Source organism: Leclercia sp. UBA7405 (assembly GCF_037152215.1).
Lineage (GTDB): Bacteria > Pseudomonadota > Gammaproteobacteria > Enterobacterales > Enterobacteriaceae > Enterobacter > Enterobacter pneumoniae.
Window position 1 is genome coordinate 1,822,623 of record NZ_JBBCMR010000001.1, and the last position, 56,593, is coordinate 1,879,215.

The 56,593-nt window shown below is 54.3% G+C and carries 58 protein-coding genes, 1 pseudogene and 1 riboswitch (2 of these 60 only partly in view); of the genes and pseudogenes, 25 read left to right on the plus strand and 34 right to left on the minus strand.

Going from position 1 to position 56,593, the window contains the following annotated elements; genetic code table 11:
* Positions 1 to 31 carry the 5' end (the start) of a CNNM family cation transport protein YoaE gene (yoaE, locus tag WFN75_RS08900; RefSeq protein WP_040075182.1) on the minus strand. The gene continues 1,529 nt to the left of window position 1, outside the view, so 31 of the gene's 1,560 nt are visible here — the first part of the coding sequence; its start codon is at positions 29 to 31; its stop codon lies off the left edge, out of view.
* Positions 32 to 494: 463 nt separating this feature from the next.
* On the opposite strand from yoaE, the gene manX reads away from it, so the two are divergent.
* From manX to mntP, 5 genes are all read left to right on the plus strand, one after another.
* The gene (manX, locus tag WFN75_RS08905) at positions 495 to 1,457 is read left to right on the plus strand and encodes a PTS mannose transporter subunit IIAB (protein WP_040075180.1); all 963 of its coding nucleotides are present in this window, start codon (positions 495 to 497) and stop codon (positions 1,455 to 1,457) included.
* Between the two features lie 47 nt (positions 1,458 to 1,504).
* Entirely contained in the window at positions 1,505 to 2,305 is an 801-nt protein-coding gene (gene manY / locus WFN75_RS08910; RefSeq protein ID WP_040075179.1) for a PTS mannose transporter subunit IIC, read from the plus strand.
* Positions 2,306 to 2,317: 12 nt separating this feature from the next.
* Entirely contained in the window at positions 2,318 to 3,169 is an 852-nt protein-coding gene (locus tag WFN75_RS08915) for a PTS mannose transporter subunit IID (protein WP_040075177.1), read from the plus strand.
* A gap of 55 nt (positions 3,170 to 3,224) precedes the next feature.
* The gene (locus tag WFN75_RS08920; protein ID WP_046885132.1) at positions 3,225 to 3,683 is read left to right on the plus strand and encodes a DUF986 family protein; all 459 of its coding nucleotides are present in this window, start codon (positions 3,225 to 3,227) and stop codon (positions 3,681 to 3,683) included.
* Positions 3,684 to 3,880: 197 nt separating this feature from the next.
* A riboswitch (yybP-ykoY riboswitch) is annotated at positions 3,881 to 4,016 on the plus strand.
* A gap of 48 nt (positions 4,017 to 4,064) precedes the next feature.
* The gene (gene mntP / locus WFN75_RS08925) at positions 4,065 to 4,631 is read left to right on the plus strand and encodes a manganese efflux pump MntP (protein WP_040075175.1); all 567 of its coding nucleotides are present in this window, start codon (positions 4,065 to 4,067) and stop codon (positions 4,629 to 4,631) included.
* Here the strand turns inward: mntP and rlmA are convergent.
* The 7 genes and pseudogenes from rlmA to mgrB form a co-directional block, all read right to left on the minus strand.
* Positions 4,628 to 5,443, minus strand: a complete 816-nt coding sequence (gene rlmA / locus WFN75_RS08930; RefSeq protein ID WP_336996042.1) for a 23S rRNA (guanine(745)-N(1))-methyltransferase — start codon at positions 5,441 to 5,443, stop codon at positions 4,628 to 4,630. The two genes, mntP and rlmA, sit on opposite strands and share 4 nt — an antisense overlap.
* Before the next feature lie 66 nt (positions 5,444 to 5,509).
* Positions 5,510 to 7,228, minus strand: coding sequence for a peptidoglycan glycosyltransferase FtsI (ftsI, locus tag WFN75_RS08935; protein ID WP_336996043.1), 1,719 nt, complete (start codon positions 7,226 to 7,228; stop codon positions 5,510 to 5,512).
* Between the two features lie 219 nt (positions 7,229 to 7,447).
* Positions 7,448 to 7,657: a transcription antiterminator/RNA stability regulator CspE gene (gene cspE, locus WFN75_RS08940; protein WP_001062678.1), complete on the minus strand. Its 210-nt coding sequence runs from the start codon at positions 7,655 to 7,657 to the stop codon at positions 7,448 to 7,450.
* A gap of 12 nt (positions 7,658 to 7,669) precedes the next feature.
* A pseudogene (locus tag WFN75_RS08945) lies at positions 7,670 to 7,814 on the minus strand (DUF2627 domain-containing protein).
* Positions 7,815 to 8,337: 523 nt separating this feature from the next.
* Positions 8,338 to 9,327 (minus strand): MBL fold metallo-hydrolase, encoded by a 990-nt coding sequence (locus tag WFN75_RS08950; protein WP_286782442.1) that lies wholly within the window; start codon positions 9,325 to 9,327, stop codon positions 8,338 to 8,340.
* A 20-nt stretch (positions 9,328 to 9,347) separates the two neighbouring features.
* A complete protein-coding gene (locus tag WFN75_RS08955; protein WP_046885127.1) occupies positions 9,348 to 9,638 on the minus strand; it encodes a YebO family protein in 291 nt (96 codons plus the stop codon).
* 74 nt (positions 9,639 to 9,712) lie between these two features.
* Positions 9,713 to 9,856, minus strand: coding sequence for a PhoP/PhoQ regulator MgrB (gene mgrB / locus WFN75_RS08960; protein ID WP_207291949.1), 144 nt, complete (start codon positions 9,854 to 9,856; stop codon positions 9,713 to 9,715).
* 161 nt (positions 9,857 to 10,017) lie between these two features.
* Here mgrB and WFN75_RS08965 point away from each other — a divergent pair, with 161 nt between their 5' ends.
* On the plus strand, positions 10,018 to 10,257 hold the full coding sequence (locus tag WFN75_RS08965; protein ID WP_040078461.1) for a YobH family protein: 240 nt from the start codon (positions 10,018 to 10,020) through the stop codon (positions 10,255 to 10,257).
* Positions 10,258 to 10,307: 50 nt separating this feature from the next.
* On the opposite strand, the gene kdgR is transcribed toward WFN75_RS08965, so the two are convergent.
* A complete protein-coding gene (gene kdgR, locus WFN75_RS08970; RefSeq protein WP_040075168.1) occupies positions 10,308 to 11,099 on the minus strand; it encodes a DNA-binding transcriptional regulator KdgR in 792 nt (263 codons plus the stop codon).
* 177 nt (positions 11,100 to 11,276) lie between these two features.
* Here kdgR and WFN75_RS08975 point away from each other — a divergent pair, with 177 nt between their 5' ends.
* The gene (locus tag WFN75_RS08975) at positions 11,277 to 12,647 is read left to right on the plus strand and encodes an MFS transporter (RefSeq protein WP_336996044.1); all 1,371 of its coding nucleotides are present in this window, start codon (positions 11,277 to 11,279) and stop codon (positions 12,645 to 12,647) included.
* 48 nt (positions 12,648 to 12,695) lie between these two features.
* Here the strand turns inward: WFN75_RS08975 and htpX are convergent, their stop codons facing one another.
* From htpX to WFN75_RS08995, 4 genes are all read right to left on the minus strand, one after another.
* Positions 12,696 to 13,577, minus strand: coding sequence for a protease HtpX (gene htpX / locus WFN75_RS08980; RefSeq protein ID WP_046885124.1), 882 nt, complete (start codon positions 13,575 to 13,577; stop codon positions 12,696 to 12,698).
* 193 nt (positions 13,578 to 13,770) lie between these two features.
* Positions 13,771 to 15,819: a carboxy terminal-processing peptidase gene (prc, locus tag WFN75_RS08985; protein ID WP_207291951.1), complete on the minus strand. Its 2,049-nt coding sequence runs from the start codon at positions 15,817 to 15,819 to the stop codon at positions 13,771 to 13,773.
* Between the two features lie 19 nt (positions 15,820 to 15,838).
* A complete protein-coding gene (proQ, locus tag WFN75_RS08990; RefSeq protein WP_040075164.1) occupies positions 15,839 to 16,525 on the minus strand; it encodes an RNA chaperone ProQ in 687 nt (228 codons plus the stop codon).
* Between the two features lie 97 nt (positions 16,526 to 16,622).
* A complete protein-coding gene (locus WFN75_RS08995; RefSeq protein ID WP_040075162.1) occupies positions 16,623 to 17,120 on the minus strand; it encodes a GAF domain-containing protein in 498 nt (165 codons plus the stop codon).
* A gap of 131 nt (positions 17,121 to 17,251) precedes the next feature.
* Between WFN75_RS08995 and yebS the strand changes: the two genes are divergently transcribed.
* The 5 genes from yebS to WFN75_RS09020 all read left to right on the plus strand — a co-directional run bounded on the left by yebS (position 17,252) and on the right by WFN75_RS09020 (position 23,293).
* A complete protein-coding gene (gene yebS, locus WFN75_RS09000) occupies positions 17,252 to 18,535 on the plus strand; it encodes a membrane integrity lipid transport subunit YebS (RefSeq protein ID WP_046885122.1) in 1,284 nt (427 codons plus the stop codon).
* Positions 18,504 to 21,137: a PqiB family protein gene (locus tag WFN75_RS09005; protein WP_046885121.1), complete on the plus strand. Its 2,634-nt coding sequence runs from the start codon at positions 18,504 to 18,506 to the stop codon at positions 21,135 to 21,137. Before yebS ends, WFN75_RS09005 begins: the two co-directional genes overlap by 32 nt.
* A 76-nt stretch (positions 21,138 to 21,213) precedes the next feature.
* Positions 21,214 to 22,656 carry a 16S rRNA (cytosine(1407)-C(5))-methyltransferase RsmF gene (rsmF, locus tag WFN75_RS09010; protein ID WP_336996045.1) on the plus strand — a complete coding sequence of 481 codons (1,443 nt, stop codon included), beginning with the start codon at positions 21,214 to 21,216 and terminating at the stop codon, positions 22,654 to 22,656.
* A gap of 103 nt (positions 22,657 to 22,759) precedes the next feature.
* Entirely contained in the window at positions 22,760 to 22,999 is a 240-nt protein-coding gene (locus WFN75_RS09015; RefSeq protein ID WP_040075156.1) for a YebV family protein, read from the plus strand.
* Between the two features lie 102 nt (positions 23,000 to 23,101).
* Positions 23,102 to 23,293 carry a YebW family protein gene (locus WFN75_RS09020; protein ID WP_040075154.1) on the plus strand — a complete coding sequence of 64 codons (192 nt, stop codon included), beginning with the start codon at positions 23,102 to 23,104 and terminating at the stop codon, positions 23,291 to 23,293.
* Here the strand turns inward: WFN75_RS09020 and pphA are convergent, their stop codons facing one another.
* From pphA to yobA, 4 genes are all read right to left on the minus strand, one after another.
* Positions 23,294 to 23,938, minus strand: coding sequence for a protein-serine/threonine phosphatase (gene pphA, locus WFN75_RS09025; protein WP_263616539.1), 645 nt, complete (start codon positions 23,936 to 23,938; stop codon positions 23,294 to 23,296).
* Between the two features lie 532 nt (positions 23,939 to 24,470).
* Positions 24,471 to 24,809: a YebY family protein gene (locus WFN75_RS09030; RefSeq protein ID WP_040075152.1), complete on the minus strand. Its 339-nt coding sequence runs from the start codon at positions 24,807 to 24,809 to the stop codon at positions 24,471 to 24,473.
* A 16-nt stretch (positions 24,810 to 24,825) separates the two neighbouring features.
* Positions 24,826 to 25,698, minus strand: a complete 873-nt coding sequence (gene copD / locus WFN75_RS09035; RefSeq protein WP_336996046.1) for a copper homeostasis membrane protein CopD — start codon at positions 25,696 to 25,698, stop codon at positions 24,826 to 24,828.
* Position 25,699: 1 nt separating this feature from the next.
* Positions 25,700 to 26,065, minus strand: a complete 366-nt coding sequence (yobA, locus tag WFN75_RS09040) for a CopC domain-containing protein YobA (protein WP_207291957.1) — start codon at positions 26,063 to 26,065, stop codon at positions 25,700 to 25,702.
* Positions 26,066 to 26,202: 137 nt separating this feature from the next.
* Here yobA and WFN75_RS09045 point away from each other — a divergent pair, with 137 nt between their 5' ends.
* Entirely contained in the window at positions 26,203 to 26,433 is a 231-nt protein-coding gene (locus WFN75_RS09045) for a DNA polymerase III subunit theta (protein WP_040075148.1), read from the plus strand.
* A gap of 324 nt (positions 26,434 to 26,757) precedes the next feature.
* Entirely contained in the window at positions 26,758 to 27,420 is a 663-nt protein-coding gene (gene exoX / locus WFN75_RS09050; protein ID WP_207291958.1) for an exodeoxyribonuclease X, read from the plus strand.
* Here the strand turns inward: exoX and ptrB are convergent.
* The 3 genes from ptrB to yebF form a co-directional block, all read right to left on the minus strand.
* Entirely contained in the window at positions 27,417 to 29,477 is a 2,061-nt protein-coding gene (gene ptrB / locus WFN75_RS09055) for an oligopeptidase B (RefSeq protein WP_233802921.1), read from the minus strand. The two genes, exoX and ptrB, sit on opposite strands and share 4 nt — an antisense overlap.
* A gap of 89 nt (positions 29,478 to 29,566) precedes the next feature.
* Positions 29,567 to 30,217 (minus strand): tellurite resistance TerB family protein, encoded by a 651-nt coding sequence (locus WFN75_RS09060; RefSeq protein WP_263616541.1) that lies wholly within the window; start codon positions 30,215 to 30,217, stop codon positions 29,567 to 29,569.
* A gap of 92 nt (positions 30,218 to 30,309) precedes the next feature.
* Entirely contained in the window at positions 30,310 to 30,657 is a 348-nt protein-coding gene (gene yebF, locus WFN75_RS09065; RefSeq protein ID WP_336996047.1) for a protein YebF, read from the minus strand.
* Positions 30,658 to 30,806: 149 nt separating this feature from the next.
* On the opposite strand from yebF, the gene purT reads away from it, so the two are divergent.
* Complete coding sequence (gene purT / locus WFN75_RS09070; RefSeq protein ID WP_327061412.1) at positions 30,807 to 31,985, plus strand: formate-dependent phosphoribosylglycinamide formyltransferase; 1,179 nt, start codon at positions 30,807 to 30,809, stop codon at positions 31,983 to 31,985.
* A 44-nt stretch (positions 31,986 to 32,029) separates the two neighbouring features.
* On the opposite strand, the gene kdgA is transcribed toward purT, so the two are convergent.
* The 3 genes from kdgA to zwf form a co-directional block, all read right to left on the minus strand.
* Entirely contained in the window at positions 32,030 to 32,671 is a 642-nt protein-coding gene (kdgA, locus tag WFN75_RS09075; protein WP_263616789.1) for a bifunctional 4-hydroxy-2-oxoglutarate aldolase/2-dehydro-3-deoxy-phosphogluconate aldolase, read from the minus strand.
* A 39-nt stretch (positions 32,672 to 32,710) separates the two neighbouring features.
* Positions 32,711 to 34,522: a phosphogluconate dehydratase gene (gene edd, locus WFN75_RS09080; protein ID WP_040075140.1), complete on the minus strand. Its 1,812-nt coding sequence runs from the start codon at positions 34,520 to 34,522 to the stop codon at positions 32,711 to 32,713.
* 232 nt (positions 34,523 to 34,754) lie between these two features.
* Positions 34,755 to 36,230, minus strand: coding sequence for a glucose-6-phosphate dehydrogenase (zwf, locus tag WFN75_RS09085; protein WP_040075139.1), 1,476 nt, complete (start codon positions 36,228 to 36,230; stop codon positions 34,755 to 34,757).
* Positions 36,231 to 36,590: 360 nt separating this feature from the next.
* Between zwf and WFN75_RS09090 the strand changes: the two genes are divergently transcribed.
* Entirely contained in the window at positions 36,591 to 37,460 is an 870-nt protein-coding gene (locus WFN75_RS09090; RefSeq protein WP_046885109.1) for a MurR/RpiR family transcriptional regulator, read from the plus strand.
* Positions 37,461 to 37,568: 108 nt separating this feature from the next.
* The gene (pyk, locus tag WFN75_RS09095; protein ID WP_046885108.1) at positions 37,569 to 39,011 is read left to right on the plus strand and encodes a pyruvate kinase; all 1,443 of its coding nucleotides are present in this window, start codon (positions 37,569 to 37,571) and stop codon (positions 39,009 to 39,011) included.
* A 46-nt stretch (positions 39,012 to 39,057) separates the two neighbouring features.
* On the opposite strand, the gene lpxM is transcribed toward pyk, so the two are convergent.
* From lpxM to znuA, 3 genes are all read right to left on the minus strand, one after another.
* Positions 39,058 to 40,029, minus strand: coding sequence for a lauroyl-Kdo(2)-lipid IV(A) myristoyltransferase (lpxM, locus tag WFN75_RS09100; RefSeq protein ID WP_040075134.1), 972 nt, complete (start codon positions 40,027 to 40,029; stop codon positions 39,058 to 39,060).
* 118 nt (positions 40,030 to 40,147) lie between these two features.
* Complete coding sequence (mepM, locus tag WFN75_RS09105; protein ID WP_046885107.1) at positions 40,148 to 41,467, minus strand: murein DD-endopeptidase MepM; 1,320 nt, start codon at positions 41,465 to 41,467, stop codon at positions 40,148 to 40,150.
* Between the two features lie 15 nt (positions 41,468 to 41,482).
* On the minus strand, positions 41,483 to 42,427 hold the full coding sequence (znuA, locus tag WFN75_RS09110; RefSeq protein WP_046885106.1) for a zinc ABC transporter substrate-binding protein ZnuA: 945 nt from the start codon (positions 42,425 to 42,427) through the stop codon (positions 41,483 to 41,485).
* Between the two features lie 77 nt (positions 42,428 to 42,504).
* Here znuA and znuC point away from each other — a divergent pair, with 77 nt between their 5' ends.
* Both znuC and znuB read left to right on the plus strand, forming a co-directional pair.
* Positions 42,505 to 43,260 carry a zinc ABC transporter ATP-binding protein ZnuC gene (gene znuC / locus WFN75_RS09115; RefSeq protein ID WP_040075130.1) on the plus strand — a complete coding sequence of 252 codons (756 nt, stop codon included), beginning with the start codon at positions 42,505 to 42,507 and terminating at the stop codon, positions 43,258 to 43,260.
* On the plus strand, positions 43,257 to 44,042 hold the full coding sequence (gene znuB / locus WFN75_RS09120; protein WP_040075128.1) for a zinc ABC transporter permease subunit ZnuB: 786 nt from the start codon (positions 43,257 to 43,259) through the stop codon (positions 44,040 to 44,042). Before znuC ends, znuB begins: the two co-directional genes overlap by 4 nt.
* 39 nt (positions 44,043 to 44,081) lie before the next feature.
* On the opposite strand, the gene ruvB is transcribed toward znuB, so the two are convergent.
* The 6 genes from ruvB to aspS form a co-directional block, all read right to left on the minus strand.
* Positions 44,082 to 45,092, minus strand: coding sequence for a Holliday junction branch migration DNA helicase RuvB (gene ruvB / locus WFN75_RS09125; RefSeq protein WP_040075127.1), 1,011 nt, complete (start codon positions 45,090 to 45,092; stop codon positions 44,082 to 44,084).
* Positions 45,093 to 45,100: 8 nt separating this feature from the next.
* Positions 45,101 to 45,712: a Holliday junction branch migration protein RuvA gene (gene ruvA / locus WFN75_RS09130; RefSeq protein WP_040075126.1), complete on the minus strand. Its 612-nt coding sequence runs from the start codon at positions 45,710 to 45,712 to the stop codon at positions 45,101 to 45,103.
* Between the two features lie 81 nt (positions 45,713 to 45,793).
* The gene (ruvC, locus tag WFN75_RS09135) at positions 45,794 to 46,315 is read right to left on the minus strand and encodes a crossover junction endodeoxyribonuclease RuvC (RefSeq protein ID WP_040075124.1); all 522 of its coding nucleotides are present in this window, start codon (positions 46,313 to 46,315) and stop codon (positions 45,794 to 45,796) included.
* Positions 46,316 to 46,349: 34 nt separating this feature from the next.
* On the minus strand, positions 46,350 to 47,090 hold the full coding sequence (locus WFN75_RS09140; RefSeq protein ID WP_040075122.1) for a YebC/PmpR family DNA-binding transcriptional regulator: 741 nt from the start codon (positions 47,088 to 47,090) through the stop codon (positions 46,350 to 46,352).
* Between the two features lie 27 nt (positions 47,091 to 47,117).
* Complete coding sequence (gene nudB, locus WFN75_RS09145) at positions 47,118 to 47,561, minus strand: dihydroneopterin triphosphate diphosphatase (protein WP_040075121.1); 444 nt, start codon at positions 47,559 to 47,561, stop codon at positions 47,118 to 47,120.
* 1 nt (position 47,562) lies between these two features.
* Positions 47,563 to 49,335: an aspartate--tRNA ligase gene (gene aspS / locus WFN75_RS09150; RefSeq protein ID WP_207291967.1), complete on the minus strand. Its 1,773-nt coding sequence runs from the start codon at positions 49,333 to 49,335 to the stop codon at positions 47,563 to 47,565.
* A 264-nt stretch (positions 49,336 to 49,599) separates the two neighbouring features.
* Between aspS and WFN75_RS09155 the strand changes: the two genes are divergently transcribed.
* From WFN75_RS09155 to cmoB, 5 genes are read left to right on the plus strand one after another with little or no spacing between them, the layout of a single operon-like run.
* Entirely contained in the window at positions 49,600 to 50,166 is a 567-nt protein-coding gene (locus WFN75_RS09155) for a hydrolase (RefSeq protein ID WP_040075118.1), read from the plus strand.
* Positions 50,163 to 50,981, plus strand: a complete 819-nt coding sequence (locus tag WFN75_RS09160) for a DUF72 domain-containing protein (protein ID WP_040075117.1) — start codon at positions 50,163 to 50,165, stop codon at positions 50,979 to 50,981. The genes WFN75_RS09155 and WFN75_RS09160 overlap by 4 nt, the downstream gene beginning before the upstream one ends.
* A 50-nt stretch (positions 50,982 to 51,031) precedes the next feature.
* Positions 51,032 to 51,427 (plus strand): MAPEG family protein, encoded by a 396-nt coding sequence (locus tag WFN75_RS09165; RefSeq protein ID WP_040075115.1) that lies wholly within the window; start codon positions 51,032 to 51,034, stop codon positions 51,425 to 51,427.
* 40 nt (positions 51,428 to 51,467) lie between these two features.
* Positions 51,468 to 52,211 carry a carboxy-S-adenosyl-L-methionine synthase CmoA gene (gene cmoA / locus WFN75_RS09170; RefSeq protein ID WP_040075113.1) on the plus strand — a complete coding sequence of 248 codons (744 nt, stop codon included), beginning with the start codon at positions 51,468 to 51,470 and terminating at the stop codon, positions 52,209 to 52,211.
* Positions 52,208 to 53,179: a tRNA 5-methoxyuridine(34)/uridine 5-oxyacetic acid(34) synthase CmoB gene (cmoB, locus tag WFN75_RS09175; protein ID WP_263616788.1), complete on the plus strand. Its 972-nt coding sequence runs from the start codon at positions 52,208 to 52,210 to the stop codon at positions 53,177 to 53,179. Before cmoA ends, cmoB begins: the two co-directional genes overlap by 4 nt.
* A 145-nt stretch (positions 53,180 to 53,324) precedes the next feature.
* Here the strand turns inward: cmoB and cutC are convergent, their stop codons facing one another.
* Positions 53,325 to 54,068 (minus strand): copper homeostasis protein CutC, encoded by a 744-nt coding sequence (cutC, locus tag WFN75_RS09180; RefSeq protein WP_336996048.1) that lies wholly within the window; start codon positions 54,066 to 54,068, stop codon positions 53,325 to 53,327.
* Positions 54,069 to 54,153: 85 nt separating this feature from the next.
* Positions 54,154 to 54,714, minus strand: coding sequence for a VOC family protein (locus tag WFN75_RS09185; protein WP_046885098.1), 561 nt, complete (start codon positions 54,712 to 54,714; stop codon positions 54,154 to 54,156).
* 173 nt (positions 54,715 to 54,887) lie between these two features.
* Between WFN75_RS09185 and argS the strand changes: the two genes are divergently transcribed.
* Positions 54,888 to 56,593, plus strand: the 5' portion of a protein-coding gene (gene argS / locus WFN75_RS09190; RefSeq protein WP_336996049.1) for an arginine--tRNA ligase. Its footprint extends 28 nt past the window's final position; the window shows 1,706 of its 1,734 coding nt (coding positions 1-1,706); it begins with the start codon at positions 54,888 to 54,890; the stop codon falls past the right edge of the window.

Below are 56,593 nucleotides of genomic sequence, written 5' to 3' on the forward strand. Positions count from 1 at the left end.
CCCAGATTTGCGGGTCCATTAAGAATTCCATGACAAGCTCCTGCTGAAGGAATGACAAAACGGCGCCGCGTTAGAAACGGGCGAAGCGGTAAAAGACGATTTAAGTGTGTGGCGAGAATCGCCGGTGAGGCTGATCCAAAGGGATCGGGTAGGTGACTGACGTCGGTGACGGTCCATACAGTGGGCTATAGCCCATTACTCCTGACAATTAAACGGAAGGTAAACATATCAGAGACATGAGCTTTAAGGCAAAGATTTACTTTCCTTTGCAAACAGATGTTACCGTCTCCATTTCGCGCCGCAAATTATCCAACACGCTAAAGCTAAATTACGGATCTTCATCACATAAATTATTTTTTCACTGTCTAAAATAATTCGCTGAAGTCTGAGTTAGTTCTACTCTAACCCTTATCTGAATCGATTCGCTGTAATGAACACGATTTATGATGCCCTCGTCACACAGGTGCATAAACGATAATAAATGGAGGTAGCAAGTGACCATTGCTATTGTAATAGGCACACATGGTTGGGCTGCAGAGCAGTTACTCAAAACAGCAGAGATGTTGCTTGGCGAGCAGGAAAATGTTGGCTGGATCGATTTCGTGCCCGGCGAAAACGCCGAAACATTAATCGAGAAATACACGGCTCAACTTGAAAAACTCGATACCCGCAGCGGCGTGCTGTTTCTCGTCGATACATGGGGTGGCAGTCCGTTCAACGCCGCCAGTCGCATTGTCGTCGATAAAGAGCACCATGAAGTCGTGGCTGGCGTTAACATTCCGATGCTGGTCGAAACGCTGATGGCGCGTGACGATAACCCGAGCTTTGACGAACTGGTGGCACTGGCGGTAGAAACCGGCCGCGAAGGCGTGAAAGCGTTGAAAGCTCAGCCAGTAGATAAACCCGCGCCGGTGGCGGCAGCGCCGAAAGCGGCAACGCCTGCCAAACCGATGGGGCCAAATGATTATATGGTTATCGGCCTTGCCCGTATCGATGACCGTTTAATTCACGGCCAGGTGGCAACGCGCTGGACTAAAGAGACCAACGTACAACGCATTATCGTCGTCAGCGATGAAGTTGCCGCAGACACCGTCCGCAAAACCCTTCTTACCCAGGTCGCTCCACCGGGCGTAACCGCTCACGTGGTGGACGTTGCCAAAATGATCCGCGTTTACAACAACCCGAAATATGCGGGTGAACGCGTCATGCTTCTATTTACTAACCCGACAGACGTTGAGCGTCTTGTTGAAGGCGGCGTGAAAATCACCTCCGTCAACATCGGTGGTATGGCTTTCCGTCAGGGGAAAACGCAGGTCAACAACGCGATTTCAGTCGATGAAAAAGATATCGAAGCCTTCAATAAACTGAATGCACGCGGTATCGAGCTGGAAGCCCGTAAGGTTTCTACCGATCAGAGACTGAAAATGATGGACTTGATCGGCAAAGTTGGGAAATAACCCGGCGCTGATTTTTCACACAAAGCTTATGTTATAGGAGAAGTACAATGGAGATTACCACTCTTCAGATTGTGCTGGTGTTCATCGTCGCGTGTATTGCGGGTATGGAATCCGTACTTGATGAATTTCAGTTTCACCGTCCGTTGGTCGCCTGTACCTTAATTGGCGCCGTTCTTGGCGATATGAAAACCGGTATTATCATCGGTGGTACCCTGGAAATGATCGCCCTGGGCTGGATGAACATCGGTGCGGCCGTTGCCCCGGATGCGGCCCTCGCCTCCATCATCTCTACCGTTCTGGTTATTGCCGGGCACCAAAGTATCGGCGCCGGTATCGCGCTGGCTATTCCACTGGCCGCGGCAGGCCAGGTTCTGACCATCATTGTTCGTACTATCACCGTTGCCTTCCAGCACGCTGCCGATAAGGCGGCCGATAACGGCAACCTGACGGCACTCTCCTGGATCCACGTTTCATCCCTGTTCCTGCAGGCGATGCGTATCGCAATCCCGGCGGTTATCGTGGCTATCTCCGTCGGTACCAGCGAAGTGCAGAGCATGCTGAACGCCATACCAGAAGTGGTAACCGGGGGTCTGAACATCGCCGGTGGCATGATCGTTGTAGTCGGTTATGCGATGGTTATCAACATGATGCGTGCTGGCTACCTGATGCCGTTCTTCTACCTCGGCTTCGTGACCGCGGCGTTTACTAACTTCAACCTGGTTGCTCTGGGTGTGATTGGCGCCGTTATGGCGATTCTCTACATTCAGCTGAGCCCGAAATACAACCGCGTAGCGGGTGCACCGGCGCAGGCGGCTGGTACTAACGATCTCGATAACGAACTGGACTAACAGGTGAGCGACATGGTTGATATGACTAAAACTACCCCAGAGAAGAAACTGACTCCGGGCGATATTCGTGGCGTGTTCATCCGTTCAAACCTGTTCCAGGGTTCGTGGAACTTCGAACGTATGCAGGCGCTGGGCTTCTGCTTCTCAATGGTGCCGGCGATTAAACGCCTGTATCCTGAAAATAACGAAGCACGACGTCAGGCAATTAAACGTCACCTGGAATTCTTCAACACCCATCCGTATGTTGCCGCCCCGGTTCTGGGCGTGACTCTGGCGATGGAAGAGCAGCGTGCGAACGGCGCAGAGATTGACGATGGCGCCATCAACGGTATCAAAGTGGGTCTGATGGGGCCGCTGGCGGGCGTGGGTGACCCGATCTTCTGGGGTACGGTGCGTCCAGTCTTCGCCGCGCTTGGCGCCGGTATTGCGATGAGCGGTAGCCTGCTTGGTCCACTGCTGTTCTTCATTCTTTTCAACCTCGTCCGCCTGGCAACCCGTTATTACGGCGTGGCTTATGGCTATCGTAAAGGCGTGGACATTGTTAAGGATATGGGCGGCGGCTTCCTGCAAAAACTGACCGAGGGGGCCTCCATTCTCGGCCTGTTTGTGATGGGCGCGCTGGTTAACAAATGGACGCACGTTAACATCCCGCTGGTGGTCTCTACCATCACCGGTCAGGATGGTCAGACGCGCGTGACCACGGTGCAAACCATCCTTGACCAGCTGATGCCTGGCCTGGTTCCGCTGCTGTTGACCTTCGCCTGTATGTGGCTTCTGCGTAAGAAAGTTAACCCACTGTGGATTATCGTTGGCTTCTTTGTCATCGGTATCGCGGGCTATGCTGTTGGCCTGCTGGGTCTGTAAGACGTTGCGTTAAACGCCGGGGGCTTGCCCCCGGCTTTTTTTATCTGGAGGATGAATGACGATCACGGACATCGTACTGGTTTTGTTTATTGTTGCCCTTCTGGCTTATGCCATCTACGACGAATGGATCATGCCGCGACGTCATGGCGCGACGCTGCTGTCTATCCCCCTGCTACGTCGCGGCCGCGTTGATGCCTTTATCTTTGCCGGCCTGCTGGTGATTCTGATTTATAACAACGTAATGAACGGCGGTGCATTATTAACCACATGGTTATTATGTGCGCTGGCATTAATGGCGATCTATCTGTTCTGGATCCGGGCGCCCAAAATCCTCTTCAAAAAGGATGGGTTCTTTTTCGCCAATGTATGGATAGAATATAACCGTATTAAAGAGATGAATTTATCGGAAGATGGCGTGCTGGTGATGCAATTAGAACAGCGGCGTCTGCTCATTCGGGTACGGAATATAGACGACCTGGAAAAGATATACAAATTACTTGTTAAAACTCAATAGCTTAAAATTATAGCACTGGCTATATTTGGACTGGTTTTCTCCGCACAATTATAGCCAAAGCTATATTAGACAATAAAATCCACTTATATTTATTAACGTTATTCTCACCAATAAACCCAAATGAAAATCGTTATCAATAAGTTAGTGAAATTATAATTCCTGAATATTGTTTTAACGGCTAAAAATATGTTAAGGTTGCGCCCGTCGTTGGGGAGTAGCCGATTTCCTTTCAAGGAAATGTACGTGTCAACATACTCGTTGCAAAACGTGGCACGTACGGACAGTTCATATCAGAACTGTCAGGCGAGACCATAGATACATCTACTGCTGTTTACTGGGGGCAGTGATGTGTCATATGGAGATCCCGGTCTGGACGCACTTATGAATCTCTCAGCAACACTTCTACTGGCCTTTGGCATGTCGATGGACGCATTTGCGGCCTCGATGGGGAAAGGCGCCACCCTGCATAAACCTAAATTCTCTGAAGCACTGCGCACTGGCCTTATCTTTGGCGCAATCGAAACCCTGACGCCGCTTATCGGCTGGGGTTTGGGTATGCTGGCAAGCCAGGTTGTGCTGGAGTGGAATCACTGGATCGCCTTTGTGCTGCTGGTCTTCCTCGGTGGGCGTATGGTCATTGAAGGTTTTCGCAACGAGCGTTGTGAAGATGACGCGCCGGTTCGCCGTCACGGCTTCTGGCTGCTGGTGACTACCGCGATTGCCACCAGCCTGGATGCGATGGCGGTGGGCGTCGGTCTGGCATTTCTGCAGGTTAATATTATCGCCACCGCCCTGGCCATTGGCTGCGCGACATTCATCATGTCAACGCTGGGGATGATGATTGGTCGGTATATTGGCCCGCTGTTGGGTAAACGGGCCGAAATTCTGGGAGGCGTTGTACTGATAGGTATTGGTGTACAAATCCTCTGGAGCCACTTCGCTGGTTAATCGACACGCTGCCAGCAGTGGATGCTGAAATCCGTCTGGCAACGGAATACCTTCTCGTTCTTTAATGCGTCCCACACCGCCGGTTTTGCCCGCCAGGCAAACGGCGTCATCTGTAACAAGGCTACCGCCTCTTCTCCGCTCAGGTTCATCTCATACCCGAGTTCTTGCTCATCAGCCAGTCGGAAACCGCTCAGTTGCTCAGAATGTGGAGCGTGAAGCTGTACCTCATCGTAAATCAGACCTTTTAGCTCCATCAGATGGCGTGGCCCTGGCGTCACGGTGATCACCCAACCCCCTGCTTTCACCACTCGCGCCAACTCTTCGCCTTTGCACGGGGCATAGATGCGGATAACCGCGTCCATGCTGTTATCGTTAAACGGCAAGCGATGGCTGGAGGCCACACAAAAAGTCACGGAAGGGTAGCGTTTGGCGGCAGCGCGAATAGCGACCTTAGAGACATCGAGGCCAAACGTGCTTGCCCCCTTTTGCCGGGCGATATCTGCAAACGCGGCGGTGTAATAGCCTTCACCACAGCCGATATCCAGAATCGTGGCGGCGTTATCTGCCAGTTTCGTTGCCAGCAAGTGCCCAACCCGGTCGCGCAGTGGCTGATAATGGCTGGCGTCCAGGAAAGCCCGGCGTGCCTGCATCATCTCTGCGCTGTCACCCGGATCTTTAGAGCGTTTATGCTGTACCGGCAGCAAGTTAACATACCCCTCTTTCGCCAAATCGTAGCGGTGCCCCTGTGGGCAGGCATAGCTTTTATCGGTTAGCATCAGCGGCGCATGGCAAAGTGGACAACAGAAGGACATGGTAACTCCGGGCAATCGTAAAGGGCGAGAGTTTACCGCTAATTGCCCGGTTATAAAACGCCTGACTTAACGCATCACAATGAGATGGCTCGATTCCGGAGCGAGACCATCGGGTGGAATATTTTCGAGTCGAAGCACATCTCCCATTATCTGGCTAAAGACCGGAGCCGACACCGCCCCGCCATAGTAGGCGCCGTTCTGGGGATCGTTAATTACCACCGCCAGCGCAAAGCGCGGACGACTGGCGGGCGCAACGCCGGCAGTATAGGCCACGTACTTATCGACATACTTACCGCTCTCATCAATCTTTTTCGCGGTACCGGTCTTAACGGCAACCCGGTAGTCACGTACCGCCGCTTTCACGCCGCCGCCGCCCGGCAGCGCCACGCTCTCCATCATATGCTCAACCTCTTTCACGATCTCTGTCGGCATGACCTGGGTGCCCATTACCGGAGGATCGATACGCGTTATCGACAGAGGGCGCTCTACGCCGTAGCTACCAATAGTGGCATAGACGTGTGCCAACTGCAGTGGCGTGACCATCAGTCCATAGCCAAAGGAGAACGTAGCCCGATCCAACTGACTCCAGAATTTGCGCTCAGGTAGCAGGCCGCTGCTTTCGCCGGTTAGCCCCAGACCGGTGCTGCGTCCAAAACCAAAGCCTTTATAAGTATCCAGCAGGCGCTGAATGGGCATCGCCAGCGAAAGGCGTGATACCCCGGTATCGCTCGATTTTTGCAAAATGCCGGTCATCGTCAGTTCAGGATAGTAACCTACGTCGCGGATACGGTGTCCGGCCAGCGTATAGGGATGCGTATCGATTACGCTGTCAGGCTGTACCAGCCCTTGCTTCAGAGCGGTCATCAGCACCAGCGGCTTAACGGTTGAGCCGGGTTCGAAGGTGTCGCTAATGGCGCGGTTGCGGAAATCGTTCAAGGTTGCCCCTTCACGATTATTGGGGTTGAAGTCCGGGAAGCTCGCCATGCTGAGAATTTCACCCGTCCGCACGTCAATCAGTACTGCTGCACCGGATTCCGCTTTGTTCCAGGCAACGGCATTATCCAGGGCATCCTCTGTAATCGTCTGCAATCGTGCATCAATGCTTAGGTGAATAGTATGAGCGGGGACCGGTGGCTGCTCGGTGATATTTTCAATGACATGCCCATATCGGTCTTTACGTACCTTGCGCAGGCCCGGTTTGCCAGTAAGCTGTCGATTAAAGCTCTTTTCAATCCCTTCTATACCCTGCCCATCAATATTGGTAAAACCAATTAAGTTGGCCGCTACGTGTCCTGAAGGGTAAAAACGGCGCGACTCATCTCGTAGGTTAATGCCAGGCAGATGCAGTTTCTCGATCCATTGCGCCTGCGCCGGATCGATCTGTCGAGCCAGGTAAATAAAACGACCACGCGGATTACTATTGATACGCTGCGACAAGGTGTCGAGTGAGAGATGCAGTGTGTTCGCCAGGGCTTGCCAGCGGTCATCAAACCCTACGCCTCCCTTCTCCCGCACCGTTTTGGGGTCGGCCCAGACCGCCTGAACCGGCACGCTCACTGCCAGCGGCCTGCCCTCCCGGTCAACTATCATTCCGCGAGGTGCAGCGATGGGTACCTCACGCAAGGAGCGCCTATCCTCCTGCGCCACCAGCGTGTCCGGCTTGATAATTTGTAACCAGGCCACGCGAGCTAGTAGAAAAACGAGGCTGCAAAGTATGACAAAGCAGAGTAAAGCAAAACGCGTCGGGGTGAAATTTGCTGCGGGGTTGAAAGGTCTTTTTTTCACCGTGGCTCCAGGGCTATTAAACAACGCCCTGATTTAACGGGAAATTTGTGCGGTGCGGGTAAAAACAATGCTAATAACCTCGCAGCTTTGCAACAAACTGCGAACAGATGGCCTTGTGTTAACACTTTGAAAAACAGACATTAAAAAGCCCCGCATTAACGCGAGGCTTTATGTGCTCAGCTGAAACGACCTGGCGTTTCAACGTTGGCAGGGGTTCGATCAGATAGCGGTTACGTTAACAGCAGCCGGACCTTTCTGGCCGTCCTGAATTTCGAACTCAACGTTCTGGCCTTCAGCCAGAGTTTTGAAGCCATTGCCCTGGATTGCAGAGAAGTGTACGAATACATCTTTGCTGCCGTCAGCTGGGGTAATGAAGCCAAAACCTTTAGACTCGTTGAACCACTTAACTTGACCTTTAATCTTTGCCATTTGCAAAATTCCTTAGAGTGTTTTCATAGCCCGCAGGCATTAACTGAGATAAAACTGAGACATTACTGCATGAGGCACTAATATAAGGTTCGGCAGAGAAGCGGTATTCAACGACAACGTGTTTACTCAGGACTTCTTTACTGAAAATGCCACACATAAACAGAACTGTACCTCGTTTGACCCAAACCGTGTTATCACATACAACGTAAATAATGGCAAGCCATTTTTAAACGTGTCTCGATCAGTCGCACAAATTCTGAAGCTAACTTGCCACAATCTGCACGGTAAGCAACGTGTGCGGTATACCGGGCCTGAGTGGTGCTTGTCCAGTCACTGTCTTCATAAGCGCTGTAATCTAAGACTTTTTTACCATAGCTCAATAACTTCCGAACGTCCAGCCAGGCTATTAATTTTTCTGGATGAGGCTATTTTGTTAGAACTTTTTCCGAAACGTTATGCACAAATGATCGTAACGGTAAAGTGGGTTGTCTTGATAAAACATTGTATATCGCTTCGCCTCTTTCTCTATTTACATTGGCAATTCTAATTTCTCTCTGCACCAAAATAATGAAACTTTTATGATCTTGCCTCAAAAAAAGGCAAGCAAAACGTTTCGATAAAAATAAAACATTAATGGTACAGGTTAATATCAGAATAATAGTAAACGAAGCGATGAATAGTCATAAGGATAAATATTGACCGATGTTTAGTATTTTGAAGTTATTGTTAATTGTGGCTGTATGATTGAGTGCCTGCCGTAGTTCAGCCACGGGTTCATCAAGCGACTCATCGGCCAGTTCGAAGACGCCCCAGTGAATGGGGATGGCAAGCGGCATTCCTAGCTGCTGCCAGAGGGAGACTGCCGAACGCGGGTCCATATGGTTTGTCGCCATGAACCATTCTGGTGCATATGCGCCTATCGGGAGGGCGATCGCATCGAGTTTACCGAAACGCTGCGCAATGGTGAGTAACTCTGGCGTATATCCGGTATCGCCGCTGAACCAAAATCGCCGTTCACTGCCCTCGAATACCCATCCGCACCAAAGCGCACAGTTCCGATCCCAAAAGCTACGCATGCTCCAGTGCTGGGCCGGAACGGCACTGTAGGTGATGCCTTGATGCACATAGCTTTGCCACCAGTCCAGTTCAACAATGTGCTTCGCGCCCCGACGTCGAAACCAGTCCCCCAGCCCCAGAGGGACAAACAGGGTAAGCTTTGGAAATCGTTGCAATAACTGACGAACGGTAGCGGAATCGAGGTGATCATAATGATTATGAGAGATGACTAGCGCATCGATGGGAGGTAGCCCAGCCACGCTAATCACCGCAGGGGTTTTGCGCAGCGGTCCGGCAAAACTTACGGGCGAGGCACGCCGGGAAAACACCGGGTCCGTGAGAATATACTGACCACTGATTCGCAGCAATAGACTGGCATGGCCCAGCCACCAGACAGCGTCTCCTTCGGGGGTAGTAAGATCGACAGGTTGGCACCAGTCATGGATAAATTTTTCATAGCCGCCGCGAGGAGGTTTCGGTAAACCGGCAGCTTTGCGCTCTTTGCGCCAGCGCTCAACGTCTCCAGGCTGGTGCCCAGTAGCAGAAGTATTGCGAAAACCCTGCGGGGTATGGTGAGGCAGGGAGGGGTTATACCAGGGATTTTTCCGGGTCATGTTCACCTCCCCAGATGCGATTAACGCTCAGCGACCAGACGAATAAAATCGTCGCTTTCATCTTTCACGGGCGCAGCAGCGGGTTTAACCTCTTCTTCGACGTCCGGTTCATTGGCTTCACACAGACGACGAAGCAGCGCATTTTGTCTTTTCTGGAGATCAACTAACGTCTCCAGTAACTCAATTTGTTCATTTGTCCGGGAGCTGGCGCGGTTGACGAAAAACCACAGTACCAAACCCACCACCAGCAACACGACGGATATGACCAGAGATGCCATGCTAAGCACTCCAGTATTCAACAACTCACCCATTTCACCACCTCACTAAAAACGGCTATTTTACCACTCGCGTTGAGGAAGGAAATCACTTGCCATAAAAATGCCTGCTACCAGGGGATAAACTTATTGATAGAACATATACCGCTAAAAAACTGTACATCCTGATCGCACATCACATTAATCATCTGCGTCCACATAACGACGCAGGCAATCAACACTACCACCAGAATGACCCAGCGTATTTTCTTCACTACACTCTCCGTCTACTCACTTAGGCTACCAGGTTACCATGCTTAACTTAAACCGGGGCTAACTGTAACGCCATCGTCCCGTTTTCGGAATCATGTACTTGTTTCATATAGCTAACAGGATAGGCTTAGAGGCAGGAAGAACCATTATAAAAGAGGCAATGATGCGCTTAATTATTCGCACAGTTGTGATTTTAGCCCTTATCTGGATTGGTTTATTGTTGTCAGGCTACGGTATCTTGATTGGCAGTCATGAAAACGCTGCGGGGCTGGGTATCCAGTGTAAATACCTCACTGCACGTGGCACCAGCACGGCCCAGTACATCCATTCGGATAGTGGGATTATCGGCCTGACCAACTGCCCAATTTTGCGTAAAAGCGAAACGGTCGTTGATAACGGCTAACCATCGGTATTAGTGAAAAGCCGCTAACGTAGCGGCTTTTTTTTATGTGTTCAGAACGGATAGTCGTTATAGCCCATCTGTTCAGAAATTTTTCGCGCCGCGGTATGCAGCATTTCAACGTACTCATGCAGACGCTCTTCAGAGAAGCGTAGCGTCGGGAAAGAGATACTCAGGCCAGCGATCACCACACCAAAGCGGTCGAACACCGGGACGCCAATACAGCGCAGCCCTTCTTCCTGTTCCTCGTTATCTTCACCGTAACCCTGTTCACGTACCTTATCCAGTACCGTGAGTAACCCTTCCGTGGTGGTGATCGTACGCTCAGTACTGCGTTTGTACTCGACACCTTCCAGAATTTGCTTAACCTCTTCGCGGTCACGCCATGCCAGTAAAACCTTACCGATGGCCGTGCTGTAGAGCGGATTACGGCGACCGATACGGGAGTACATACGCAGGTTGTACATCGAGTCGATCTTATGGATATAAACAATGCTGTCTTCGTCCAGCGCCCCCAGGTGCACAGTCTCTTTCGTCAGACGCGAGAGTTCACGCATCTGAATATCTGCGCTACGAATCAGGTCGACGTTTTGCAACGCGCGCGCGCCCAGCTCAAACAGCTTCAGGGTCAGAGAGTATTTTTCCGACTCCCCTTCCTGCGCAACATAGCCCAGTGACTTCATGGTCTGCAAAAAGCGATAAACGGTGCTTTTCGACATCATCACACGCTGTGACAGCTCGGTAATACCAATTTCGCGCTCTTCTCCAAGCGCCTGCAGGATGCCAAACACCTTCAACACAGAAGAGACAGAATCTGGTTGTTTATCCAAATCTGCGATTGCCATTTATCACCTCAAAGCAAGTGTTTTATAAAAATCAGAACTGGTTTTTATTATAAATTCGTACTGGCTTCGCTGCAATCAATCCTGGCTTACCTGGTTACAAATCTGCGACATATAACCAAAATAAGCATGTTAAAATAATTACCCTGAATATAATTGCCTCTGACGCAGATCGATGACATGACCACGACTCCCCCTGATGGCCTGCCCTTACCGCAGCGCTATGGCGCGATAGCCACTATTATTATTGGCATCTCCATGGCCGTACTGGACGGGGCCATTGCCAACGTCGCGCTGCCAACCATTGCCAGCGATCTGCACGCCTCTCCTGCCAGTTCTATCTGGATTGTTAACGCCTATCAAATTGCCATCGTTATCTCGCTGCTCTCGTTCTCGTTTCTCGGAGATATGTTTGGCTATCGCCGCATTTATCAATGCGGCCTGGTGGTCTTTACCATTACGTCGCTATTTTGCGCTCTCGCAGATAACCTCCAGTTGTTGACGCTGGCGCGTATTGCGCAGGGCTTTGGTGGTGCGGCGCTAATGAGCGTTAATACCGCGTTAATCCGGCTCATCTTTCCGAAGCGCCAGCTTGGGCGCGGCATGGGCATTAACTCGTTTATTGTGGCGGTCTCTTCTGCTGCGGGACCGACCCTCGCAGCGGCGATCCTCTCCGTGGCCTCCTGGCAGTGGTTATTCCTCATTAACGTACCGCTGGGCGTTGTGGCACTGCTCTTTGCGCTGCGTTTTCTTCCCGCGAATGCGGCGAAGAGCAGCATGCCGCGCTTCGATCTACCGAGCGCCGTCATGAACGCCCTGACCTTCGGTTTGCTTATTACTGCGCTCAGCGGCTTTGCTCAGGGGCAATCGCGGCTATTAATCGCCGGTGAAGTAATGGCATTATTGATTATCGGCTTCTTTTTTGTCCGCCGTCAGCTCGCCCTGCCGGTGCCGCTGCTGCCGGTAGACTTACTGCGTATTCCGCTGTTCTCCCTCTCTATTTGCACCTCGATTTGCTCGTTCTGCGCGCAAATGCTGGCCCTGGTTTCGTTGCCCTTCTTCCTGCAAAGCGTGGTGGGACGTTCGGAAGTGGAGACGGGACTGCTCCTGACCCCCTGGCCGCTGGCAACCATGGTGATGGCCCCGCTGGCAGGCTACCTGATTGAGCGTCTGCATGCCGGATTACTGGGGGCACTGGGACTGGCCGTGATGGCATCCGGCTTATTTGCCCTGGCTTTGCTGCCCGCCGCCCCGGGCGATCTGGATATCATCTGGCGTATGATTTTATGCGGCGCGGGGTTTGGACTGTTTCAGTCGCCCAATAATCACACGATCATCACCGCCGCCCCCCCCCACCGCAGCGGAGGAGCCAGCGGTATGCTCGGCACGGCGCGCCTGCTGGGGCAGAGTAGTGGCGCAGCGCTGGTGGCATTAATGTTCATTATGGCCGGCGATAAGGGTACGCATGTGGCTTTGATCACCGCAGGTGCCCTCGCGACGCTTGCGGCGGTAATAAGCGGTATGCGGATCACCCAGTCTAAACGCAGCTAATAAAAAAGCGCGTCGAATGACGCGCTTTATTTGTCTGCCCGGGCGGGCTTACTTGAGATATTCCCCACTACGTAACGCTTCGATACGTTTATCCAGCGGCGGGTGAGACATGAACAGCTCGCTCAGCGATTTAGATTTACCGTTGATGCAGAATGCCATCATGGTGTTTGCTTCCTGCGGTTCGTAGCTGGTTTTCAGACGCTGCAGGGCAGCAATCATTTTCTCGCGACCCACCAGTTTTGCCGAGCCCGCATCCGCGTGGAATTCACGGTGGCGGGAGAACCACATGGTGATAATGCTTGCCAGGATACCGAACACCAGCTCCAGCACCATTGAAACTGCAAAGTAGATCAGCGGGTTGCCGTTGTTACCTTCACCCTCATCACGGTTGCCGCCCATAAATCCGGCCGCGATCTGCGCCAGAATACGTGAGATAAAGATCACGAAGGTGTTCACTACGCCCTGAATCAGGGTCATAGTCACCATATCACCATTGGCAATGTGGCTAATTTCGTGAGCGATAACCGCTTCGGCTTCGTCACGGCTCATGTTCTGCAGCAGGCCAGTGCTGACGGCAACCAGTGAGGCGTCACGACGCGCACCCGTTGCGAAGGCGTTGATATCCGGCGCGTGGTAAATAGCCACCTGTGGCATTGCGATACCTGCCTGGCGGGACTGGTTTGCCACGGTGGTCATCAGCCACTGTTCCATATCATTGCGGGGTTGCTCAATCACTTCGCCGCCCACGGATTTGAGCGCCATCCACTTCGACATCAGCAAAGATACAAAGGAGCCACCAAAACCAAACAGCAGCGCCATAATTAACAAGCCCTGAACGCTGCTCGACTGAATTCCCGTCAGGCTTAGCACGAGCCCGAAGACTACCATCACCGCAAGGTTGGTGAGCAGGAAGAGCGCGATTCGCATCATAATTTTCTTTTAACCTCAGTTTAACAAAACGCACTATGCGATTACCCACATCGTATGGGTATTGCGGCTATTTTCAAGGATTCAGGGGGCGTAAGTCACCAGAAAGACACAACTTTACATTAGAAATGGACTCGCTTACCGCAGCATGCAGAAAGCAAAAAAACGGGCACAATTTCTTGTGCCCGTGGGGGGATTATTTTGTCGGAGCGGGCTCAGCCGCGGGCCGATCTTTTTCCTGTTTCGCCAGGTCAATGGCGATTTTTACCGTCTCGTCCAGATAAGGATCGGGCTCCTGGTAATCTTTCGGTAGATCGTCCAGTTTTTTGAGCAGCGGTTTGCCTTCGCGTTTGAAACGATCGTTAATGCGCGCCAGGCGGGTTGCATCATCTTCTTCGTTCTCTTTCTCACGCTGAGCGTAGTTCAGGGAGACAATATTTCGCTTCGCCTTTAGCGCATTGAAGCGGGCAATGTCCTTCATGATGTACTGGAATTCCGGATCTTTCGCGATACGTTCGTCATGCTGTTTTAACAGCGCCGGACCAAACTGCGTCATATCACCGGACTTCACGTAGGTGGCAGCGTTAATGCTATCCCACGGCAGTGCATTATCCTCGAACTTCTCGCCGGTTTCCGTCTCTTCATTGCCGGTCGGCATGATGATGTCTGGCGTCACGCCTTTACGCTGCGTACTGCCACCGTTCACGCGATAGAATTTCTGAATGGTGTACTGTACAGACCCCAGAGCCGGCCATTCCGGACGGAGCATCTGATCGTAAATACGGTTCAGGGAGCGATACTGCTGTACCGTACCTTTCCCGAAGGTTGGCTCGCCGACCACCAGGGCACGTCCATAATCCTGCATTGCCGCCGCAAAGATTTCAGAAGCAGAGGCGCTGAAGCGGTCAACCAGTACGACCAGCGGGCCTTTGTAATAGACTACGCCATCGGTATCGGCATCTTCACGCACTTTACCGTTGTTATCACGAACCTGAACGACCGGGCCGGACGGAATGAACAGACCAGAGAGCGAAACCGCTTCAGTCAAGGCACCGCCGCCGTTAGTACGCAGATCAATGATCACACTGCTGACGTTCTGTTTTTCGAGCTTCTGCAGCTGCACTTTTACATCGTCCGTCAGGCCGACGTAGAAACCTGGGATATCCAGTACCCCAACCTTCTCTTTACCGACGGTTTTCACCGACATTTTGACTGCGCGGTCTTCCAGACGGATACGCTCGCGGGTCAACGTAATGATACGGGTTTTCGTGCCTTTCCCGGCAGGCAAGATCTCAAGGCGCACTTTGCTGCCTTTAGGCCCTTTGATCAGGGCAACAACGTCATCCAGACGCCAGCCAATCACATCGACCATATTCTGGCCCGTCTGGCCGACACCAACGATGCGATCGCCAACGCTAATGGCCTTACTCTTGGCAGCAGGGCCACCCGCAACCATAGAGTTGATAACGGTATAGTCGTCATCCATCTGCAGCACCGCGCCAATCCCCTCGAGTGAGAGGCTCATCTCGGTATTGAACTGTTCGGTGTTGCGTGGGGAAAGATAGTTGGTGTGAGGATCAATTTCGTGCGCGAAGGCAGTCATCGCCAGCGAGAACACATCTTCGCTGTTGGTCTGCGCCAGGCGGCGAATAGCAAATTTGTAGCGGCGGGTCAGCGTTTCGCGGATCTCTTTCTCATCTTTACCGGTGAGTTTGAGGCTCAGCTGATCGTACTTCACTTTACCGTCCCACAGCGCATTCAGCTCGGCTTCATCTTTAGGCCACGGCGATTTGCTGCGATCGAGATTAAAGGTGTCGTTGCCGGTAAAGTCCATCGGACGCGCCAGCACCTTGAGCGCATATTCATAACGCTCAAAACGACGCTTCTGCGCCAGATTGTACAGGTCGTAGAAGAGGTCGAGTTTACCGCTGCGCAGTTCGTCACCCACCACCGATTTACGCTTCGCAAACTGCTCGACATCGCTGGCCAGCAGAACGTTGTGGCTATAATCCAGCAAGTTCAGATAGCGGTCAAAGATTTTGCCTGAGAAAGCCTGATCGAGGTCGAACTGACGGTAATGCGAGCGAGTGAAGCGCGATGTAACGCGCTCACTGACCGTTGCGTGCTGGGTCTCTTCCTTCAGAACCGGAATTTGATCCACCCGCGTAATCTCGTCCACCGCAAAAGCGTGGCCTGTTATAGCAAACAGGCCAGCCAGCGCGGTGAGCTTAAAAAATGTGTTCATGCCGGGCCTGGCCTCCGTTTCAGAACAACAAGTGCTCTGCGCGTACAATCATTGACATACCAGAAGTCAGCTGTACTCGTACGCCATCTTTGGTGATTTCCGTTACGGTGGCGTCCATAGCGTTATTACCCGCTTTCACCTTCAGTGCCTGACCCACGCTCAGTGCGTTGATATCAGAAACCGGGGTGTGGCGCTGCTCTTCACGAGGCGCACGAGGGGCTTTCGCTGCTGGTTTATCAGCACGAGGCTTACGCTCGGTGTTGTCGGTACGACGCTGGGCCGGACGAGGTTTACGCTCACGACGTGGCGCCTCTTCCTGACCGTTCGCCGCTGCAGCTTCGCGTTTTTTCGCCTGCTGCTCAGCACGCTGAGCCTGTACGCGTGCTTTGGCTTCTTCGAGCTGCTTACGCGCATGTTCTACGTGTTGCTCATCCAGCACACCGCATGGGTTGCCATCCAGATCAACACGCGTTGCGCCCGCTTTGATACCGTACAGGTAGCGCCAGCTCGATGTATAAAGACGTAATGCGGAACGAAGTTGGGTCTTGCTGAGATTCAGCTCGCCCTCAACACGCGATACGAGATCCTGGAAGATACCAATCTTCAGGGGGCGTGCTTCGCCTTCGGCACTGAAACAGTGAGGAAAACGTTCGGCCAGAAATGCGATAACTTCTTTACTGCTATTCAACTTAGGTTGATTTTCCATGAAATTTCCTGATTACAACGGACGTTGCCAACTCGCCGCAGGCATGAACAGGCGTCATTATAATGACGCCATCGGTAAATGCTACGTTATCCGTTGATTATCCTGCGACACTCGCAAAGAATTTTTGATAATCGGTCGCCGCCAGCACGTTTTCGAGATTCGCCACCAGCTCGCGCAGCCCCTGCTCATCCTCGTGTGAGAAGCGGCCGAAAGCCGTGCTGTCGATATCCAGTACGCCAATAATCTGATTTTTGACCTGCAGAGGCAGGACGATTTCAGAATTACTGGCTGCGTCGCAGGCAATGTGCCCGTCAAATGCGTGAACATCTTCCACACGCTGCACCTGATTTTGCGCCACGGCGGTACCACACACGCCGCGCCCTACCGGGATACGCACACAGGCCAGACGGCCCTGGAACGGCCCTAACACCAGGGTTTCGCCTTCCAGTAAATAAAATCCCGCCCAGTTGACTTCACTCAGACGCTCAAACAACAATGCACTGGTATTTGCCAGGGTGGCTAAAAAACTGGTTTCACCTGCCATTAATGCCTGAAAATCACGGTTGAGATCCGTGTAGAATTCTGTTTTGTTCATTATTCAATCACTTGGTTGACTTACAAAATTACAGCATAGCCTATTAAAATAAGCATTAAATGCGTTCATGCTCAAGATGAATCCATTCATGAGTTAAGATAACTATTAACTATCCTTTTCATGCGCGACCCATGGCACTTAAAACACCGAAAATAACGCCAGTAAAAAAGATAACCGTGCATTCCGTCGGCGACGCACTGCCTCGTGCACATTATCAGCGTTGCCCGCAATGCGATACGCTTTTTACGTTGCCAAAGATGAAATCGCACCAAAGTGCTTATTGTCCTCGCTGCGACGCTAAAATTCGTGATGGACGTGACTGGTCCTTGACCCGACTGGCGGCGATGGCGGTCACCATGCTGCTGCTCATGCCGTTCGCCTGGAGCGAACCGCTGCTGCATCTGTATCTTCTCGGAGTGCGCATCGATGCCAACCTCCTGCAGGGGATTTGGCAGATGAGTCAGCAGGGCGATCCCCTCACCGCCTCCATGGTGCTGTTCTGTACCGTCGGCGCGCCAGCAGTGTTAGTAGCGGCTATCGCTTATCTGTGGCTGGGCAACATCCTGGGAATGAATTTGCGTCCGGTACTGTTAATGCTGGACAGGCTTAAAGAGTGGGTCATGCTGGATATTTATCTGGTGGGCATTGGCGTGGCCTCCATCAAGGTCCAGGATTATGCCTTCCTCCAGCCAGGCATCGGTCTTCTGGCATTTATTGCTCTGGTATTGCTGAGTATCTTGACGATGATTCATCTCAACGTTGAGCAATTGTGGGAGCGATTTTACCCACAACGCCCAGCAACCCGTTATGATCCCGCATTGCGGGCCTGTCTCGGTTGCCACTTTACCGGGCTGCCGGATGCGCGCGGACGCTGTCCGCGCTGCCATATCCCGCTACGCCTGCGTCGCCATAATAGCCTGCAAAAGTGCTGGGCTGCGCTAATTGCCTCGATGGTATTGCTGTTGCCTGCTAATCTTTTGCCCATCTCGATCATTTATGTGAACGGCGAACGGCAGGCAGATACCATCATGTCGGGGATTATTTCGCTGGCAGACAGCAACATCGCTGTCGCCGCGATTGTCTTCATCGCCAGTATTCTGGTGCCCTTTACCAAAGTTCTGGTGATGTTTACCCTACTAATCAGCATTCATTTCAAATGTGAGCAAGGGCTGAAAACCCGTATCTTATTATTACGTTTCGTCACCTGGATTGGCCGTTGGTCAATGCTCGATTTGTTTGTTATTGCCTTAATGATGTCGCTGATCAATCGCGATCAGCTCCTCGCTTTTACTATGGGACCCGCAGCGTTCTATTTCGGCTCTGCGGTGATATTGACTATTCTTGCAGTGGAATGGCTGGACAGCCGCTTACTTTGGGACGCACATGAGTCAGGAAACGCCCGCTTCGCCGACTGAAGCGAGAATTAAAACGAAACGTCGTATTTCACCGTTCTGGTTACTGCCTGTCATCGCGCTAATGATCGCGGGATGGCTGATCTGGACCAGCTACCAGGATCGCGGCAACAGCATCACCATCGACTTCCAGAATGCGGATGGCATCGTGGCTGGCCGCACCCCTGTGCGTTTTCAGGGGGTGGAAGTTGGCACCGTACAGGATATTTCGCTGGATAAAAAACTGAACAAAATTCAGGTTCGCGCCAGTATTAAATCCGACATGAAAGATGCCTTGCGCGAAGAGACCCAGTTCTGGCTGGTCACGCCAAAAGCCTCCCTGGCCGGGGTCTCCGGGCTGGATGCGCTGGTCGGCGGTAACTATATCGGCATGATGCCGGGCAAAGGCGAGCCGCAGGATCACTTTACCGCGCTGGATACTCAGCCGCGCTACCGTCTGAACAACGGCGATCTGATGATTCACCTGCATGCGCCCGATCTGGGATCGCTCAACAGCGGTTCGCTGGTCTACTTCCGTAAAATTCCCGTTGGGCGCGTTTATGACTATGCCATCACGCCTAACAAGCAGGGGGTGACGATTGACGTCCTGATCGAACGCCGCTTCACGAACCTGGTGAAAAAGGGGAGCCGCTTCTGGAACGTCTCCGGGGTAGATGCGGATATCAGCCTGAGCGGCGCAAAAGTGCAGCTCGAAAGTCTGGCCGCACTGGTTAACGGCGCTATCGCCTTTGACTCACCGGAAGACTCCAGCCCGGCCAAACCGGAAGATAACTTTGGTTTGTACGAAGATCTGGCTCACAGTCAGCGTGGGGTTATTGTGAAGCTGGCCCTTCCCTCAGCTGAAGGTTTAAAAGCCAACTCCACGCCGCTGATGTACCAGGGTCTCCAGGTCGGTCAGTTGACTAAACTGACGCTGAACCCGGGAGGTTCCGTTACCGGTGAGATGACGGTCGACCCGAGCGTGGTGGATCTGCTGCGTGAAGATACTCGCCTCGAACTGCGCAGCCCAAAACTGTCGCTGAACAATCCAAGTATTAGCACCCTGCTGACGGGCAGCACCTTTGAGCTGATCCCCGGCGGCGGTGAGCCCACCAATACTTTCGTGATTGCCCCTGCGGATAAAGCCTTGCTACAAAAACCCGGCGTTGCCACCGTAACCCTGAGTGCGCCGGAAAGCTATGGCATCGAGGCCGGACAGCCGCTGGTTTTGCATGGGGTTCAGGTCGGCCAGGTACTGGAGCGCAAGTTGACCAGTAAAGGCGTCAGCTTCTCTGTCGCCATCGATCCCGAGTTCCGGGAATTGATTCACGGTGACAGCAAATTTATCGTGAACAGCCGTGTCGATGTCAAAGTCGGGCTGGATGGCATTGAGTTCCTTGCCGCCAGCGCCAGCGAATGGGTCAGCGGCGGTATTCGCATTCTGCCTGGCGCCAAAGGGGAGCTGCGTAATAGTTACCCTCTTTACGCTAATCTCGATAAAGCACTGGAGAACAGCCTCAGCGATCTGCCGACCACGACCCTCACGCTGACTGCCGACACCCTACCGGACGTGCAGGCAGGCTCCGTGGTGCTATACCGTAAATTCGAAGTGGGTGAAGTGATTACCGTGCGGCCAAGGGCCAATGCCTTTGATATCGATCTGCATGTCAAACCGGAGTACCGCAATCTGCTAACCGCCAATAGCGTGTTCTGGGCAGAAGGCGGAGCCAAAGTTCAGCTCAACGGCAGTGGGTTAACGGTGCAAGCTTCTCCACTTTCGCGCGCCCTGAAAGGAGCCATCAGCTTTGATAACTTAAGTGGTGCAGGCGCCACCCAGCGTAAGGGGGATAAACGGATACTTTATCCATCCGAAACCGCCGCGCGCGCGGTGGGCGGGCAGATTACGCTCCACACCTTCGATGCGGGCAAGCTGGCAGAAGGGATGCCGATTCGCTATCTGGGCATTGATATTGGCCAGGTCCAGTCCCTGAAGCTGATCACCGCACGTAATGAAGTGCAGGCGAAGGCGGTACTTTACCCGGAGTATGTCGACACCTTCGCCCGGGCCGGTACGCGTTTCTCGGTCATCACCCCCCAGATCTCCGCTGCCGGTGTGGAACATCTCGATACTATTCTTCAGCCTTATATCAACGTCGAGCCAGGCCGGGGTAATGCGCGTCGTGATTTTGAACTGCAGGAAGCCACCATCACCGACTCGCGCTATCTGGATGGGCTAAGTATCGTGGTGGAGGTACCAGAGGCAGGTTCACTGGGCATCGGTACACCGGTCCTGTTCCGCGGCATCGAAGTGGGTACGGTTACTGGCCTGACGCTGGGGACGCTCTCCGATCGCGTTATGGTTGGCCTGCGTATCAGCGAACGTTACCAGCATCTGGTGCGCAATAACTCCGTTTTCTGGCTGGCCTCAGGCTATTCGCTTGATTTCGGCCTGGTAGGCGGCGTGGTGAAAACCGGTACCTTTAACCAGTTTATCCGGGGCGGTATTGCCTTTGCGACTCCGCCTGGCACACCGCTGGCACCGAAAGCCCAGCCGGGTAAACATTTCCTGCTGCTGGAAAAAGAGCCGAAAGAGTGGCGTGAGTGGGGAACCGCCCTGCCGCGCTAAGCTGCACGCTCCGGTGTCAACCCACCGGAGCGTTTATGGTACACTGCGCGCCTCTTTGACTCCCTGTGGTGCGCCCGTGACTCAACGTCCCGTATATCTTCCTGAAGACTTCCTGGTGCAGATGCGCCAGGCCATGCCTGAACATCTCTCTTTCGATGCGTTTATCGCTGCCTGCCAGCGCCCTCTGCGGCGCAGTATTCGCGTAAATACGCTGAAGATAAGCGTGAGCGATTTTCTCACGCTGGTCGCCCCTTACGGCTGGCAACTTACGCCGGTTCCCTGGTGTGAAGAGGGATTCTGGATCGAGCGTGATGACGAAGAGGCCTTGCCGCTGGGCAGTACCGCAGAACATCTATCCGGTCTGTTTTACATTCAGGAAGCCAGCTCCATGCTGCCGGTTGCCGCCCTGTTTGCCGATGGCGAATCACCCACCCGGGTGATGGACGTGGCCGCTGCGCCGGGCTCTAAAACGACCCAGATTGCCGCCAGAATGGGCAACCAGGGAGCTATTCTGGCCAATGAGTTTTCTGCCAGCCGGGTCAAGGTGCTGCATGCCAATATCAGCCGCTGCGGTATTAGCAACGTAGCATTAACCCATTTTGATGGCCGCGTCTTCGGCGCAGCCCTGCCGGAGGCTTTCGACGCCATTCTGCTCGATGCCCCCTGCTCCGGTGAAGGGGTGGTCCGTAAGGATCCGGACGCCCTGAAAAACTGGTCAGTAGAGAGTAACCAGGCGATCGCGGCGACCCAGCGTGAGCTCATTGCCAGCGCGTTTCACGCCCTGCGACCTGGCGGTACGCTGGTTTACTCCACCTGTACCCTTAATCGCGACGAAAATGAAGCGGTCTGCCTGTGGCTGAAAGCGCAGTATCCGAACGAAGTCGAGTTCCTGCCGCTGGATGGACTCTTTGCCGGGGCACAAGAGGCCACTACCCCCGAGGGCTTCCTGCACGTCTTCCCGCAGATTTTTGATTGTGAGGGTTTCTTCGTGGCTCGCCTGCGTAAAATTGCCTCTGTCGAACCGCTCCCGGCCCCGACCTTTAAGCCTGGAACCTTTCCTTTCATGCCAGTAAGAAACAAAGAAGCGGCGCTCATTACCGCGGCGGCAAATCGGAGCGGCCTGAACTGGGGCGACCATCTGCGTTTATGGCAGCGTGATAAAGAGATCTGGCTCTTCCCGGTAGAGATGGAACCGCTAATTGGTAAAGTGCGTTTCTCCCGCATTGGTATACGCCTGGCAGAAGTCCATAATAAAGGCTATCGCTGGCAACACGAGGCGGTAGTTGCGCTGGCAGGTGACAGCAACTGCTTTGAACTCAGCTGGCAGGAAGCCGAGGAGTGGTATCGTGGGCGTGATGTTTACCCAGAGGTGATGCCCACCGGAGACGATGCAATTGTCACTTTCCAGGGCATTCCAATTGGTCTGGCGAAAAAAGTGGGGTCGCGCCTGAAAAATAGCTATCCACGTGAACTGGTTCGTGACGGTCGGCTCTTTACCGGTAACGCTGAAAAAGGCTAAAAAAGGCACTTTTTTACTGGCGCGATTGCTTTTCCTTTACCAGGCTAAAAGATGGGTGACCATACTGGTCGTACCAGAATTAGCCTGTATACCGGAGAGCATTATGACGAAAACCAATGTGCGCATTGGCGCATTCGAAATCGATGACGCCGAGTTGTCTGGCGAAAATCAAGGCGATCGAACGTTACGGATCCCCTGTAAATCCGACCCGGATCTCTGCATGCAGTTAGACGCATGGGATGCCGATACCAGTGTCCCAGCGATTCTCGATGGAGAACATTCAGTCCTGTACCGTGAGCACTACGATCATCAATCTGATGCCTGGATCATGCGCCTTGCCTGATTCAAAGAGAACCCGCCCACAGGCGGGTTATTTATCTCATAATTACCTCTCCCTCCAATCATCCCCTACAATATCAGTACGGTAGTTAATTTTGAGGACGTGATGTTCGCACTGGTTCTGTTTGTGTGTTACCTGGACGGTGGTTGTGACGATATTGTGGTGGATGTCTATAACACCGAAGAGCAATGCGTTGCCTCCATGGACAATCAGCGAATACGCCACGGCGGTTGCTACCCGGTAGAGGATTTTATCGATGGATTCTGGCGGCCTGCGCAGGAGTATGCCGATTTCTAATCACTGCAACTGCGCCAGCGTCAAGGTGCCGCCAAAGACCGCGCCGGTATCAATATAGTGAAGGCCGGCAAAATCGATGCGTTTTTCCAGTGGCGTGTGACCAAACCAAAAGTGGTCGGCGCCGCCAATCCCCTCCCCTTTTCCTGCCATCAGCTTGCTAATGCGGCTGCGATCCCACAGCACGCTATGCTTATCTACGGGTTTATCCCGCACATAACAGGAGGCAGGGTAATCTGCATGGGCAATCACGTTCAGGCCGTTTCGGCAGGTGATCTCGATTACCCAGGGTAGCTTGTCGCAAGCAGCAAAGAGGGACAGCGCCTGAGCTTTTGAATCATCGTCCAATTCTGCAAACCATGCACCACCATTCATCAGCCAGAGCGCATAGGTCTGAGATGCAATCGCATCCAGTGCCATCTGCTCATGGTTTCCCCGTACGGCGCGAAACCATTTTTCAGTGATAAGGTGCAGGCACTTCAGGCTTTCTGGGCCGCGATCGATGAGATCCCCTACGGAAATAAGGAGATCCTGATAGGGATTAAATTTCTGACGCTTTAGATGCTGCATCAGCAGTTGATAGCAGCCGTGAATATCGCTGACTACCCAGACGTGCCGCCAGCGATGGCCATCAAGTGAGAGATACATAACGCCTCCTCGCGCACTGCATTGGCCCGTCAGACGAAAGGGAGAAATGGCCTGCGAAATTAAATAATTACTCCTGAAAATGACAATATCGCGTTCAGATCGTAAGGAGCTAAAATGGGTTCTCGCCAAATCGATGCTTTCATTACTATCGAACGAAAATTTAACAAAACGACAAAAAAGCGCTGGACTCCTGCATGCCCCGTTGTGGTATGGTTTAAAGAATTATCAGGGATGAAATCGATCTGCAAAAATATGCAATGGAAAATAGCATTTATTTTCAAGCAGATAAAAAGAGACCGAATACGATTCCTGTATTCGGTCCAGGGAAATGGCTCTTGGGAGAGAGCCGTGCGCTAAAAGTTGGCATTAATGCAGGCTAAAGTCGCCTTGCACTATAAGAATAGATGACAGCGCCAGGTTTTCCAGTCCGCATCAAAAGTGGTCAGAAAAAAAGCGATCGCCTGTTCTTAAACAAAAAAAACCGCAACGCTTCCAAAGAGAAGCCTGCGGTTTTTTTACTGGAAAGGCGTTATTAGCAGAGCTTGCTGGCGCGCTCAATAAACGGGGCCAGACTCATCTTCTGTCCTGGGTTAGCCGGGTCATCAACCTGAATCACGCTGATTGGCTGGCCACTACTTTTACCGCTTTTCACCTGCTGTTGTGCAACCTCGTTCAGGGGATACTGCACCAGAGTGCTGGGGTTGATGGCATAGAGCGCCTGACCCGGACGGCAGGTCAGCATGACCTCTTCACGGTTAAAAGCCCATTTATCTTTACCCACTTCAAACCGGCTAACGGTAATCACCTGCGGCGCAGCCATGGCGGTGGCGGAACAGGCCAGCAATAAAAGAGTAAGTACGGTTTTTTTCATCTGTTGATTCACCTTGTCAGAAGGGCTCCCAGGTAGCAAACAGGCTGACCATCGCCAGCACCAACGCCCCCAGCACAACCTCAGTCTGCGTCATTCTGATAAAAAACTGTTGCGCAGGCCCATGATGAGCAGTAAAACGCGGAACCAGAACATACCGGTTCACTAGCGCAATTGCCACCATCAACGCCACCAGCGCACATTTCAACAAAAGCATCTTTCCCCAGTCGCTGTTCAGGGGATTGGTCCAGCCCTGGATAAGCAGTGCATTATTCACACCGCTTATCACCACCCCGGCAACGGCATAGTGGCCATAACGGGAAAAACGCATCATGGTATGGATGGCCGCATTTTGCCAGCGTCCGCGCGTCAGGCGCAGACAAAAAAGCAGCGGCAGTAAACTGCCAACCCAACTGGCGGCGCAAAGCAGATGCAGGGCATGATTAATGCGTTGCGCTAACCCTGTCGCACCGTCGTTCATCGCCGAATGACCCGTTCCGGCCAGTAACACAAATTGCGCGCAAGCCAACAATAGCAGTAAACGTGGGCCACTTCGGGGCTCCAGCCAGGCGATACAGGCGGTAATAACGGCCAGCAGAATCTGCCATAACCAGACTCGACCAAACTGCGTGCTGGCCACAGCCTGCCAAATGTCGGGACGTATCACATCTTGCCAGCCATTCCCCATTAGCCCGCCCTGCAGCATCATCATGAGCAGCGCCGAAATGGCGCTGACTAATACCGCATATTTCTGCTGGCGCGCAAAGCGACGGGCCATAAGCCGACGCAGCGACGAGGGTGCCAGCCATGCGCTGTAGAGCGCGTTGCCGAATAGCATCATCAATGCGGCAAAATGGATAAAGCGCAGGGGGACGTAGCAAAGCCCCAGCATCTTATTTCACGCTAAAGCGGTAGCTGCCTTTTGTCTTATGGCCATCCACCGAGACCACATGCCAGTCCACTTTATAGCTGCCAGGCTTCAGGGGGGTTTCGAGCGGTACAATCAACTGAGTGTGATCCTTCTCGTTGCGTTTGATGGCGCCGGTTTTAATAATTTGCTCTTTATCCCCCGTCACCGAGACGCCACTAAAACCGGTCTCTACCCCTTCGGAAAAGTTCAGGGTCAGGGCCTGCGGAGCGGCGGTTACGGCTGCATCGGCGGCGGGATACTGGTGTTTAAGGTGCGCGTGGGCAAAAACGGCGGGGGCCGTCAAGGCCGCGAGCAAAACCAGCGCGGTGCGAAAAGCGGTGTGTGCCATAATGAGCATTCCTTTTGGTTATGACTGTTTGATAAAGAATAACGCTCTATAATGCTTGCGTCGAGGATCATCCCATCCGGGCTTGCCAGCAGCCCAATCTGCAGGTAACGTTGCCCCGCAATATAAAGGAGACGGATATGCAAACCAATCTCGCCGCCCTCCCGCAGGAGGAGATGGACAAAGTGAATGTCGATTTAGCCGCGGCCGGCGTCGCGTTTAAAGAGCGCTACAATATGCCCATCGTGGCCGAAGTTGTAGAGCGTGAACAACCCGCCCACCTGCGTGACTGGTTCCGTGAGCGCCTGATTGCGCACCGCTTGAGCTCTGTCAATCTCTCCCGCCTCCCCTGGGAGCCGAAAGTTAAATAAGTATTTCCTTATACTGAGTATGCAGAATACAAGGCCCCTGATGACAGAGGGGCTTACTGGATCTTTGCAACCAGGTGCATAAGGAAATCAGGATATCTCACCGGCTAATCGCCACGACCCGGTATCCCCCTCAGCATCATCGGGGAGTGGTTACTCCCCTCGTTCGTCATCATTTAATGACCCCGCCGTTCAGGGCACTGCCCTCTCTGGTCTGTTTTCCATAACAGAGCCGCAGGTGACGCTCTGCCCCGCCGCTTTACGTCTCAGGGTTGGCAAGGGGATATCATTCCATTACGCTAAGCGTTTTAGGGCCAGGAGAGCGCCATGTTACGCGTCATCGATACCGAAACCTGCGATTTACAGGGTGGGATAGTAGAAGTGGCTTCTGTCGACGTTGTAAACGGACAGATCGTCAACCCCATGAGCCATCTGGTGCGTCCAGACCGGCCCATCAGCCCGCAGGCCATGGCAATCCATCGCATCACGGAGTCGATGGTAGCGGATAAGCCCTGGATTGAAGAGGTGATCCCGTTTTATCACGGCAGCCCGTGGTACGTAGCGCATAACGCCAGTTTTGACCGTCGCGTGTTACCGGAAATGCCCGGCGAGTGGATCTGCACCATGAAACTGGCGCGTCGCCTGTGGCCAGGTATTAAATACAGCAATATGGCGCTTTATAAATCCCGTAAGCTAAGCGTGAAAACGCCGGAAGGGTTACATCATCACCGGGCTTTATATGACTGCTATATTACGGCCGCACTGCTGATTGATATCATGAACACCACGGGCTGGACGCCGGACGAGATGGTCACCATTACCGGCCGACCGGCCCTCTTAACCACCTTTACCTTTGGTAAATACCGTGGAAAACCGGTCGCAGAAGTGGCGGATAAAGATCCGGGCTATCTCCGCTGGTTATACAACAATCTGGATCGGATGAGCCCGGAACTGCGTCTGACCTTAAAACACTATCTTGGCGAAGCCTAATCGGCCTCCCGGCCTGTCAGCGTCCCCTGTGCCAGGCCGATAATGAAGGCATACTCCAGTGCTACCCCTTCGTAAGATTTAAAGCGTCCCGATTTACCGCCATGTCCAGCGTCCATATCCGTACAGAGCAACAGCAGGTTATCGTCTGTCTTCAGCTCTCTCAGCTTCGCCACCCACTTAGCCGGCTCCCAGTACTGAACCTGAGAGTCGTGCAGCCCGGTAGTCACCAGCATATGCGGGTAGGCCTTAGCCTCGACGTTGTCATAGGGGCTGTACTCTTTCATGTAGCGGTAATAGGTTTCATCCTGCGGATTCCCCCACTCTTCAAATTCGCCGATGGTAAGAGGAATAGATTCATCCAGCATGGTGGTCAGCACATCAACAAACGGCACCTGCGCAACCACGCCTTTGAACAGTTCAGGGCGTTGATTAATCACGGTCCCCATTAACATACCGCCGGCGCTGCCGCCCATCGCAAAACACTGCTCCCGATCGCCGTAGCCCTGAGCCAGCAGCCCTTCGCAGACGTCCAGATAGTCATTGAAAGTGTTTTTCTTCTTCAGGAATTTGCCATCTTCATACCAGTGCTGCCCGAGCTCACCGCCACCGCGTATATGAGCGATAGCATAGACAAAGCCGCGATCGAGCAGGCTTAAGCGGCTTCCGCTGAAGTCGGCGTCGATGCTGGAACCATACGAACCATAGCCGTAAATCAGGATGGGATTTTTACCGGGCTGGAAGTGCTGCTTATGGTAGACCAGCGATACCGGCACTTCACTGCCGTCGCGAGCCACTATCCAGACGTGTTCACTGCGGTAATTTTCAGCATTGAAGCCCTTAACTTCAGCCTGCTTAAGCACCTTGCGTTCCCCGGTATCCATATCCAGTTCAAACAAGGTGTCAGGCGTGGTCATCGATGAATAACCGTAACGCAGGCGTGAGGTCTCCGCCTCAGGGTTATAGCCGATCCAGGTCACATAGGCCGGATCGTCGAACGCAATACCGATCACCTCGCGAGTTTTGCGGTTGATCTGGCGAATACTGGTCAGCCCACGCTGGCGCTCCTCAACGACAAGCCAGTCGGTGAAGAGGGTAAACCCTTCCAGCATCACCTGCTCCCGCGCCGGGATCAGCACCTCCCACTTACGCTCATCGCGTACCCGAGTTTTGTAGAGACCAAAGTTTTTCCCTTCCCGATTCGATCGCAAGTAGAAGGTGTGCTGGAAATGGTCAAGGCTGTATTCATGATCCTTGCGTCGGGGCAGGAAGCAGAGCGGCTGCGCGTCGGGCAATTCGGCATCCAGCAGCAACACTTCTGTGGTGGTCGCGCTGGCCAGAAAGATAATGATGTAGTGCTTCGAGGTGGTTTTATGCAGGCTAACGTAAAACGTTTCGTCTTTCTCTTCATACACCAGTTCGTCAGTGGCCGCAGGTGTACCGACGGTATGACGCCACACCTGATAAGGCAGCAGCGTTGTAGCATGTTTTTTAACGTAGTACACCGTTTCGGAATCGTTCGCCCAGACAAAATCTGGCGAGACATTATCCAGCATTTCCGGATACCAGTTACCGCTCTCCAGATTGCGAAAACGCAGGCCATACTGACGCCGTGAGAGGTAATCTTCTGCCAGAGCCATAATGGTGTTGTCTGGCGAGATGCCCATGCCACCCAGGGTGTAAAACTCGCTGTGCGCCGCACGCTTGTTGGCATCCAGCAGCGTTTCCCACTCTTCCCATTCAGCGCAAAGCACCGACTGACGCTGATAAATGGCGTACTCATTGCCCGGTTCGTAGACGTGACGGTATCGGTAGCCGTTTCTGCTCCACGGCGCAGAGACATCCCGCTGCGGTACGCGTTCTACCATCTCGCTGAGAAGGCGATCCTGGAGCGCCTGCTGTGAGGCCATGACCTTACGGCCATAGTCATTCTCCTGGTGCAGGTAATCCAGCACTTCCGGTTGCGAACGACTATCGTCCCGCAACCAGTAGTAGTTGTCGATACGCGTATCACCGTGGGCGGTGATCGCGTGAGGAATACGGCGGGCTTTCGGTGGCATGACGATTTTATTCTTCTGCGATTAACACCCTATAAGGTTGGCAAATCACACGAATGATGCAAGCGAAACGCGCAGTCATGCACAAAAATTTATCCCGGTAGTGCCTGTTTCTGCTGCTTTATATCCTGTTCAATGCCCTCCCGAACCTCCTGCGGGATCTTTAACGCATCGCCCAGCGCATTCAGATAGCTGCGCTCCATAAAATGGTCGATGTCGATGGCGGCACAGCTCAGGAAGTAGACCTCCAGCGCCTCTTCCTCGTTTTTGACCCCCTGGGCCAGGCGTGCGGGATCAAGAGGTTGTTCAATGGCGCGTGCGACCAGGGCCCGGCCATGCTCTTCTACGCCTGCTTCACGCATCTGCTGCTCGATTGCGGCACGTTCGGTCGCATCAATATGTCCGTCGCTTTTTGCGGCAAACACCAGCGCAAGAATAAGGCGCTCACTGCGTTCATCGAGGGAGGATGACTGTTGACCAAACTGCGGCTCATCCTGATGCGCCCCTCGAATTTTGTCCTTATATTTATTCCACAGCACCGTACCAGCAACCGCTCCGCCCCCGGCCAATAACGCACCGGTGCCATATTTAGTCAGCAATTTTCGGGATGATTTATTAGCGACCAACAGGCCGGCAAGCCCGCCCAACGCGCCGGGTACCAGCAGTTTACTCAGCCCTTCACCCGAGCCGTTCGATGACTTCTGACCCAACATAGACTGTATTTGATTCAACCAGTTCGACATGATTCCCCTCGCATTTTAGTTCATCAATTTCACAGCCTAAGCGAGGGGATGTCAGGAAATGTCTGCGGCATAAAAAGAAGCGAAAATTCATATTACTGCGCGACGTACTGCGCGTTGCCGGCTGCGCAATCAATTTTTACCTGATAATGAATATCGGCGCTCTTACCGCGCACCGTCAGCGGCACGGTCCAGTGGTTATCCTGACTTTTGACCTGTTGCGGATTGATCCATGCGACCGGATCGGCCTGCCCCAGCTTCTGTTGATCGTCTGCCCAGCGGACAATACGATTTTGCAGGTAATCCCGTTTTACGCTGGCGGCGATACCTTCCGCATTTTGCCCTTCACAGGCAGGAAATTTCACCGTTTTCTCACTTTTTGCCTGCGCGCCGACGCTGGCGACCAGTAGCACGGCGACCATTACGACCCCTGTTTTGTTCATGCTCTTCTCCTGTGATTTAACACATTGACAAGCATGGACTAAAAATAGGGCTTTGCCAGTAACGCGCTGTAACAGAGGCAGATTCTGTAACAGAAGACAGACGCAAACGTTTTCGTTTATACTGCGCGCAACTTTTTCAGGGGGATGTTATGACTCGTTTAGGTACTGCGCTGCGTCCGGCAGCCACGCGTGTAATGCTGTTAGGCTCCGGTGAGCTGGGAAAAGAGGTCGCCATTGAGTGCCAGCGTCTGGGAATTGAAGTTATAGCGGTCGATCGTTATCCCGATGCGCCCGCCATGCACCTCGCGCATCGCTCGCACGTCATTAACATGCTCGACGGCGATGCCCTGCGCGCCCTGATTGCTAAAGAGAAACCGCATTTTGTGGTTCCCGAGATCGAAGCCATCGCGACCGACACCCTGCTGGCGCTTGAGGCCGAAGGCCAGCGCGTGGTGCCCTGCGCCCGCGCCACGAAGTTGACCATGAACCGTGAGGGCATCCGACGGCTGGCCGCCGAAGAGCTGGCGATCCCCACCTCCAGCTACCGTTTTGCCGACAGCAAAGAGGCCTTTTTACAGGCGGTGAACGAGATTGGCTACCCGTGCATCATTAAGCCCGTGATGAGCTCTTCTGGCAAAGGCCAAAGCTTTATCCGTACGGCTGAACAGCTCGATGTGGCCTGGGATTACGCGCAACAGGGTGGTCGCGCGGGAGCCGGACGGGTGATTGTTGAGGGCGTTGTGAAGTTTGATTTTGAAATCACGCTGCTTACCGTCAGCGCCGTCGACGGGGTGCACTTCTGCGATCCTATTGGTCATCGTCAGGAAGATGGCGATTACCGCGAGTCCTGGCAGCCACAGCAGATGAGTCCTCTGGCGCTGGAGCGCGCGCAGGAGATCGCCCGCAAAACCGTCTTAGCCCTGGGCGGTTATGGTCTGTTTGGCGTGGAGCTGTTTGTCTGCGGCGATGAGGTGATCTTTAGCGAGGTCTCCCCTCGCCCGCATGATACCGGCATGGTGACCCTGATATCGCAAGATCTGTCCGAGTTTGCGCTGCACGTGCGTGCTTTCCTTGGGCTGCCGGTGGGCGGAATTCGTCAGTACGGCCCGGCGGCATCGGCGGTGATTTTGCCTCAGCTTACCAGCCAGAATGTCATTTTCGACCATCTCGACGACGCGGTCGGTGCCGGTTTGCAGCTTCGTCTGTTCGGCAAGCCCGACATCGACGGATCCCGTCGCCTGGGGGTGGCGCTGGCGACCGGCGAGACCCTTGACGACGCGGTTACACGGGCGAAAGCCGCTGCCAGCGCGGTGAAAGTGGAAGGATAAAAAAAACGGGCCTGATGGCCCGTTTTTTTATGCTCTGACAGCGATTACTGCTGCGCACCCTCAACGGCTTCGCGCGCCAGTTTGGTGATACGATCCCAGTCACCCGCTTCCAGTGCATCAGCAGGAACCAGCCAGGAGCCACCGATACAAAGCACGCTTTTCAGCGCCAGGTAGTCACGGTAGTTGGCTGGAGAGATACCGCCGGTTGGGCAGAAACGAACCTGAGAGAATGGACCCGCAATTGCCTGCAGCGCTTTGGTGCCGCCGTTCGCTTCCGCCGGGAAGAATTTGAACTCTTTCAGACCGTAGTCCATGCCCAGCATCAGCTCGGAGACGGTGCTGATCCCAGGAATCAGAGGAATAGTGCCTTCGGTTGCTGCTTTCAGCAGCGACTCAGTCAGGCCCGGGCTGATAGCAAACTGCGCACCGGCTTCGGTGACGTCGGCCAGTTGCTGCGGGTTCAGTACGGTACCTGCGCCAATGATCGCCTCGGGCACTTCTTTCGCAATGGCACGGATAGCATCCATCGCGCATGCGGTACGCAGGGTCACTTCCAGCACACGTACGCCGCCAGCGACCAGGGCTTTCGCCATCGGTACCGCATGTTCCAGCTTGTTCACCACAATTACCGGCACAACCGGGCCCGTTTTCAGGATTGCTTCTGCACTTGTTTTCCAGTTTTTCATCAGAGTTTTTCTCTCGCCAGATCGATAATTCTTGTCGTCTTAAAACGTAATACAGGTCGCGCCCTGCTCCGCGCCGGAGAGTTTCTCGCGCAGCGCGCTGAACATTTCGCGCCCTGTGCCCACGCGCGATGCGCTCAGGTCAGGAATATGCGGCTTGCGTGCGGCAAGCACGTCTTCATCCACCAATAAGGTCAACTCACCGGTCTGGCCGTTTACGCGGATGATGTCGCCATCGTAAACCTTCGCCAACAGACCACCGTCATACGCTTCCGGGGTGACGTGGATAGCTGAAGGCACTTTACCTGATGCGCCGGAGAGGCGTCCATCGGTTACTAACGCAATTTTGAAACAGCGGTCCAATAATACACCAAGTGGCGGCATAAGTTTATGTAATTCTGGCATACCGTTCGCCTTTGGCCCCTGATGGCGTACCACCACCACGCAGTCTCTATCCAGCAGACCAGCCTCGAAAGCAGGCAATACATCATGCTGGCTTTCAAAGACCACCGCGGGGGCTTCGATGATCTGGTTTTCTACCGGCACCGCAGAGGTTTTCATCACCGCCCGGCCCAGATTCCCACTCAGCACTTTAGTACCGCCGTGGAGAGAGAATGGTTTTTCGATGGTGGCAATGACGTTTTCATCCAGCGACGCGGTTGCGCCGTCGCGCCAGTCCAGCTCGCCATTATTCAGCCAGGGCTCCAGGGTGTAGCGCGTCAGGCCAAAACCTGCCACGGTGTTGACGTCTTCATGCAGCAGACCACCTTTGAGCAGCTCACGCATCAGCACCGGTACGCCGCCCGCGGCCTGGAAGTGGTTAATATCTGCCGGGCCGTTCGGGTAGAGGCGAGCCATCAGCGGCACCACTTCAGAGAGTTCGGAGAAGTCATCCCAGTTAATCAGGATACCTGCCGCCCGCGCCATCGCCACCAGGTGCATGGTGTGGTTGGTGGAGCCACCGGTTGCCAGCAGGGCTACGATCCCGTTCACCACCACTTTTTCATCGACCATTTTGCCCATCGGCATCCATTCGTTGCCGTTGCCGGTAAGACGCGTCACCTGACGGGCGGCGGCTTCAGTCAGAGCCTGCCGCAGAGGCGCATCCGGTTGAATGAAAGATGAGCCCGGAAGCTGCATACCCATGAACTCCACCACCATCTGGTTGGTGTTGGCGGTACCGTAGAAAGTGCAGGTCCCCGGTGCATGGTAGGAGGCCGCTTCCGCCTCCAGCAGCGCGGCACGATCGGCTTTGCCTTCTGCGTAGAGCTGACGGACGCGGACTTTTTCTTTATTAGGTAAGCCGCTGGCCATCGGGCCTGATGGCACGAAGATTGCCGGAAGGTGACCAAAAGAGAGCGCCGCCATCACCAGGCCCGGGACAATTTTATCGCACACGCCCAGATAGAGTGCGCCATCAAACATATTATGAGACAACCCTACCGCGGCGGACATGGCAATGACTTCACGGCTCAGTAGCGACAGTTCCATACCGTCCTGCCCCTGGGTTACACCATCACACATAGCCGGAACTCCGCCCGCAACCTGCCCCACCGCATTGGCGCTATGCAGGGCTTTGCGAATGATATCCGGGTAGCGCTCGTAAGGCTGGTGAGCCGAGAGCATGTCGTTATAGGAGGTGATAATCGCGATATTGTTACGCAGCATGCTCTTCAGCGAGGCTTTGTCTTCCGGCTGACAGGCGGCAAAGCCGTGGGCCAGGTTGCCGCAGGCTAACTGCGAACGGTGTACCGTGTCACGCTTCGCCTGCTGGATGCGCGCGAGGTAGTCTGAACGGGTCTGTTTTGAGCGCTCAGCAATGCGTTGTGTTACCCGTAACAATGTCGGATTCATAGATGCTCCTCAATATTAATCTGTCCAGGCTCTGGGATTAACAAAGTGTTTCGCACTCTATAACATCGCGGAAACGCTTTATTGCCGGAGCTCAGGGGCAAAATCGCTTCCGGCAGTGTAATAAAAAAAGCTCCGCGGGGAAATCCACGCAGAGCTTAAATGATTAAAAATTACACCGGGCCTGAGTTAGATCATGTTACCGGTAAAATAACCCTCAAGGATTAACCTGACCTTACTCAAATTCGTTCCAGGAACGGCCATCGCGCGTGATCATCGCCACAGAAGCGACCGGACCCCAGGTGCCCGCCTGATAAGGCTTCGGCGCGTCCTGATCGGCAGCCCAGGCTTCGGTGATGGAGTCGACCCACTTCCAGGCCTCTTCCACTTCATCGCGACGCACGAACAGCGCCTGGATACCGCGCATGGTTTCCAGCAGCAGACGCTCGTAAGCATCGGCCAGATGAGTTTCATTGAAGGTTTCGGAGTAGCTCAGATCCAGCTTGGTAGTCTGCAGGTTGTGTTTGTGATCCAGACCCGGCACTTTGTTCAGAACCTGGATATCCACGCCTTCGTCCGGCTGCAGACGGATGGTCAGCTTGTTCTGCGGCAACTCCTGCCAGGACTCTTTAAACAGGTTCAGCTCTGGGTTCTTGAAGTAAACCACCACTTCAGAACATTTGGTCGGCAGACGCTTACCGGTACGCAGGTAGAATGGCACACCGGCCCAACGCCAGTTGTCGATATCAACGCGGATCGCCACAAAGGTTTCGGTATTGCTGGATTTGTTGGCACCCTCTTCTTCCAGGTAGCCCGGCACTTTTTTACCCTGCGCAAAGCCTGCAGTGTACTGACCGCGTACGGTCTTCTCACGCACATTCGAGCGATCGATACGGCGCAGGGACTTCAGCACTTTCACTTTCTCGTCGCGAATATTGTCAGCAGAGAGATCGGACGGCGGCGACATGGCGATCATGCACAGAATTTGCAGCAGGTGGTTCTGGATCATGTCACGCATCTGACCAGCCTGGTCAAAGTAACCCCAGCGGCCTTCGATACCCACCTCTTCCGCCACGGTGATTTCCACGTGATCGATGGTGCGGTTATCCCAGTTGTTCGCAAACAGTGAGTTGGCAAAACGCAGCGCCAGCAGGTTCAGAACCGTCTCTTTACCCAGATAGTGGTCAATACGGTATACCTGGCACTCTTCGAAGTATTCGCCTACCTGGTCGTTAATTTCGCGGGAGGTATCCAGCGACGTACCCAGGGGTTTCTCCATCACAACGCGTGCTGGTTTGGCGTTCAGCTTCGCTTCGCCCAGCCCTTTGCAGATTGCACCAAAGGTGCTTGGCGGCATGGCAAAGTAGTTGATGGTAACGCGGTTTTGCTGGTCCAGCATCTCGCCCAGGCGGGTAAAGGATGCCGTGTCATTCACGTCCAGGTTGCAGAAATCAAGACGTCCGCTCAGCGTATCCCACAAACTTTCATCGATCTTCTCCTTCATGAAAGTTTCCAGCGCTTCGCGAACGACCCTGGTGTACTCCTCTTTATCCCAGTCCGCGCGACCGACGCCCAGGATACGGGTTTCCGGATGGATCTGGCCCGCTTTTTCCAGTTGATACAGGGAAGGCAGCAATTTACGGCGTGCAAGATCGCCTTTCGCGCCGAAAATGACCAGGTCACATGCCTGGGCTGTTTGCGTTACCGCCATGTCATTCTCCTCAGTTGGATATGCTGGTGCTTTTGCCAGCATATCGTTGTAATTTTATTACAATGCACTGTACTGCTTTTACGTCATTCCCGAAACCATTAGCGCTTAACGACGCGTGCGATACGCTGTTTTTTCATCGCCTGGGCACATGCAGCACGGTAACGACTTATGAAACCGTTTAAAAATCGTCCTGGCTGCGGGAGGCTAAAACCCGACAGCGATCAAGTAATGAAAAAAAACAACAACATTTCTCAGCACGATTTGCCTTTTCCGGAAGTCACAGGCGTATATTCTTGCTAATTAGATCCATGATTTCACGTATTAATGAAATCGCTTCCACCCATGGGCGCCTTGTTAACAATGAACATGCTGGAAAAAATCCAGTTCCAACTGGAACACCTTAGCAAATCCGAGCGAAAAGTGGCTGAAGTCATTCTCGCCTCCCCCGCTCAGGCCATACACTCAAGCATTGCGGCACTGGCGCAGGGCTCCGGGGTCAGTGAACCGACCGTCAACCGTTTCTGCCGCAGCATGGATACTCGCGGCTTTCCTGATTTTAAACTGCATCTGGCTCAGAGTCTTGCTAACGGTACACCTTATGTAAATCGTAATGTCGATGAAGACGATAGCGTGGAAGCTTACACCGCAAAAATCTTTGAGTCGGCTATGGCAACGCTTGACCAGGTGCGCCAGTCACTGGATATGACGTCGGTAAACCGCGCTGTAGACCTGCTCACCCAGGCGAAGAAAATCGCATTTTTTGGCCTCGGCTCATCCGCTGCGGTGGCACACGATGCCATGAACAAATTTTTCCGCTTCAACGTGCCCGTTATCTATTCCGACGACATCGTGTTACAACGCATGAGCTGTATGAATTGTAACGAAGATGACGTGGTGGTGTTAATCTCGCACACCGGTCGCACTAAGAGCCTGGTTGAGCTGGCGCAACTCGCGCGCGAAAATGATGCCATGGTCATTGCTCTGACCACCGTTGGGACACCGCTGGCGCGGGAAGCCACCCTGGCGATCACCCTCGACGTCCCCGAAGATACCGACATCTATATGCCGATGGTCTCCCGTCTGGCGCAGTTAACGGTGATCGACGTTCTGGCTACCGGTTTTACCCTGCGTCGCGGTGCGAAATTCAGAGATAACTTGAAGCGGGTCAAAGAAGCGCTCAAGGAATCGCGTTTTGATAAAGAGTTACTTATAAAGGGTGATATGCCCTAATCGTTAAAACAAGGTTGTTACTTTTTTCGCTATTCGGTAAGTTTCTGCACAGAGCGCCGAATCAATGTTCACGCAACACCAAAGTTGTTTCAGTCAACGGAGTATTACATGTCCAGAAGGCTTCGCAGAACCAAGATCGTTACCACTTTAGGCCCAGCCACCGACCGCGATAATAATCTCGAGAAAATCATCGCTGCAGGTGCCAACGTGGTACGTATGAACTTCTCACACGGCACGCCAGAAGATCATAAACTTCGTGCGGACAAAGTCCGCGAGATCGCGGCTAAACTGGGACGTCATGTCGCCATCCTTGGCGATCTTCAGGGACCGAAAATTCGCGTTTCGACCTTTAAAGAAGGCAAAGTTTTCCTCAATATCGGCGATAAATTCCTGCTCGACGCCAACCTGGGTAAAGGCGAAGGCGACAAAGAGAAAGTGGGTATCGACTATAAAGGTCTGCCTGCTGATGTGGTACCGGGCGATATTCTGTTGCTCGACGATGGACGCGTTCAGCTGAAAGTGCTGGAAGTCCAAGGAATGCGCGTCTTCACCGAAGTGACCGTTGGCGGCCCGCTTTCTAACAACAAAGGGATCAACAAACTGGGCGGCGGCCTCTCTGCCGAAGCGCTGACCGAAAAAGACAAGGCTGATATTCTTACCGCGGCCCAGATCGGCGTGGATTACCTGGCCGTCTCCTTCCCGCGCTGCGGCGAAGATCTGAACTATGCTCGCCGTCTGGCGCGCGATGCCGGCTGCGATGCGAAAATCGTCGCAAAAGTTGAACGTGCTGAGGCGGTCTGCAGCCAGGATGCGATGGATGACATCATTCTGGCCTCTGACGTGGTGATGGTGGCACGTGGTGACCTGGGCGTGGAAATTGGCGACCCGGAACTGGTCGGTATCCAGAAAGCGCTCATCCGCCGCGCCCGTCAGCTGAACCGTTCCGTGATCACCGCGACGCAGATGATGGAGTCGATGATCACCAACCCTATGCCAACCCGTGCGGAAGTCATGGACGTCGCCAACGCCGTGCTGGATGGCACCGATGCGGTCATGCTCTCTGCCGAGACGGCGGCGGGTCAGTATCCGGCTGAAACCGTAGCGGCCATGGCGCGCGTCTGTCTGGGTGCAGAAAAGATCCCTAGCATTAACGTCTCAAAACACCGTCTGGACATTCAGTTCGACAATGTGGAAGAGGCGATTGCAATGTCCGCGATGTACGCCGCCAACCACCTGAAAGGCGTAACCGCCATCATTACCATGACCGAATCTGGCCGTACCGCGCTGATGACATCCCGTATCAGCTCTGGTCTGCCCATCTTCGCCATGTCTCGCCATGAACGCACCCTGAATCTCACCGCACTCTATCGCGGTGTAACCCCGGTCTACTTCGACAGCAATAATGACGGCGTCGCCGCAGCTAACGATGCCGTTAATCTGCTGCGTGACAAAGGCTACCTGGTTTCCGGCGATATCGTTATTGTGACCCAGGGTGATGTGATGAGCACCATCGGCTCAACCAACACCACGCGCGTCATGACCGTCGAGTAATCTGTCGCGTTATCGTGATCTAAAAAAGCCCCTGACGGGGCTTTTTTTATTTCTTGCGATAGAGGTCGTTACGTTTGTAGGGCTGTATCTCCCCCGGCTTACGCGTCTTCAGCAACTTAAGGATCCAGGTATACTGCTCCAGATGCGGTCCCACCAGCAGTTCAACCTCTTCATTCATCCGGCGGGCGATGGTGTGATCGTCAGCGGTCATCAGGTCGTCCATCGGCGGGCGCACTTCAATAGTCAGACGGTGGGTCTTGCCATCGTAAATAGGGAACAGCGGCACCACGCGTGCGCGGCATACTTTCATCAGGCGGCCAATTGCCGGTAACGTAGCTTTATAGGTCGCAAAGAAATCGACGAACTCACTGTGCTCAGGGCCGTGATCCTGATCGGGAAGATAGTATCCCCAGTAGCCCTGACGCACGGACTGAATGAAAGGTTTGATACCATCGTTACGAGCATGCAGACGCCCCCCAAAGCGGCGTCGGACGCTGTTCCAGACGTAATCAAAGACCTTGTTTCCCTGATTGTGGAACATTGCCGCCATCTTCTGCCCCTGGGATGCCATCAGCATCGCAGGAATATCGACGCCCCAGCCGTGCGGCACCAGAAAGATGACCTTTTCGTCATGACGACGCAGCTCGTCGATAATCTCCAGCCCTTTCCAGTCAACGCGCTTTTCCAGCTTTTTTGGGCCGCGCATCGCCAGCTCTGCCATCATCGCCATCGCCTGCGGAGCAGTCGTGAACATGTCGTCAATGAGGGCTTCACGCTCTGCTTCACTCTTTTCGGGGAAGCAGTAGAGTAAGTTAATCTGCGCGCGACGACGTGCGCTTTTACCAAACTTTCCCGCCAGACGCCCTACCGCTCCCAATAGCGGATCGCGAAACGCGGCCGGAGTCAGCGCCAGGCCCGCAAATGCAAAAACACCGATCCAGGCGCCCCAGTGGCGCGGATGGCGAAAGTCTTTCTCAAACTCAGGAATGTATTCAATATTGTTTTTTCTGGTTTCCATGCTTTTTCCAGTGGCGGGTGACGCTGAAAAGAATAATGAGATAGTTTAGCGAGGCAGTGCGTAACGCACAAAAGAAAAAGCCGGCACAGTCACTGTACCGGCTTTGTCAGCAGAGAAATTAATCGATGCTGAGTTGTGGCAGCACCTGTTTCACCTGCGCCAGGTAATCGGTGCGGTCTTTACCGGTCAACCCTTCGGTACGCGGCAGTTTCGCCGTTAATGGGTTAACCGCCTGCTGGTTGATCCACACTTCATAGTGCAGGTGCGGGCCAGTAGAACGACCCGTGTTACCAGAGAGCGCAATACGGTCACCGCGCTTCACTTTCTGGCCGGGTTTCACCAGCAGTTTACGCAGGTGCATATAGCGGGTGGTATAAGTACGGCCATGACGCACTGCCACGTAGTACCCTGCTGCACCGCTACGTTTAGCGATCACCACTTCGCCATCACCGACTGACAGCACAGGCGTGCCCTGCGGCATCGCGAAATCAACGCCACGGTGCGGCGCAATACGCCCAGTTACCGGGTTCAGACGGCGTGGATTAAAGTTAGAGGAGACGCGGAACTGTTTAGCGGTCGGGAAACGCAGGAAGCCTTTCGCCAGCCCGGTACCGTTGCGGTCATAGAATTTGCCATCTTCTGCGCGGACAGCATAATAATCCTTCCCATCTGAACGCAGTCGGACACCTAAAAGCTGGCTCTGCTCACGTTTACCGTCCAGCATTTCGCGGGACATCAGTACCGAGAACGCATCGCCTTTTTTCAGTTTGCGGAAGTCCATCTGCCACTGCATGGCTTTGATCACCGAGCTGATTTCACCGCTCGTCAGGCCGGCATCACGGGCGCTGGCAACAAAGCTGCCGCCCACGGTGCCTTTAATGGCGCTATTCACCCATTCGCCCTGCTGCATCTCACTGCTCATCTTGAAACCGTTTGCAGTACGATCGTAGGTGCGGGTTTCACGACGGGACATTTCCCAGGTCAGGCGTTGTAAATCACCGTTGTCGGTCAGGGTCCAGGAGAGCTGCTGGCCAATTTTCAGGTTACGCAACTCTTTATCAGAGGCAGCAAGCTGGCTGATTTCGCCCATCTCAATGCCATACTGATTAAGAATGCTGCTTAAGGTATCGCCGGTCGAAACGACGTATTCATGGACACCGGCTTCGTTTGCGGTTTTGTCATCGAGCTCATCCTGCGGGATGGCTTCCTCTTCCTGGGGGGCCTGGTCAATAGGCTCACTCGCTTCCGGCAGCAAAGAACGAATTTCACTTCGTTCAAGCTCAATGGTTTTAACGATAGGTGTCGAAACCGGGTGGTAAACGTAGGGTCGCCAGACGGCGACCGCTAAGGTGAGAACGGTAAGCGACCCCAGCATGACGCGGTGGGGCCGGGGCAAATTATTAAATGCCAGGGCGACAGAGCGGGCTATCTGTTGCACGTATTCACTTCCTCGTTAATCTCCTTTCAGGCAGCTCGCATACTGGTTCGCCAGTTGGCTGAGGAACTGCGAATAGCTCGCTTTGCTCAACTGGATATTCGTTCCTAGCGGGTCAAGGGTGCCCATGCGCACGGATGTTCCCCTTGCCACGGCTTCAACGACCGCTGGCCTGAACTGTGGCTCAGCAAAAACGCAGGTCGCTTTTTGCTCAACCAACTGTGTTCTGATTTCATGTAAACGCTGCGCACCAGGCTGAATGACAGGATTCACGGTAAAATGGCCAAGCGGCGTGAGACCGTAATGTTTTTCGTAATAGCCATAGGCGTCATGAAAAACGAAATATCCTTTACCTTTCAATGGTGCGAGCTCGGTACCTACCTGCTTATCGGTTGCGGCAAGCTGTGCCTCAAAATCCTTCAGGTTGGCGTCTAGTTTGGCTCGACTTTGCGGCATAAGTTCCACTAATTTTTCGTGGATTGCAACCGCAGACAACCGCGCTATCTCGGGTGACAGCCACAGGTGCATGTTGTACTCGCCATGATGGTGATGTGCATCACTATTTTCATCGTCACCCTCGCCGTGACCATGATCATGATCGTGGTCCTCTGCCCCTTTCATGAGCAGCGGTTTAACACCAGACAGATCGGCGATGGCAACCTGATTCGCCGCAGGGACCTGTTTGGCAGACTTCTGCATGAAAGCTTCCATCTCAGGGCCAATCCACACAACTAAGTCCGCGTTTTGTAAGCGTTTTACATCAGATGGGCGTAAGGAGTAATCGTGTTCGGAAGCGCCATCCGGCAGTAAAACCTCGGTCTCGGTCACGCCATCGGCAATGGCGGAGGCGATAAAACCGAGTGGTTTAAGCGAAGCGACAACGGCGGCGTTAACATCTTGTGCTGCGGAACCCCACAGCGCAGCGGATAATGCTGCGAAAAGAAGCGTATTTTTATGTAACATAATGCGACTACTGTTCGTAATGAGTGTGTGGGATGTGATATTATAACATTCGATGACTTCTGCAAGCTTAAATTGACATGACTAATTTAGTTTCTCTCGAAAATGTATCGGTCTCTTTCGGTCAGCGCCGCGTCCTTTCTGACGTCTCTTTGTGCCTGAAACCCGGAAGAATACTGACGTTGCTTGGCCCCAATGGCGCCGGAAAATCCACGCTGGTTCGTGTGGTCCTCGGTCTGGTAGCACCGGACGAAGGGCTCATCAAGCGTGACGGAAAGCTGCGCATTGGCTACGTACCCCAGAAATTACATCTGGACTCCACTCTGCCGCTGACCGTAAATCGCTTTTTGCGGTTGCGTCCTGATACGCGTAAAGAGGATATCCTTCCCGCTCTGAAACGCGTGCAGGCCGGACACCTCATCGACGCCCCGTTGCAAAAACTCTCTGGCGGTGAGACCCAGCGCGTCCTGCTAGCCCGCGCCCTGCTGAATAATCCGCAGCTGCTGGTGCTGGATGAGCCGACGCAGGGTGTGGATGTTAACGGCCAGGTTGCGCTTTACGATCTCATCGACCAGCTGCGTAAAGAGCTGAATTGCGCCGTGTTGATGGTCTCCCACGACCTGCACCTGGTGATGGCCAAAACCGATGAGGTGCTCTGTCTCAACCACCATATCTGCTGCTCCGGTACCCCTGAAGTGGTCTCTATGCACCCGGAATTTATCTCTATGTTCGGCCCACGCGGTGCGGAACAGTTGGGTATTTATCGCCATCAACATAACCACCGCCATGATTTGCAAGGACGAATTGTTCTGCGCCGGGGAAATGGTCACTCATGATTGAATTATTACTGCCCGGCTGGCTGGCCGGGATTATGCTCGCCTGCGCCGCTGGCCCGCTGGGTTCGTTTGTTGTCTGGCGTCGAATGTCCTACTTTGGCGATACGCTGGCCCACGCCTCGCTGCTGGGGGTGGCCTTTGGCTTGCTGCTGGATGTTAATCCATTCTATGCGGTCATCGTTGTTACCCTGCTGCTGGCAGCCGGTCTGGTCTGGCTGGAGAAGCGCCCTCACCTCGCGGTGGATACCCTGCTGGGAATTATGGCCCACAGCGCGCTATCCCTGGGCCTGGTCGTGGTCAGCCTGATGTCGAATATTCGTGTCGATCTGATGGCCTATCTCTTTGGCGACCTGCTGGCCGTGACGCCAGAAGACTTAATCTCCATCGCCATCGGGGTGGTTATTGTCCTCTCCATCCTCTTCTGGCAATGGCGGAATCTGCTGGCCATGACCATCAGCCCGGACCTGGCCTTTGTCGATGGCGTAAAATTGCAGCGCGTGAAACTGTTACTGATGCTGGTCACCGCGCTTACTATTGGTGTGGCAATGAAATTTGTCGGGGCATTAATTATCACCTCGCTGCTGATCATTCCGGCGGCGACTGCGCGCCGTTTTGCCCGCACGCCGGAGCAAATGGCGGGTGTCGCCGTTGTTGTGGGGATGGTTGCGGTTACGGGCGGGTTAACGTTCTCGGCCTTTTACGACACGCCTGCCGGGCCGTCGGTAGTGCTGTGCGCGGCGCTGTTATTTATCTTCAGCATGATGAAAAAACCCGCCAGCTAGGCGGGTAGGTCCCCTCTCCCGCCGGGAGAGGGCGAAGCCTCACGGCATGGCGGGTGGGGTGATACCAAAGTGATTCCACGCCCGTACCGTCGCCATTCGCCCACGCGGCGTACGCTGTAAAAAGCCCTGCTGAATCAGATAGGGCTCCAGCACGTCCTCAATCGTTTCGCGCTCTTCACCAATAGCCGCCGCCAGGTTATCCAGCCCTACCGGGCCGCCGAAGAATTTATCCAGCACCGCCAGTAGCAGCTTCCGGTCCATATAATCAAAACCTTCCGCATCGACGTTAAGCATATCCAGCGCCTGGGCAGCGATGTCGGATGAGATCGTCCCATCGTGCTTCACCTCAGCAAAGTCACGCACGCGGCGCAGCAATCGGTTGGCGATACGCGGCGTTCCGCGGGAGCGTTTGGCGACTTCGAAAGCCCCCTCCTCGCTCATCTCCAGCCCCATGTACCGCGCGCTTCGACCCACGATGTGTTGCAGATCCGCGACCTGGTAAAACTCCAGACGCTGCACAATGCCAAAGCGGTCGCGCAGTGGTGAGGTTAATGATCCCGCACGGGTGGTGGCACCAATGAGGGTAAAAGGCGGTAAATCGATTTTAATGGAGCGCGCGGCCGGGCCTTCGCCGATCATGATATCGAGTTGATAATCCTCCATCGCCGGGTAGAGCACCTCTTCTACCACGGGGGATAAGCGGTGGATCTCATCGATAAATAAGACGTCATGCGGCTCAAGGTTAGTGAGCATGGCCGCCAGATCGCCCGCTTTTTCAAGCACCGGGCCAGAGGTGGTACGCAGATTCACCCCCATTTCGTTAGCAACGATATTGGCAAGTGTGGTTTTACCTAGCCCCGGGGGACCGAAAATGAGCAGATGATCGAGGGCATCTCCGCGCAGTTTCGCCGCCTGGATGAAGATCTCCATTTGCGAACGCACCTGAGGCTGGCCAATATACTCGTCCAGTAACTTTGGGCGGATTGCGCGATCCACTGCATCTTCTGTCTGAACGCTGCCTGCCGACACCAGACGGTCTGCTTCAATCATCCTTTACCTCACAATGCCGCGCGTAGCGCTTCACGAATCAGAGTTTCACTGTTGGCGTCCGGCTTCGCGATTTTACTCACCATGCGGCTCGCTTCCTGAGGTTTATAGCCCAGCGCCACCAGCGCGGCAACCGCTTCCTGCTCGGCATCGTCGGTTACAGGTGAGCCCGGAGAGGTAAGCACCAGATCCGCCGCCGGCGTGAACAGGTCGCCATGCAGCCCTTTGAAGCGATCTTTCATCTCAACGATCAGACGCTCCGCGGTTTTCTTCCCGATGCCCGGAAGTTTAATCAGCGCCGCAGGATCTTCGCGCTCCACGGCATTCACAAACTGCTGGGCTGACATGCCGGATAAAATAGCCAGGGCCAGCTTCGGTCCGACGCCGTTGGTTTTTATCAGTTCGCGGAACAGGGTACGTTCTTGTTTGTTATTAAAACCATACAGAAGCTGAGCATCTTCTCGCACCACAAACTGAGTAAAGACAATCGCCTCTTTGCCTGCGTCCGGCAGTTCGTAGAAGCAGGTCATCGGCATATGGACTTCATAGCCCACGCCTCCCGCTTCGAGCAGTACTAACGGGGGTTGTTTTTCAATGATGATGCCTCTGAGTCTGCCTATCACGTGACGCTCCTGCGTTAAGGGCTAAAAATTTCTGCTGCCATAATAAAAAAAGGCTGGATAAACATCCAGCCTGATTTGTCATTATCGTAACCTGCCTCGCGCCAGATTGAGCCGCGACTCGCTCATTTGCACGGCGTTCTGGCTAATATGGCAATGCGTAATCGCAATGGCCAGCGCATCGGCGGCGTCGGCCTGCGGATTAGCGGGGAGCTTTAGCAGAGTTCGCACCATATGCTGCACCTGGCTTTTCTCCGCGCTGCCTATACCCACTACCGTCTGCTTGACCTGCCTCGCCGCGTATTCAAATACCGGCAAGTCCTGGTTCACCGCCGCCACGATGGCGACACCGCGTGCCTGACCGAGTTTTAACGCCGAGTCGGCGTTTTTCGCCATAAAAACCTGCTCGATGGCGAAATAGTCGGGCTGGAACTGAGTGATGATCTCCGACACGCCTGCGTAGATCAGCTTTAGGCGTGACGGGAGATCGTCCACTTTGGTGCGGATACAACCGCTGCCGAGATAGGTTAACTGGCGTCCCACCTGACGAATAACGCCATACCCGGTGATGCGTGAGCCAGGGTCAATCCCAAGAATAATCGACATCACGCCTCTCCTGAGATGGGTTTACACGCTCTCATCAGAGCGTCGCTGCAACCTCATCAGAGATTTCACCGTTGTGATACACTTCCTGCACGTCGTCGCAGTCTTCGAGCATGTCGATCAGACGCAGCAGTTTTGGTGCAGTTTCCGCATCCATGTCGGCCTTGGTAGACGGGATCATAGAGACTTCAGCGTTGTCCGCTTTCAGGCCAGCCGCTTCCAGCGCATCGCGCACGGCACCCATCTCTTCCCACGCGGTATAAACGTCGATAGCACCGTCATCGAAGGTTACGACATCTTCCGCACCCGCTTCCAGCGCCGCTTCCATAATCACGTCTTCGTCGCCTTTCTCGAAGGAGATGACGCCTTTTTTGCTGAACAGGTAAGCCACGGAGCCGTCGGTACCCAGGTTACCACCGGTTTTGGTGAACGCATGGCGCACTTCGGCAACGGTACGGTTACGGTTGTCGGACAGGCATTCCACCATGACCGCCGTACCGCCAGGACCGTAACCTTCATAAATGATGGTTTCCATGTTCGCGTCTTCGTCACCGCCCACGCCACGTGCAATAGCACGGTTCAGGGTGTCACGTGTCATGTTGTTGGACAGCGCTTTATCAATAGCGGCACGCAGACGTGGGTTAGAACCCGCGTCGCCACCGCCCAGACGTGCCGCTGTTACCAGCTCACGAATGATTTTGGTAAAGATCTTACCGCGTTTGGCATCCTGTGCCGCTTTACGGTGTTTGGTGTTGGCCCACTTACTATGACCTGCCATAAAAAGTTCTCCAAAAATCGCGCCTTCTCAGGCAGCGTTAATTACAAATTCTTCAATCGCCTGCCGGTTGCTCCACGACTTGGTCAGTGCAGCGGCTTCCGTTGCATTGACCCAGCGGTAGGTCAGGTGTTCGGTGAACACAATCTCCCGTTCGCGGGGGAGCGCGAGACAGAACCAGGATTCTGTATTGCGCTCGGTACCCGGCGCATAGCGATGACGTAAATGGCTAAAAATTTCAAACTCCACCGTGCGCTGACAGTCCTTCAGGGTCAGTTGCTCGCAAGCAACATCGATGGCGACCTCTTCCTTTACTTCGCGCGCGGCGGCCTGCAGCGCGGTTTCTCCCGCCTCCAGGCTGCCGGTAACCGACTGCCAAAAAGCGGGATCATCGCGCCGCTGCAACATCAGCACCCGCTTCGTGTCCTGGGCATAAATGACAACTAAGACAGAAACGGGACGCTTGTATGCCATATCAGTTTTTCTCTTCCTTTTTCACCACTTCGATGCCGAGCTCTGCCAGAGAGGTCGGGTTGGCGAAGCTTGGCGCTTCCGTCATCAGACAGGCCGCGGCGGTGGTTTTCGGGAAGGCGATAACATCACGGATGTTATCAGTACCGGTCAGCAGCATGGTCAGACGGTCGAGACCGAAGGCCAGACCAGCATGCGGCGGCGTACCGTATTTCAGGGCGTCCAGCAGGAAGCCAAACTTCTCGCGCTGCTCTTGCTCTTCAATGCCGAGGATACCGAACACCGTCTGCTGCATTTCACCGCGGTGAATACGCACGGAACCGCCGCCCACTTCATAACCGTTAATAACCATATCGTAGGCGTTGGCAATGGCCGTTTCCGGCGCAGCTTTCAGCTCGTCTGCGGTCATCTCTTTCGGGGCGGTGAACGGGTGGTGCATCGCGGTCAGGCCGCCTTCGCCGTCGTCTTCAAACATCGGGAAGTCGATTACCCACAGCGGCGCCCATTTGGATTCGTCGGTCAGGTTCAGGTCTTTGCCAACTTTCAGACGCAGTGCGCCCATCGCATCGGCAACCACTTTCTTGTTGTCCGCGCCGAAGAAGATCATATCGCCATCCTGTGCGTCTGTGCGCGCGAGGATCGCTTCCACGATGTCAGCGTTCAGGAATTTCGCCACGGGGCTTGTGATCCCTTCGATGCCTTTCGCCCGCTCGGTCACTTTGATGTACGCCAGCCCTTTGGCCCCGTAAATCTTAATAAAGTTACCGTAATCGTCGATCTGCTTACGGCTGAGTGCGGCACCACCTGGTACACGCAGGGCAGCCACGCGGCCTTTTGCATCATTAGCCGGGCCCGCGAATACCGCAAACTCAACCTCTTTCACCAGGTCCGCCACGTCCACCAGCTCCATTGGGTTACGCAGGTCTGGCTTATCGGAACCGTAACGACGCTCTGCTTCGGCGAAGGTCATGATCGGGAAGTCGCCGAGATCGACACCTTTCACGTCCTGCCACAGACCGCGCACCAGCGCTTCCATCACTTCACGCACTTGTTCAGCCGTCATGAAGGAGGTTTCGACGTCGATCTGGGTAAATTCAGGCTGGCGGTCAGCACGCAGGTCTTCGTCGCGGAAACATTTTACAATCTGATAATAGCGATCGAAGCCGGACATCATCAGCAGCTGTTTAAACAGCTGAGGGGACTGCGGCAGCGCGTAAAATTTGCCTTTATGGACGCGGGAAGGAACGAGGTAGTCACGCGCCCCTTCCGGAGTCGCTTTGGTCAGCATCGGGGTTTCGATATCGAGGAAACCGTGATCGTCCATAAAGCGACGCACCAGGCTTGTGATCTTAGCGCGCGTTTTCAGGCGCTGAGCCATCTCCGGGCGACGAAGATCCAGGTAACGGTATTTCAGACGCGCTTCTTCAGTATTGACGTGGTTGGAGTCGAGCGGCAGCGACTCTGAACGGTTAATGATAACCAGATCGGACGCCAGCACTTCTACTGCCCCCGTTGCCATCTCCGCGTTGACGTTTTTCTCGTCGCGCGCACGCACGGTACCGGTGACCTGAATGCAGAACTCATTACGCAGTTCAGAGGCCAGTTTTAACGCATCCGCGCGATCCGGATCGAAGAACACCTGCACAATGCCTTCACGGTCGCGCAAATCGATAAAGATAAGGCTACCAAGATCACGACGACGGTTGACCCAACCACACAGGGTAACCTGCTGCCCGACATGGGTCTGACGCAGCTGCCCGCAATATTCTGTACGCATGAGATATCCCTTAACTTAGCCGACGGCTAAATGTTGCCTGTGATGCAGGCTACTATGTCGCAGCTTTTTGTATGTCACAACTGGATGAAAAAAGGCGGCTATTATACTGGAAATTCCGCCGGACGATAAGAGCGAAGCACGGCCAGAAGCGCGATTGCTGCTCGCATCTTGCATATTCTCACAAAAATTAACAAAAATATCAGACCTGGAACAGGCCTCCACAGCGTAAGGTGTAGCGAAGCTATTTATTTGACTGGAGAAATTATGTTGAACCTCGACGCCACCAAAACCGCCCTTGTCGTGATTGATTTACAGGAAGGGATCCTGCCGTTCGCCGGAGGTCCTTACACGGCGGACGATGTGGTCAGTCGTAGTGCGCGTCTGGCCGACAAGTGCCGGGCCAGCGGGTCACCGGTAGTGATGGTACGCGTCGGCTGGTCTGCCGATTTTGCCGAAGCGCTGAAACAACCGGTAGATGCTCAGGCTCCGGCGCACGCCCTGCCCGATAACTGGTGGACGTACCCGGTTGCACTGGGTAAACGCGACAGCGATATCGAGGTGACCAAACGCCAGTGGGGCGCATTCTACGGCACAGATCTGGAACTGCAGCTGCGTCGTCGCGGTATCGACACCATTATTCTGTGCGGCATCTCCACCAACATCGGAGTGGAATCAACCGCGCGTCACGCCTGGGAGATGGGCTTTAACCTGATTATCGCCGAAGATGCCTGCAGTGCCGCCTCAGCAGATCAACACCAGGGCAGCATGACGAACATCTTCCCGCGCATTGGCCGCGTGCGTAGCACCGACGAGATCCTTAGCGCGTTATGATTTATCTGGGCCTGCCCCAATGGTCGCACCCGAAATGGGTGCGGCTGGGTATCACCAGCCTTGAGGAGTATGCTCGCCACTTTAACTGCGTGGAGGGCAATACGACGCTATACGCCCTGCCCCGGGCGGAGATTGTTGAACGCTGGCGTGAGCAGACGACCGATGATTTCCGCTTTTGCTTCAAGTTTCCATCCACCATTTCACACACCGCTGCACTGCGCAACTGCGACGATCTTACAGCGGAATTTTTTACCCGTATGGATCCCCTGGCGAACCGCATCGGTCAATACTGGCTCCAGCTCCCGGCAACATTTGGCCCGCAGGGGCTGCCGGCGCTGTGGCACTTTCTCGATACCCTGCCCAAAGCCTTTACTTACGGAGTGGAAGTGCGCCATCCAGCGTTCTTTAATAAAGGCGAAACGGAAAAGGCGCTCAACCGGGGGTTACATGAGCGCGGCGTGAATCGCGTGATCCTCGACAGTCGTCCCGTACACAGTGCCGTACCCCACAGTGAAGCCGTTATCGACGCCCAGCGGAAAAAACCGAAGGTGCCGGTGCATGCCGTGGTGACCGCCAGCAACCCAATGGTGCGCTTTATCGGCAGCGATAATATGCAGCAAAACCAGCAGATGTTCGCCGTCTGGCTGCAAACATTAGCGAAATGGCAGCAGACCACCACCCCCTATCTGTTTCTGCATACTCCGGATATTGCCCAGGCCCCTGAACTGGTCGATGCTCTCTGGCAGGCCTTGCAGGACGCGCTTCCGGGCCTGGGTCCTGCCCCTGCTATCCCACAACAATCTTCTCTTTTCTAGCCGCACCCCCTATCATAGAAGTGCCATCTGCCAGATAACAGGGAGTTTGTATGGTCAGCGCGCTGTATGCGGTTTTGGGTGCGTTACTTTTAATTAAGTTTTCGTTCGATGTTGTGCGTCTGCGGATGATGTATCGCGTCTCCTGGGGCGACGGTGGGTTTTCTGAGCTGCAAAGCGCGATTCGTGTGCATGGGAATGCCGTGGAGTACATCCCGGTTGCCCTGATCATGCTGCTTTTTATGGAAATGAACGGCGCTGAGACGTGGATGGTGCACGTTTGCGGTTTGCTTCTGATTGCCGGTCGCCTGATGCATTACTACGGCTTTCACAATCGGTTGTTCCGCTGGCGTCGCTCAGGCATGAGCGCCACCTGGTGTTCGCTTTTGCTGATGGTGCTGGCTAACCTCTGGTATATGCCGTGGGAGTTGGTTTTCTCCCTGCATTAGCGCACAATACGCCCCTTTATTTTTCCCGGATTTTAACGTTATGTCAGATCGCGACACGCTTTTTTCTGCGCCTATCGCCAGTCTGGGCGACTGGACCTTTGATGAACGGGTGGCTGAAGTCTTCCCGGATATGATTCAGCGCTCAGTGCCCGGTTACTCTAATATCATCTCCATGATCGGCATGCTGGCGGAGCGTTTTGTTCAGCCTGACACGCAGGTATACGATCTGGGTTGCTCGCTGGGCGCGGCTACGCTGTCGGTTCGTCGTAACGTTAATCAGCCAGGCTGCAAAATTATCGCCGTGGATAATTCCCCGGCCATGGTTGAGCGCTGTCGCCGCCACATCGACGCCTGGAAAGCCTCCACGCCGGTTGAGGTCATTGAGGGCGATATCCGTGATATCGAAATTCATAATGCCTCCATGGTGGTACTGAACTTTACGCTGCAGTTTTTAGAGCCCGCCGATCGTCAGCTGCTGCTGAATAAGATCTATCAGGGGCTTAACCCGGGCGGCGCCCTGGTGCTGTCAGAGAAATTTAGCTTCGAAGATGCCAACGTCGGTGAACTGCTGTTCAACATGCACCACGATTTTAAACGTGCCAACGGCTATAGCGAGCTGGAGATTAGCCAGAAACGTAGCATGCTGGAAAATGTGATGCTGACCGATTCGGTCGAAACGCATAAGGCTCGCCTGCGCAGCGCAGGTTTTGAGCATAGCGAGCTGTGGTTCCAGTGTTTTAACTTTGGCTCTCTGGTGGCACTGAAAGGCGGCGAAGCGGCATGATTGAATTCAGTAATTTTTATCAGCTGATTGCAAAGAATCACCTTTCCCACTGGCTGGAGACCCTGCCCGCGCAAATCGCCACCTGGCAGCGCGACCAGCAGCATGGCTTGTTAAAGCAGTGGTCTAACGCGGTGGAGTTTTTGCCTGAGCTTACGCCTTACCGTCTCGACTTGCTGCACAGCGTTACGGCAGAGAGCGAAACGCCGTTAAGCGCCGGGCAGAAGAACCGTATCGAAACCTTGCTCCGTAACCTGATGCCCTGGCGTAAAGGGCCCTTCTCGCTCTATGGGGTGGACATTAATACCGAATGGCGTTCTGACTGGAAGTGGGATCGCGTTCTGCCGCACCTGTCTGACCTGTCAGGCCGCACCATTCTTGACGTGGGCTGCGGTAGCGGCTATCACCTGTGGCGCATGATTGGCGCCGGCGCGCATCTTGCGGTCGGTATCGACCCTATGCAGCTGTTCCTCTGTCAGTTCGAAGCGGTGCGAAAACTGTTGGGTAACGATCAGCGCGCGCATCTGTTGCCGTTGGGTATTGAACAACTGCCTGCCCTGAAAGCCTTCGATACGGTCTTCTCGATGGGGGTGCTTTACCACCGTCGCTCCCCGCTGGAACATCTGTGGCAGCTGAAAGATCAGCTGGTCAGCGGGGGTGAACTGGTGCTGGAAACGCTGGTAATAGAAGGTGATGAGAACGCGGTGCTGGTGCCTGGCGACCGCTACGCACAGATGCGAAATGTCTATTTCATTCCATCCGCGCTGGCGCTGAAAAACTGGCTTGAGAAGTGCGGCTTCGTAGATGTGCGTATCGCCGACGTCTGCGTAACCTTGACCGAAGAGCAGCGTCGTACCGACTGGATGATCACCGAGTCGCTGGAGCAGTTCCTGGATCCGGCTGACCAGAGCAAAACGGTGGAAGGCTATCCTGCGCCGATGCGTGCAGTATTGATTGCAACGAAGCCGTAATCTCCTTTCAATCAGGGCAAGCGAGGCGGCTAACGCCGCTGCGGCCTGAAATATGCAGGAGAAAAAAAGGCCCCTGTGTAAAAGGCAGGGGCCTGGTACAAACAAGCATCATATTGGGCGACATGATGCGGCGGTAAAAACGTTGCTACACGTGATAACGGTCAATAATCGCTTTCATTACCGCAACCGACTCTCCATCAACGCTATAGCGGGAGTACTCATCCGCCTCGGCATCCGTCGACATAGACAACCCTGTATTGCGATAACGCATGGGCGAGGGTATCCATTTACCCGCTGAGCTATGCAGCTCCTTCACCCCTGCGTCGAGAAACTTATGCAGATTGCCGGCGCGCACGCCTGCTCCTGCCATGATTATTGGAACACCAGATCGGCCATTAAGTTCCGTAATTAATGAAAGACCTTTTTCTGCGGATGCTTGCTGCCCCGAGGTGAGGATCCGCTTGACGCCGAGTTCCGCCAGCTTTTCATAAGCTTGTCGTGGATCGGCACACATATCGAAGGCGCGATGAAATGTCACCGCCATCCCCTTCGCAGCCGCCATCAGCTTGCGCATTGACGGCATATTGACTTCGCCATCTTCATCGAGCAGGCCAATCACCACCCCCGGAAAGCCCAGCGCGTTGATATGCGCCACATCGTCCAGCATGGCGCTCAGCTCGCCTGAGCTGTAACAGAAATCGCCGCCGCGGGGACGGACGATGGGATGAACCGGAATAGTGACGGTCTCACGCACCGATTTCAGTACGCCATAAGAGGGGGTTAAGCCCCCCTCTTTCGGTGCCGCGCAGAGTTCGATGCGATCGGCCCCCTGTTGCTGTGCGGTCACGGCGCACTCCATGCTGTAACAGCAGATCTCCAGCACTGCCATGATTCCTCCTTAAAACATCATGAATACGGCATCATGCCATGCCCGAACAGGCCGGACACGGCGGTCGCTCACAAACTTCTACGCGTTATGCTTCGCTGGCGACGATCTGCTCGATAGTCCAGGGGTGAAACTTCACCGTCACACTACCGTCCGTCACCGCCAGGGTGGGATTCGGCAGGCGCTCGCGCTCCCCTTTGGGTGAACTGCATTTCACAAAAATCCCCGGCTGGCTTAACCCCTCGTCAGAGAGCAGCGCCAGCGCGCGGGCATTCAGGCCGTCGGGGTCGCCGGGCAGAACGATCTCAATGTGCTCCCACCCTTCATGGGGATAGCGCTTCTCACCCGGCCATGGCAGCTCCACCACGTCAAATTGCCAGTGGGCGACGCAGACGGGCTCATGCAGTTTAAACAGGCAGATTGGGCGGCCATTAATGATGTTTTCAGAGAGCAGCTCGCCGCACTGTTCAAAGCCTCGACGCCAGCGCTCGGCGGTGGCATTCTGGTGGCAGCGCAGGGAGATATGGTCTGCCGCCAGCGGAGCGATCTCCAGCCCCAGGCGTTGAGTCAGCGCGTGAAAATCGCGGGTAAAGCGCGGCAGGTCGGCGCGGATGTCCTGCAGTTCGTCAATGGATTGCCAGTTCGCCATTAATATTACTCGTCCTATCGTACAAAACGGTTAATTTACTCTGTTGCGCGCCGCCCACCAACCGCTGATTTGTCCGGTGCTGACGGCAAGAGGCAATTGCAGTATACTCCCGGCCTCATTCTTAAACTGGCGCGGATGGTTGGTCTGCCGCAGCAAAAAAGTAAGGTATCCAGGTGAATATTCAGGCACTTCTCTCAGATAAAGTCAGTCAGGCACTGATTGCCGCAGGCGCGCCTGCGGATTGCGAACCTCAGGTTCGTCAGTCAGCTAAAGTACAGTTTGGCGACTATCAGGCAAATGGCGTGATGGCCGTAGCTAAAAAACTGGGCATGGCGCCGCGACAACTCGCAGAGCAGGTACTCACTCATCTGGATCTTGACGGTATCGCCAGCAAAACTGAAATTGCCGGACCGGGCTTCATCAATATCTTCCTCGACCCGGCCTTCCTTGCCAGCCACGTTGACGCGGCGCTGAAATCTGACCGTCTGGGCGTAAACCAGCCGGCAGCACAAACCATCGTGGTGGACTACTCGGCCCCTAACGTGGCGAAAGAGATGCACGTAGGCCATTTGCGCTCCACCATCATCGGTGATGCGGCCGTGCGTACGCTTGAGTTCCTGGGCCACAAGGTAATCCGCGCTAACCACGTTGGCGACTGGGGTACCCAGTTCGGGATGCTTATCGCTTATCTCGAGAAGCAGCAGCAGGAAAACGCCGGTGAAATGGCGCTGGCGGACCTGGAAGGTTTTTACCGCGAAGCGAAAAAACACTACGACGAAGACGAAGCCTTCGCCGAGCGCGCGCGTAGCTACGTTGTTAAGTTGCAGGGCGGCGACGAGTACTTCCTGCAGATGTGGCGTAAGCTGGTGGACATCACCATGTCCCAGAACCAGATCACATACGACCGCCTGAATGTGACCCTCACCCGCAAGGATGTGATGGGTGAAAGCCTCTATAACCCTATGCTGCCAGGCATTGTGGCCGATCTGAAGGCCAAAGGGCTGGCGGTCGAGAGCGAAGGTGCGACCGTGGTCTTCCTTGATGAGTATAAAAACAAGGAAGGCGAACCTATGGGCGTCATCATCCAGAAGAAGGATGGCGGCTATCTCTACACCACCACCGATATCGCCTGCGCCAAATATCGCTACGAAACGCTGCATGCGGACCGCGTTCTTTATTACATTGACTCTCGCCAGCACCAGCACCTGATGCAGGCGTGGACTATCGTGCGTAAAGCCGGTTACGTGCCGGACTCCGTACCGCTGGAACACCACATGTTCGGCATGATGCTGGGTAAAGACGGTAAGCCGTTCAAAACCCGCGCTGGCGGTACGGTGAAGCTGGCCGATCTGCTGGACGAAGCGCTGGAGCGTGCGCGCCGTCTGGTGGCGGAGAAGAACCCGGACATGGCGGCGGACGAGCTGGAAAAACTGGCTAACGCGGTCGGTATCGGCGCGGTTAAATATGCGGATCTCTCCAAGAACCGTACCACGGACTATGTGTTCGACTGGGATAACATGCTGGCCTTCGAAGGCAATACGGCCCCTTACATGCAGTACGCCTATACCCGCGTGCTCTCCGTATTCCGTAAAGCGGCAGTGGATGAAGCGGCCCTTGCCGCCGCAGCGGTGGTGGTCTCTGAAGATCGTGAAGCCCAGCTGGCAGCACGCCTGCTGCAGTTTGAAGAGACGCTCTCTGTGGTCGCCCGTGACGGTACCCCGCACGTGATGTGCTCATACCTGTACGACCTGGCTGGCCTCTTCTCTGGCTTCTACGAACACTGCCCTATACTCTCTGCCGAGAGCGAAGCCGTGCGTAACAGTCGCCTGAAGCTGGCGCAGCTTACGGCGAAGACCCTGAAGCTGGGTCTGGACACCCT

Bases quoted from the DNA above. Each gene is read 5' to 3' on its own strand.
- yobA (WP_207291957.1), bottom strand. From the start codon at position 26,065: ATGGCACACACCGCTTTTCGCACCGCGCTGGTTTTGCTCGCGGCCTTG.
- WFN75_RS09090 (WP_046885109.1), top strand. From the start codon at position 36,591: ATGAACATGCTGGAAAAAATCCAGTTCCAACTGGAACACCTTAGCAAA.
- WFN75_RS08995 (WP_040075162.1), bottom strand. From the start codon at position 17,120: ATGAACAAAACAGAATTCTACACGGATCTCAACCGTGATTTTCAGGCA.
- cspE (WP_001062678.1), bottom strand. From the start codon at position 7,657: ATGGCAAAGATTAAAGGTCAAGTTAAGTGGTTCAACGAGTCTAAAGGT.
- WFN75_RS09140 (WP_040075122.1), bottom strand. From the start codon at position 47,090: ATGGCAGGTCATAGTAAGTGGGCCAACACCAAACACCGTAAAGCGGCA.
- zwf (WP_040075139.1), bottom strand. From the start codon at position 36,230: ATGGCGGTAACGCAAACAGCCCAGGCATGTGACCTGGTCATTTTCGGC.
- cmoB (WP_263616788.1), top strand. From the start codon at position 52,208: ATGATTGAATTCAGTAATTTTTATCAGCTGATTGCAAAGAATCACCTT.
- yebS (WP_046885122.1), top strand. From the start codon at position 17,252: ATGGCACTTAAAACACCGAAAATAACGCCAGTAAAAAAGATAACCGTG.
- WFN75_RS08950 (WP_286782442.1), bottom strand. From the start codon at position 9,327: ATGACCCGGAAAAATCCCTGGTATAACCCCTCCCTGCCTCACCATACC.
- WFN75_RS09020 (WP_040075154.1), top strand. From the start codon at position 23,102: ATGTTCGCACTGGTTCTGTTTGTGTGTTACCTGGACGGTGGTTGTGAC.
- WFN75_RS08975 (WP_336996044.1), top strand. From the start codon at position 11,277: ATGACCACGACTCCCCCTGATGGCCTGCCCTTACCGCAGCGCTATGGC.
- ruvC (WP_040075124.1), bottom strand. From the start codon at position 46,315: ATGTCGATTATTCTTGGGATTGACCCTGGCTCACGCATCACCGGGTAT.
- WFN75_RS09160 (WP_040075117.1), top strand. From the start codon at position 50,163: ATGATTTATCTGGGCCTGCCCCAATGGTCGCACCCGAAATGGGTGCGG.
- mntP (WP_040075175.1), top strand. From the start codon at position 4,065: ATGAATCTCTCAGCAACACTTCTACTGGCCTTTGGCATGTCGATGGAC.
- htpX (WP_046885124.1), bottom strand. From the start codon at position 13,577: ATGATGCGAATCGCGCTCTTCCTGCTCACCAACCTTGCGGTGATGGTA.
- proQ (WP_040075164.1), bottom strand. From the start codon at position 16,525: ATGGAAAATCAACCTAAGTTGAATAGCAGTAAAGAAGTTATCGCATTT.
- purT (WP_327061412.1), top strand. From the start codon at position 30,807: ATGACTCGTTTAGGTACTGCGCTGCGTCCGGCAGCCACGCGTGTAATG.
- exoX (WP_207291958.1), top strand. From the start codon at position 26,758: ATGTTACGCGTCATCGATACCGAAACCTGCGATTTACAGGGTGGGATA.
- pyk (WP_046885108.1), top strand. From the start codon at position 37,569: ATGTCCAGAAGGCTTCGCAGAACCAAGATCGTTACCACTTTAGGCCCA.
- WFN75_RS09165 (WP_040075115.1), top strand. From the start codon at position 51,032: ATGGTCAGCGCGCTGTATGCGGTTTTGGGTGCGTTACTTTTAATTAAG.
- cmoA (WP_040075113.1), top strand. From the start codon at position 51,468: ATGTCAGATCGCGACACGCTTTTTTCTGCGCCTATCGCCAGTCTGGGC.
- copD (WP_336996046.1), bottom strand. From the start codon at position 25,698: ATGCTGGGGCTTTGCTACGTCCCCCTGCGCTTTATCCATTTTGCCGCA.
- edd (WP_040075140.1), bottom strand. From the start codon at position 34,522: ATGAATCCGACATTGTTACGGGTAACACAACGCATTGCTGAGCGCTCA.
- lpxM (WP_040075134.1), bottom strand. From the start codon at position 40,029: ATGGAAACCAGAAAAAACAATATTGAATACATTCCTGAGTTTGAGAAA.
- kdgR (WP_040075168.1), bottom strand. From the start codon at position 11,099: ATGGCAATCGCAGATTTGGATAAACAACCAGATTCTGTCTCTTCTGTG.
- WFN75_RS08955 (WP_046885127.1), bottom strand. From the start codon at position 9,638: ATGGGTGAGTTGTTGAATACTGGAGTGCTTAGCATGGCATCTCTGGTC.
- cutC (WP_336996048.1), bottom strand. From the start codon at position 54,068: ATGGCAGTGCTGGAGATCTGCTGTTACAGCATGGAGTGCGCCGTGACC.
- kdgA (WP_263616789.1), bottom strand. From the start codon at position 32,671: ATGAAAAACTGGAAAACAAGTGCAGAAGCAATCCTGAAAACGGGCCCG.
- prc (WP_207291951.1), bottom strand. From the start codon at position 15,819: ATGAACACATTTTTTAAGCTCACCGCGCTGGCTGGCCTGTTTGCTATA.
- WFN75_RS09015 (WP_040075156.1), top strand. From the start codon at position 22,760: ATGACGAAAACCAATGTGCGCATTGGCGCATTCGAAATCGATGACGCC.
- WFN75_RS08965 (WP_040078461.1), top strand. From the start codon at position 10,018: ATGCGCTTAATTATTCGCACAGTTGTGATTTTAGCCCTTATCTGGATT.
- WFN75_RS09030 (WP_040075152.1), bottom strand. From the start codon at position 24,809: ATGAAAAAAACCGTACTTACTCTTTTATTGCTGGCCTGTTCCGCCACC.
- ruvB (WP_040075127.1), bottom strand. From the start codon at position 45,092: ATGATTGAAGCAGACCGTCTGGTGTCGGCAGGCAGCGTTCAGACAGAA.
- WFN75_RS09005 (WP_046885121.1), top strand. From the start codon at position 18,504: ATGAGTCAGGAAACGCCCGCTTCGCCGACTGAAGCGAGAATTAAAACG.
- rlmA (WP_336996042.1), bottom strand. From the start codon at position 5,443: ATGTCCTTCTGTTGTCCACTTTGCCATGCGCCGCTGATGCTAACCGAT.
- WFN75_RS09060 (WP_263616541.1), bottom strand. From the start codon at position 30,217: ATGTCGAACTGGTTGAATCAAATACAGTCTATGTTGGGTCAGAAGTCA.
- aspS (WP_207291967.1), bottom strand. From the start codon at position 49,335: ATGCGTACAGAATATTGCGGGCAGCTGCGTCAGACCCATGTCGGGCAG.
- WFN75_RS08920 (WP_046885132.1), top strand. From the start codon at position 3,225: ATGACGATCACGGACATCGTACTGGTTTTGTTTATTGTTGCCCTTCTG.
- WFN75_RS09045 (WP_040075148.1), top strand. From the start codon at position 26,203: ATGCAAACCAATCTCGCCGCCCTCCCGCAGGAGGAGATGGACAAAGTG.
- yebF (WP_336996047.1), bottom strand. From the start codon at position 30,657: ATGAACAAAACAGGGGTCGTAATGGTCGCCGTGCTACTGGTCGCCAGC.
- pphA (WP_263616539.1), bottom strand. From the start codon at position 23,938: ATGTATCTCTCACTTGATGGCCATCGCTGGCGGCACGTCTGGGTAGTC.
- znuC (WP_040075130.1), top strand. From the start codon at position 42,505: ATGACTAATTTAGTTTCTCTCGAAAATGTATCGGTCTCTTTCGGTCAG.
- ptrB (WP_233802921.1), bottom strand. From the start codon at position 29,477: ATGCCACCGAAAGCCCGCCGTATTCCTCACGCGATCACCGCCCACGGT.
- WFN75_RS09155 (WP_040075118.1), top strand. From the start codon at position 49,600: ATGTTGAACCTCGACGCCACCAAAACCGCCCTTGTCGTGATTGATTTA.
- znuA (WP_046885106.1), bottom strand. From the start codon at position 42,427: ATGTTACATAAAAATACGCTTCTTTTCGCAGCATTATCCGCTGCGCTG.
- manY (WP_040075179.1), top strand. From the start codon at position 1,505: ATGGAGATTACCACTCTTCAGATTGTGCTGGTGTTCATCGTCGCGTGT.
- znuB (WP_040075128.1), top strand. From the start codon at position 43,257: ATGATTGAATTATTACTGCCCGGCTGGCTGGCCGGGATTATGCTCGCC.
- WFN75_RS09185 (WP_046885098.1), bottom strand. From the start codon at position 54,714: ATGGCGAACTGGCAATCCATTGACGAACTGCAGGACATCCGCGCCGAC.
- WFN75_RS08915 (WP_040075177.1), top strand. From the start codon at position 2,318: ATGGTTGATATGACTAAAACTACCCCAGAGAAGAAACTGACTCCGGGC.
- nudB (WP_040075121.1), bottom strand. From the start codon at position 47,561: ATGGCATACAAGCGTCCCGTTTCTGTCTTAGTTGTCATTTATGCCCAG.